General features: G+C 66.8%; 56 protein-coding genes and 5 riboswitches (2 of these 61 cut by a window edge). Of the genes, 24 read left to right on the top strand and 32 right to left on the bottom strand.

Annotated features, from left to right (window positions below):
- On the bottom strand, window positions 1-337 hold the beginning of the coding sequence (locus tag ACZ46K_RS11950; RefSeq protein ID WP_464749294.1) for an ABC transporter substrate-binding protein. 674 nt of this gene lie to the left of the window's left edge; only the first 337 of its 1,011 coding nucleotides appear in the window; it begins with the start codon at window positions 335-337; its stop codon lies off the left edge, out of view.
- Window positions 338-427: 90 nt separating this feature from the next.
- A riboswitch (cobalamin riboswitch) is annotated at window positions 428-624 on the bottom strand.
- A 1-nt stretch (window position 625) separates the two neighbouring features.
- Window positions 626-1,519, bottom strand: a complete 894-nt coding sequence (locus ACZ46K_RS11945) for an SDR family oxidoreductase (protein ID WP_054805730.1) — start codon at window positions 1,517-1,519, stop codon at window positions 626-628.
- Between the two features lie 121 nt (window positions 1,520-1,640).
- Between ACZ46K_RS11945 and ACZ46K_RS11940 the strand changes: the two genes are divergently transcribed.
- Together ACZ46K_RS11940 and ACZ46K_RS11935 are read left to right on the top strand one after the other, a co-directional pair.
- A complete protein-coding gene (locus tag ACZ46K_RS11940; protein ID WP_199233391.1) occupies window positions 1,641-1,811 on the top strand; it encodes a hypothetical protein in 171 nt (56 codons plus the stop codon).
- A 99-nt stretch (window positions 1,812-1,910) separates the two neighbouring features.
- Window positions 1,911-2,429: an Rv2732c family membrane protein gene (locus ACZ46K_RS11935; RefSeq protein WP_054805729.1), complete on the top strand. Its 519-nt coding sequence runs from the start codon at window positions 1,911-1,913 to the stop codon at window positions 2,427-2,429.
- Window positions 2,430-2,454: 25 nt separating this feature from the next.
- Here ACZ46K_RS11935 and cobF read toward each other — a convergent pair whose 3' ends face one another.
- Both cobF and cobN read right to left on the bottom strand, forming a co-directional pair.
- A complete protein-coding gene (gene cobF / locus ACZ46K_RS11930) occupies window positions 2,455-3,204 on the bottom strand; it encodes a precorrin-6A synthase (deacetylating) (protein ID WP_054805722.1) in 750 nt (249 codons plus the stop codon).
- Window positions 3,201-6,797 carry a cobaltochelatase subunit CobN gene (gene cobN, locus ACZ46K_RS11925; protein ID WP_464748405.1) on the bottom strand — a complete coding sequence of 1,199 codons (3,597 nt, stop codon included), beginning with the start codon at window positions 6,795-6,797 and terminating at the stop codon, window positions 3,201-3,203. Before cobN ends, cobF begins: the two co-directional genes overlap by 4 nt.
- Before the next feature lie 53 nt (window positions 6,798-6,850).
- Window positions 6,851-7,067: riboswitch (cobalamin riboswitch) on the bottom strand.
- 13 nt (window positions 7,068-7,080) lie between these two features.
- Here cobN and ACZ46K_RS11920 point away from each other — a divergent pair.
- From ACZ46K_RS11920 to ACZ46K_RS11910, 3 genes are read left to right on the top strand one after another with little or no spacing between them, the layout of a single operon-like run.
- A complete protein-coding gene (locus ACZ46K_RS11920) occupies window positions 7,081-8,259 on the top strand; it encodes a cobalamin biosynthesis protein CobG (RefSeq protein WP_464748403.1) in 1,179 nt (392 codons plus the stop codon).
- Entirely contained in the window at window positions 8,256-8,906 is a 651-nt protein-coding gene (locus ACZ46K_RS11915; protein ID WP_054810418.1) for a precorrin-8X methylmutase, read from the top strand. Before ACZ46K_RS11920 ends, ACZ46K_RS11915 begins: the two co-directional genes overlap by 4 nt.
- Window positions 8,903-10,423 (top strand): precorrin-2 C(20)-methyltransferase, encoded by a 1,521-nt coding sequence (locus tag ACZ46K_RS11910; protein ID WP_464748401.1) that lies wholly within the window; start codon window positions 8,903-8,905, stop codon window positions 10,421-10,423. The genes ACZ46K_RS11915 and ACZ46K_RS11910 overlap by 4 nt, the downstream gene beginning before the upstream one ends.
- 53 nt (window positions 10,424-10,476) lie before the next feature.
- On the opposite strand, the gene ACZ46K_RS11905 is transcribed toward ACZ46K_RS11910, so the two are convergent.
- Both ACZ46K_RS11905 and ACZ46K_RS11900 read right to left on the bottom strand, forming a co-directional pair.
- A complete protein-coding gene (locus ACZ46K_RS11905; RefSeq protein ID WP_054806660.1) occupies window positions 10,477-11,025 on the bottom strand; it encodes a TetR/AcrR family transcriptional regulator in 549 nt (182 codons plus the stop codon).
- Window positions 11,026-11,032: 7 nt separating this feature from the next.
- Complete coding sequence (locus ACZ46K_RS11900; RefSeq protein WP_464748399.1) at window positions 11,033-12,472, bottom strand: MFS transporter; 1,440 nt, start codon at window positions 12,470-12,472, stop codon at window positions 11,033-11,035.
- A 236-nt stretch (window positions 12,473-12,708) separates the two neighbouring features.
- Here ACZ46K_RS11900 and ACZ46K_RS11895 point away from each other — a divergent pair, with 236 nt between their 5' ends.
- From ACZ46K_RS11895 to ACZ46K_RS11880, 4 genes are read left to right on the top strand one after another with little or no spacing between them, the layout of a single operon-like run.
- Window positions 12,709-15,033, top strand: coding sequence for a xanthine dehydrogenase family protein molybdopterin-binding subunit (locus tag ACZ46K_RS11895; protein WP_464748397.1), 2,325 nt, complete (start codon window positions 12,709-12,711; stop codon window positions 15,031-15,033).
- Window positions 15,030-15,917 (top strand): FAD binding domain-containing protein, encoded by an 888-nt coding sequence (locus ACZ46K_RS11890; protein ID WP_464748395.1) that lies wholly within the window; start codon window positions 15,030-15,032, stop codon window positions 15,915-15,917. The genes ACZ46K_RS11895 and ACZ46K_RS11890 overlap by 4 nt, the downstream gene beginning before the upstream one ends.
- Window positions 15,914-16,399, top strand: a complete 486-nt coding sequence (locus tag ACZ46K_RS11885; protein WP_054810959.1) for a (2Fe-2S)-binding protein — start codon at window positions 15,914-15,916, stop codon at window positions 16,397-16,399. Before ACZ46K_RS11890 ends, ACZ46K_RS11885 begins: the two co-directional genes overlap by 4 nt.
- Before the next feature lies 1 nt (window position 16,400).
- Entirely contained in the window at window positions 16,401-17,237 is an 837-nt protein-coding gene (locus ACZ46K_RS11880; protein WP_464748393.1) for a mycofactocin-coupled SDR family oxidoreductase, read from the top strand.
- Here ACZ46K_RS11880 and ACZ46K_RS11875 read toward each other — a convergent pair.
- Entirely contained in the window at window positions 17,230-17,985 is a 756-nt protein-coding gene (locus ACZ46K_RS11875; protein WP_464748391.1) for a cobalt-precorrin-4/precorrin-4 C(11)-methyltransferase, read from the bottom strand. The genes ACZ46K_RS11880 and ACZ46K_RS11875 overlap by 8 nt on opposite strands.
- A complete protein-coding gene (gene cbiE, locus ACZ46K_RS11870) occupies window positions 17,982-19,181 on the bottom strand; it encodes a precorrin-6y C5,15-methyltransferase (decarboxylating) subunit CbiE (RefSeq protein ID WP_464748389.1) in 1,200 nt (399 codons plus the stop codon). Before cbiE ends, ACZ46K_RS11875 begins: the two co-directional genes overlap by 4 nt.
- A 56-nt stretch (window positions 19,182-19,237) precedes the next feature.
- A riboswitch (cobalamin riboswitch) is annotated at window positions 19,238-19,429 on the top strand.
- Between the two features lie 34 nt (window positions 19,430-19,463).
- Between cbiE and ACZ46K_RS11865 the strand changes: the two genes are divergently transcribed.
- Genes ACZ46K_RS11865 through ACZ46K_RS11850 form a run of 4 tightly spaced genes read left to right on the top strand, consistent with a single transcriptional unit; the run spans window position 19,464 to window position 25,285 of the window.
- Window positions 19,464-21,371, top strand: coding sequence for a VWA domain-containing protein (locus tag ACZ46K_RS11865; RefSeq protein ID WP_464748387.1), 1,908 nt, complete (start codon window positions 19,464-19,466; stop codon window positions 21,369-21,371).
- Window positions 21,371-21,985 carry a cob(I)yrinic acid a,c-diamide adenosyltransferase gene (gene cobO / locus ACZ46K_RS11860; protein WP_464748385.1) on the top strand — a complete coding sequence of 205 codons (615 nt, stop codon included), beginning with the start codon at window positions 21,371-21,373 and terminating at the stop codon, window positions 21,983-21,985. Before ACZ46K_RS11865 ends, cobO begins: the two co-directional genes overlap by 1 nt.
- A gap of 10 nt (window positions 21,986-21,995) precedes the next feature.
- Window positions 21,996-24,365, top strand: a complete 2,370-nt coding sequence (locus ACZ46K_RS11855; protein ID WP_464748383.1) for a cobyrinate a,c-diamide synthase — start codon at window positions 21,996-21,998, stop codon at window positions 24,363-24,365.
- Window positions 24,347-25,285, top strand: coding sequence for a cobalamin biosynthesis protein (locus tag ACZ46K_RS11850; RefSeq protein ID WP_464748381.1), 939 nt, complete (start codon window positions 24,347-24,349; stop codon window positions 25,283-25,285). Before ACZ46K_RS11855 ends, ACZ46K_RS11850 begins: the two co-directional genes overlap by 19 nt.
- Window positions 25,286-25,355: 70 nt before the next feature.
- On the opposite strand, the gene ACZ46K_RS11845 is transcribed toward ACZ46K_RS11850, so the two are convergent.
- Genes ACZ46K_RS11845 through ACZ46K_RS11835 form a run of 3 tightly spaced genes read right to left on the bottom strand, consistent with a single transcriptional unit; the run spans window position 25,356 to window position 28,547 of the window.
- Entirely contained in the window at window positions 25,356-26,942 is a 1,587-nt protein-coding gene (locus tag ACZ46K_RS11845) for a CotH kinase family protein (protein WP_464748379.1), read from the bottom strand.
- A complete protein-coding gene (locus tag ACZ46K_RS11840; RefSeq protein WP_054806238.1) occupies window positions 26,942-27,619 on the bottom strand; it encodes a DUF4956 domain-containing protein in 678 nt (225 codons plus the stop codon). The genes ACZ46K_RS11845 and ACZ46K_RS11840 overlap by 1 nt, the downstream gene beginning before the upstream one ends.
- 22 nt (window positions 27,620-27,641) lie before the next feature.
- Window positions 27,642-28,547: a polyphosphate polymerase domain-containing protein gene (locus tag ACZ46K_RS11835; RefSeq protein ID WP_054810526.1), complete on the bottom strand. Its 906-nt coding sequence runs from the start codon at window positions 28,545-28,547 to the stop codon at window positions 27,642-27,644.
- A gap of 133 nt (window positions 28,548-28,680) precedes the next feature.
- On the opposite strand from ACZ46K_RS11835, the gene ACZ46K_RS11830 reads away from it, so the two are divergent.
- Both ACZ46K_RS11830 and ACZ46K_RS11825 read left to right on the top strand, forming a co-directional pair.
- The gene (locus ACZ46K_RS11830; protein ID WP_464748377.1) at window positions 28,681-29,115 is read left to right on the top strand and encodes a DUF1801 domain-containing protein; all 435 of its coding nucleotides are present in this window, start codon (window positions 28,681-28,683) and stop codon (window positions 29,113-29,115) included.
- A 105-nt stretch (window positions 29,116-29,220) separates the two neighbouring features.
- Window positions 29,221-29,775, top strand: coding sequence for a hypothetical protein (locus tag ACZ46K_RS11825; RefSeq protein ID WP_054806240.1), 555 nt, complete (start codon window positions 29,221-29,223; stop codon window positions 29,773-29,775).
- Here the strand turns inward: ACZ46K_RS11825 and ACZ46K_RS11820 are convergent.
- The 4 genes from ACZ46K_RS11820 to ACZ46K_RS11805 are packed head-to-tail and all read right to left on the bottom strand — an operon-like array spanning window position 29,750 to window position 32,979.
- Window positions 29,750-30,490 carry a cobalt-precorrin-6A reductase gene (locus ACZ46K_RS11820; protein WP_464748375.1) on the bottom strand — a complete coding sequence of 247 codons (741 nt, stop codon included), beginning with the start codon at window positions 30,488-30,490 and terminating at the stop codon, window positions 29,750-29,752. The two genes, ACZ46K_RS11825 and ACZ46K_RS11820, sit on opposite strands and share 26 nt — an antisense overlap.
- Entirely contained in the window at window positions 30,487-31,980 is a 1,494-nt protein-coding gene (locus ACZ46K_RS11815) for a cobyric acid synthase (RefSeq protein ID WP_464748373.1), read from the bottom strand. Before ACZ46K_RS11815 ends, ACZ46K_RS11820 begins: the two co-directional genes overlap by 4 nt.
- Window positions 31,981-31,984: 4 nt before the next feature.
- Entirely contained in the window at window positions 31,985-32,746 is a 762-nt protein-coding gene (locus ACZ46K_RS11810) for a CbtA family protein (RefSeq protein WP_054810395.1), read from the bottom strand.
- Window positions 32,747-32,784: 38 nt separating this feature from the next.
- Window positions 32,785-32,979 carry a CbtB domain-containing protein gene (locus ACZ46K_RS11805; protein WP_054806241.1) on the bottom strand — a complete coding sequence of 65 codons (195 nt, stop codon included), beginning with the start codon at window positions 32,977-32,979 and terminating at the stop codon, window positions 32,785-32,787.
- A 30-nt stretch (window positions 32,980-33,009) separates the two neighbouring features.
- Window positions 33,010-33,128, bottom strand: a riboswitch (cobalamin riboswitch).
- A 70-nt stretch (window positions 33,129-33,198) separates the two neighbouring features.
- Between ACZ46K_RS11805 and ACZ46K_RS11800 the strand changes: the two genes are divergently transcribed.
- Entirely contained in the window at window positions 33,199-33,735 is a 537-nt protein-coding gene (locus ACZ46K_RS11800) for a histidine phosphatase family protein (protein WP_054806244.1), read from the top strand.
- Window positions 33,736-33,738: 3 nt separating this feature from the next.
- Here ACZ46K_RS11800 and ACZ46K_RS11795 read toward each other — a convergent pair whose 3' ends face one another.
- Window positions 33,739-34,668, bottom strand: coding sequence for a cation diffusion facilitator family transporter (locus ACZ46K_RS11795; RefSeq protein ID WP_464748370.1), 930 nt, complete (start codon window positions 34,666-34,668; stop codon window positions 33,739-33,741).
- Window positions 34,669-34,756: 88 nt separating this feature from the next.
- Window positions 34,757-34,889, top strand: a riboswitch (cobalamin riboswitch).
- 121 nt (window positions 34,890-35,010) lie between these two features.
- Here ACZ46K_RS11795 and ACZ46K_RS11790 point away from each other — a divergent pair.
- From ACZ46K_RS11790 to ACZ46K_RS11775, 4 genes are read left to right on the top strand one after another with little or no spacing between them, the layout of a single operon-like run.
- The gene (locus ACZ46K_RS11790; protein WP_464748368.1) at window positions 35,011-36,027 is read left to right on the top strand and encodes an ABC transporter substrate-binding protein; all 1,017 of its coding nucleotides are present in this window, start codon (window positions 35,011-35,013) and stop codon (window positions 36,025-36,027) included.
- Window positions 36,024-37,139 carry a FecCD family ABC transporter permease gene (locus ACZ46K_RS11785; protein WP_464748366.1) on the top strand — a complete coding sequence of 372 codons (1,116 nt, stop codon included), beginning with the start codon at window positions 36,024-36,026 and terminating at the stop codon, window positions 37,137-37,139. The genes ACZ46K_RS11790 and ACZ46K_RS11785 overlap by 4 nt, the downstream gene beginning before the upstream one ends.
- Complete coding sequence (locus ACZ46K_RS11780) at window positions 37,136-37,915, top strand: ABC transporter ATP-binding protein (protein ID WP_054810397.1); 780 nt, start codon at window positions 37,136-37,138, stop codon at window positions 37,913-37,915. The genes ACZ46K_RS11785 and ACZ46K_RS11780 overlap by 4 nt, the downstream gene beginning before the upstream one ends.
- A gap of 45 nt (window positions 37,916-37,960) precedes the next feature.
- The gene (locus ACZ46K_RS11775; protein WP_464748363.1) at window positions 37,961-38,086 is read left to right on the top strand and encodes a hypothetical protein; all 126 of its coding nucleotides are present in this window, start codon (window positions 37,961-37,963) and stop codon (window positions 38,084-38,086) included.
- Here the strand turns inward: ACZ46K_RS11775 and ACZ46K_RS11770 are convergent.
- Complete coding sequence (locus ACZ46K_RS11770) at window positions 38,068-39,210, bottom strand: FUSC family protein (protein ID WP_464749293.1); 1,143 nt, start codon at window positions 39,208-39,210, stop codon at window positions 38,068-38,070. The two genes, ACZ46K_RS11775 and ACZ46K_RS11770, sit on opposite strands and share 19 nt — an antisense overlap.
- The gene (locus ACZ46K_RS11765) at window positions 39,197-39,613 is read right to left on the bottom strand and encodes a DUF3151 family protein (RefSeq protein ID WP_054810486.1); all 417 of its coding nucleotides are present in this window, start codon (window positions 39,611-39,613) and stop codon (window positions 39,197-39,199) included. Before ACZ46K_RS11765 ends, ACZ46K_RS11770 begins: the two co-directional genes overlap by 14 nt.
- An 80-nt stretch (window positions 39,614-39,693) precedes the next feature.
- On the opposite strand from ACZ46K_RS11765, the gene ACZ46K_RS11760 reads away from it, so the two are divergent.
- Complete coding sequence (locus ACZ46K_RS11760; RefSeq protein WP_464748361.1) at window positions 39,694-40,761, top strand: Rv0361 family membrane protein; 1,068 nt, start codon at window positions 39,694-39,696, stop codon at window positions 40,759-40,761.
- A gap of 87 nt (window positions 40,762-40,848) precedes the next feature.
- Here the strand turns inward: ACZ46K_RS11760 and fbaA are convergent, their stop codons facing one another.
- Window positions 40,849-41,886 (bottom strand): class II fructose-bisphosphate aldolase, encoded by a 1,038-nt coding sequence (gene fbaA, locus ACZ46K_RS11755; RefSeq protein ID WP_054810485.1) that lies wholly within the window; start codon window positions 41,884-41,886, stop codon window positions 40,849-40,851.
- 165 nt (window positions 41,887-42,051) lie between these two features.
- Between fbaA and ACZ46K_RS11750 the strand changes: the two genes are divergently transcribed.
- Complete coding sequence (locus ACZ46K_RS11750) at window positions 42,052-42,903, top strand: VTT domain-containing protein (protein ID WP_464748359.1); 852 nt, start codon at window positions 42,052-42,054, stop codon at window positions 42,901-42,903.
- Window positions 42,904-42,912: 9 nt separating this feature from the next.
- Here the strand turns inward: ACZ46K_RS11750 and ACZ46K_RS11745 are convergent, their stop codons facing one another.
- From ACZ46K_RS11745 to ACZ46K_RS11735, 3 genes are all read right to left on the bottom strand, one after another.
- Window positions 42,913-44,031, bottom strand: a complete 1,119-nt coding sequence (locus ACZ46K_RS11745) for a glycoside hydrolase family 76 protein (RefSeq protein WP_054810487.1) — start codon at window positions 44,029-44,031, stop codon at window positions 42,913-42,915.
- A gap of 78 nt (window positions 44,032-44,109) precedes the next feature.
- The gene (locus ACZ46K_RS11740) at window positions 44,110-44,724 is read right to left on the bottom strand and encodes a TrmH family RNA methyltransferase (protein WP_464749292.1); all 615 of its coding nucleotides are present in this window, start codon (window positions 44,722-44,724) and stop codon (window positions 44,110-44,112) included.
- Window positions 44,725-44,813: 89 nt separating this feature from the next.
- On the bottom strand, window positions 44,814-45,464 hold the full coding sequence (locus ACZ46K_RS11735; protein ID WP_464749291.1) for a hypothetical protein: 651 nt from the start codon (window positions 45,462-45,464) through the stop codon (window positions 44,814-44,816).
- Between the two features lie 67 nt (window positions 45,465-45,531).
- On the opposite strand from ACZ46K_RS11735, the gene ACZ46K_RS11730 reads away from it, so the two are divergent.
- Window positions 45,532-45,978: a hypothetical protein gene (locus ACZ46K_RS11730; protein WP_054807771.1), complete on the top strand. Its 447-nt coding sequence runs from the start codon at window positions 45,532-45,534 to the stop codon at window positions 45,976-45,978.
- 4 nt (window positions 45,979-45,982) lie between these two features.
- Here ACZ46K_RS11730 and ACZ46K_RS11725 read toward each other — a convergent pair whose 3' ends face one another.
- From ACZ46K_RS11725 to clpB, 8 genes are all read right to left on the bottom strand, one after another.
- The gene (locus ACZ46K_RS11725; RefSeq protein WP_464748357.1) at window positions 45,983-46,702 is read right to left on the bottom strand and encodes a lysoplasmalogenase family protein; all 720 of its coding nucleotides are present in this window, start codon (window positions 46,700-46,702) and stop codon (window positions 45,983-45,985) included.
- A gap of 26 nt (window positions 46,703-46,728) precedes the next feature.
- Entirely contained in the window at window positions 46,729-47,859 is a 1,131-nt protein-coding gene (gene galK, locus ACZ46K_RS11720) for a galactokinase (protein WP_054807489.1), read from the bottom strand.
- Window positions 47,856-48,917, bottom strand: coding sequence for a galactose-1-phosphate uridylyltransferase (gene galT / locus ACZ46K_RS11715; protein WP_054810691.1), 1,062 nt, complete (start codon window positions 48,915-48,917; stop codon window positions 47,856-47,858). The genes galK and galT overlap by 4 nt, the downstream gene beginning before the upstream one ends.
- Before the next feature lie 16 nt (window positions 48,918-48,933).
- Window positions 48,934-49,473 (bottom strand): orotate phosphoribosyltransferase, encoded by a 540-nt coding sequence (pyrE, locus tag ACZ46K_RS11710; protein WP_054807488.1) that lies wholly within the window; start codon window positions 49,471-49,473, stop codon window positions 48,934-48,936.
- A 78-nt stretch (window positions 49,474-49,551) separates the two neighbouring features.
- Window positions 49,552-50,178, bottom strand: a complete 627-nt coding sequence (locus ACZ46K_RS11705; protein WP_464748355.1) for a LemA family protein — start codon at window positions 50,176-50,178, stop codon at window positions 49,552-49,554.
- Between the two features lie 91 nt (window positions 50,179-50,269).
- A complete protein-coding gene (locus ACZ46K_RS11700) occupies window positions 50,270-50,929 on the bottom strand; it encodes a hypothetical protein (protein WP_054807490.1) in 660 nt (219 codons plus the stop codon).
- 28 nt (window positions 50,930-50,957) lie between these two features.
- The gene (locus ACZ46K_RS11695) at window positions 50,958-51,872 is read right to left on the bottom strand and encodes a DUF5666 domain-containing protein (protein ID WP_464748353.1); all 915 of its coding nucleotides are present in this window, start codon (window positions 51,870-51,872) and stop codon (window positions 50,958-50,960) included.
- A 73-nt stretch (window positions 51,873-51,945) separates the two neighbouring features.
- Window positions 51,946-54,501 carry an ATP-dependent chaperone ClpB gene (gene clpB / locus ACZ46K_RS11690; RefSeq protein WP_464748351.1) on the bottom strand — a complete coding sequence of 852 codons (2,556 nt, stop codon included), beginning with the start codon at window positions 54,499-54,501 and terminating at the stop codon, window positions 51,946-51,948.
- 244 nt (window positions 54,502-54,745) lie between these two features.
- Between clpB and ACZ46K_RS11685 the strand changes: the two genes are divergently transcribed.
- Window positions 54,746-55,906, top strand: coding sequence for an FAD-binding oxidoreductase (locus ACZ46K_RS11685; RefSeq protein ID WP_464748349.1), 1,161 nt, complete (start codon window positions 54,746-54,748; stop codon window positions 55,904-55,906).
- Here the strand turns inward: ACZ46K_RS11685 and ACZ46K_RS11680 are convergent, their stop codons facing one another.
- Together ACZ46K_RS11680 and surE are read right to left on the bottom strand one after the other, a co-directional pair.
- Window positions 55,907-56,476, bottom strand: a complete 570-nt coding sequence (locus ACZ46K_RS11680) for a hypothetical protein (protein WP_054809630.1) — start codon at window positions 56,474-56,476, stop codon at window positions 55,907-55,909.
- 144 nt (window positions 56,477-56,620) lie between these two features.
- Window positions 56,621-56,640, bottom strand: the final stretch of a protein-coding gene (surE, locus tag ACZ46K_RS11675) for a 5'/3'-nucleotidase SurE (protein ID WP_054805215.1). It continues 913 nt past the right edge of the window; the window shows 20 of its 933 coding nt (coding positions 914-933); its start codon lies beyond the right edge, outside the window; it ends in the stop codon at window positions 56,621-56,623.

Raw genomic sequence — 56,640 nt, 5'->3', positions numbered from 1 at the left:
ACACGAAGTCGGGTTCGGTATCGAGCACCACCTCGAAGGACGGATTGTTGTCGGCAAGGCGCGGGACCTTCTCGTTCTCGGCCGCGAGGTTCTCGCGCACGGGGTCGGTCCAGGTCGCGGTCCCGACCATACGATCGGCCAGGCCCAGTGACAGCAGGATCTCCGTCGACCCCTGGTTGAGCGAGACAGCCCGCTGCGGCGGCGCGTCGATCGTGACCTCGCGACCACAGTTCTGGATGGTCAGCGGGTAGGACGTCGATCCCGACGCGGCGCTGGTCACCTGCTGATCGGTGCCGTCGGAGTTGGTGTCGCTCGACGAGCAGCCTGCAACGGTCATCGCCACTGCGACTAGTGCGATGCCTGCGCGCAGCACCGTCTGCCGCCCCTGACGGGCGGAAAATATTGAATCGATCATGTCCATCCTCGTGGTACTGCTTCGGCCGACGCAGGTGTCCTGGCTCCCGGATCGATGCTTTCCCCCGGCCTTCCAGCCCTTACGGCCGTGACCATGAAATCGGAGGTCAGCTCCTCGGTGACAGTTGCGGGACAGCCCCGGATTCACACCGGTGTTCCCTACGTCGGGTCACACAGTACAAGACCCGAGCGTGCGCACTCCCCGGCGCAGTCAGGCAAATGGCACGCCACCGGTCACCGCAACTACCTCACCGGTGATGTAGCTCGACTCCTGGGAGGCGAGGAAGACGTACGCCGGGGCGAGCTCGGCGGGTTGCCCCGGACGGCCGAGAGGAACGTCGGCACCGAACTGCTGATAGGCGTCGCGGGTCATCGTGGCCGGGATGAGCGGCGTCCAGATCGGTCCGGGTGCGACCGCATTGACGCGGATCCCCTTCGGAGCGACATCCGCGGCGAGGCCCCTGGTGAAGTTCACGATCCCGGCCTTGCTGGTCGCGTAGTCGAGCAGGCCGGGAGAAGGGCTGGTGGCCTGGATCGATGTGGTGTTCACGATTGCGGAACCCGGAAGCATTTCGGCCACCGAATATTTGCAGAGCCAGAACGGCGCGTACAGGTTCGTCTTCATCACGCGGTCGAACTGGCCGGTGGTCATGTCTGCGATACCGCCAGGTTCCATGTGCTGGTAGGCGGCGTTGTTGACGAGGATGTCGATCCCACCAAGTTCGGACACGGTGGTGCCGACCAGTTCGCGGCAGAACTCCTCGGACCGGATGTCCCCCGGTGCCGTCACTGCTCTGCTCCCCGCTTCCTCGACCAGCTCCGCAGTGCGGCGCGCATCATCATCCTCGTCGAGAAAACTCACGACGACGTCGGCGCCTTCTCGCGCGAACGCAACGGCCACGGCCCGCCCTATGCCCGAATCTGCGCCGGTCACGAGAGCGCGCCTGCCGTCGAGACGGCCACTGCCCCGATACGTGTGCTCCCCGTGGTCCGGCTCCGACACCATCTCGGAGGTGCGCCCCGGATACCGGATCTCTTCCTGTTCGGCGAGCGGTGGCGTCTGGTACTGCTCCCCGGGGTGCTGCATGCGGTACTGATCTGACATCGGATCCTCCCGGACATCGTGTGTGCCTTCTCCGTACCCGGTCGACCACGGCGGCACACACGGTTGGAGACGGCAGCTTCGGGGTATGCGGGCAGGCACACCTCGACGGAAGGACACCGGCATGAGCGCACACAAGGATCCGGAAACGGCCGGCACCGCGCGCGGCAAGGACGGTACACCGCCCGACGTGGTATCCGATCCCGCGCAGTCGACGGAGCAGGACTCCTCCGACTGGACGGATGAGGGCGGCGCGACACCATCAGGACCTGCAACCGATACCGACAAGGACTGACGCCTCTACCCACCCGGGGTTTACCCTGGTGATCGACACCTTCCACCGGGTCGAGCAGGGGCGGCCATAATGGCTTCTCGTGTGGTCGAACGAGGAGGCATGCACGTGAGTGAGAACCTGTCGGCGTACCGGAACGACTTCACGCGAATCGAGAAGCGGATCGCCGGGGAGTTCGACCCCGGGCGACGGCGCTGGGTGCTCGCCGGGTGCATCGGGTTGCTGATCATCGGGCTTGCACTTCCGCAGACGTCGTCGGCCTGGTCGTGGACGGTTCTTGCGGGCTGGTTCGGCGACACTACTGCGGTCTCGATGCTGATGCAGGTCTTCACGACATTGACCGTGGTGTTCGGTGTGCTGGTCTCTTCTACCGCGCTGTGTCTGCGCCGCTGGCGGCTGGCGTCGGCGGCGATGCTCGGCTGCGGGCTCGCGTCGCTGTTCGGGCTGTTGGGCTACTGGTCGCAGGCGGGGATGATCGCCGACGGCCCACATGCGCCGGGCATCGGCATGATCCTGAACTGGCTCGTCATCATCGCCATGACATCGCAATGGCTGCCGATCGTGCTCAGCAAGTCCCCCACCGACACGCGGCCGCGGCCGACGCTGATCCGGTCACACTGAACGGTATGCCCGGCTGCTACGCAGCTCATCCTGCGCGGCGCAGCAGATAGGTGTCCATCACCCAACCGCGCGCAGCCTTGGCCCGTGTCCTCGCAACGTCGATCGCGTCGAGCACGTCGCCCAGCCGACCCGCGACGAGTTCCTCGTCGCTCGTCCCCAGATTCGCGCCCCACCAGATGTCCCAGTCGTCGTCGAGCTCGCGGCAGGCGAGCCGCCCGTCGAGCATGACAACGATGTTGTCGGCGCCCGACGCGGCCTCCGCCCCGAGTCGCCGACCGGTGGTGATCGTGACCGGCCCACCGATCCTGTTGAACACCAGACGATGTCGGGCCGCGAGAAGCGAAATGCTGCTCACACCGGGAATGACGTCGTAGTCGATGTCGAGAACACCGCGGTCGCGAATTCGCTCGACGACGCGAATGGTGCTGTCGTACAGGCTCGGATCTCCCCACACCAGGAATCCGACGGTCTCGTCGTCTTCCACATTCGAGCGAAGCACCTCTTCGTACGCCTCGGCACGCGCAGCATGCCAGTCGCGCACTTCCGTCCCGTACCGCTCGGGCATGCGGTCGCGCGGCGGATCGGGCACCACGATCGTGCGGTACTGACCGGTGGTGTGCCGGCGCAGGATCTGTTCTCGTACCGACACGAGATCGTCGACGCCTCTCGCTTTGTCGGCGACGAGGAACACATCGACGCTCTCGAGCGCCGCGACTGCGGCGACTGTGAGATCGTCCGGGCCACCCGGTCCGATCCCGATCAGCCGCAACCTCATCCGCGATCCTCGAGATCGCCTTCGACGTCGAGGTATGCCTGCTGCAGCGCCTTCAGGGTTTCCGGGTCGGGCTCGGCCCACAGTCCACGATCGGACGCCTCGGTGAGGCGTTCGACGATGCCACGCAGTGCCCACGGATTGGCTTCGCGCAGGAACTGCTGGTTCTCGGGGTCGAGTGCATAGTTCTGGGCCAGGGACTCGTACATCCAGTCCTCGACCACACCGGCGGTCGCGTCGTAGCCGAACAGGTAGTCGACCGTCGCGGCGAGTTCGAACGCACCCTTGTAGCCGTGCCGACGCATCGCGGCGATCCAGCGCGGGTTGACGACGCGCGAGCGGAACACGCGCGCGGTCTCCTCGCTGAGCGACCGGGTGCGCACGGTGTCGGGGATGGTCGAGTCCCCGATGTACGCCTTGGGGTCGTTGCCCGTGAGCGCACGCACCGTGGCGACCATGCCGCCGTGGTACTGGAAGTAGTCGTCGGAGTCGGCGATGTCGTGTTCGCGGGTGTCGGTGTTCTTGGCGGCCACTGCGATCCGGCGGTAGTTGGCCCGCATGTCGTCGGCCGCCGCCACACCGTGCAGATTGCGTCCGTACGCGAAGCCACCCCACGCGGTGTACACCTCGGCGAGGTCGGCGTCGGTGCGCCAGTTCCCGGAGTCGATGAGCTGCAGAATCCCGGCACCGTACGAGCCCGGCTTGGAACCGAAGATGCGGCGTACCGCCCGCTCGGAGTCGCCGTGCTCGGCCTCGTCACGCCTGGCATGGGCGCGGACGTAGTTCATCTCGTCGGGTTCGTCGAGCGCCGCGACCATGCGGATCGCGTCGTCGAGCATGCCGATGACGTGCGGGAACGCATCGCGGAAGAATCCGGAGATGCGCACTGTGACATCGATTCGTGGACGGCCGAGCTCCTCGAGCGGTACGACCGTGAGTTCTCGGACGCGCCGGGACTCCGGGTCCCATTCCGGGCGGACGCCGATGAGCGCAAGCACCTCGGCGATGTCGTCGCCGGCAGTGCGCATCGCGGACGTGCCCCACACCGACAGCCCCACCGACTGCGGGTGTTCCCCGGTGTCGGCCAGATACCGCTCGACGAGTGCGTTCGCGAGCGCGACACCGGTGTCGTATGCAAGGCGGCTCGGCACGGCCTTGGGATCGACGGTGTAGAAGTTGCGCCCTGTGGGCAGCACGTTGACGAGGCCGCGCAACGGCGAGCCCGACGGCCCGGCCGGAACATATCCGCCGTCGAGAGCGTGCAGGACAGCATCGAGTTCGTCCGTGGTCTGCGCAAGACGTGGCACGACCTGTTCGGCGGCGAAGACCAGCACGCGCGCAACCTCGGTATCGGCGTGACCGAGAACGGATTCGACGGATCGCGGGACGGATTCGACGTTCCAGCTGCCATCCTCCATCGCCTGCACGAGCGCACGGGCCTGGGTTTCGATCGCATCGACCTCGGTCAGCGGCGCGTCCGGCTTCAGGCCGAGTGCGGTCCGCAGGCCGGGCACCGCGTGACTCTTTCCGCCCCACACCTGGGCGGCGCGCAGGATCGACAGAACCAGGTTGACGCGGGCCTCGCCGACGGGGGCGGCGCCGAGCACGTGCAGACCGTCGCGGATCTGCGCGTCCTTGACCTCGCACAACCACCCGTCGACGTGCAGGAGAAAATCGTCGAATTCGGCGTCGTGCGGGCGATCGTCCAGTCCCAGATCGCGATCGAGTTTCGCGGCCTGGATCAGCGTCCAGATCTGCGCGCGGATCGCGGGCAGCTTCGCCGGGTCCATCGCCGCGATGTTGGAGTACTCGTCGAGCAGTTGCTCGAGACGCGCGATGTCGCCGTACGACTCGGCGCGCGCCATCGGCGGAATCAGGTGATCGACGATCGTGGCGTGGGCGCGACGCTTGGCCTGCGCACCCTCGCCCGGGTCGTTGACGAGGAACGGGTAGATCAGCGGCAGATTCCCGATCGCGGCGTCGGTCGCGCACGAAGCCGACATGCCCGCGTTCTTGCCGGGGAGCCACTCCATCGAGCCGTGTTTGCCCAGGTGGACGACCGCGTCGGCACCGAAGCCTCGTTCGACCCAGCGGTATGCGGCGAGGTAGTGGTGCGACGGCGCCATGTCGGGATCGTGGTAGATCGCGACGGGGTTCTCACCGAATCCGCGGGGCGGCTGGATCATGAGCACCACGTTGCCCGCCTGCAGTGTGGCCAGCACGATCGCGTCACCGTCGACGAACAACGACCCGGGGGCCTGTCCCCACGCCTCGGTCATCGCATCGGTGAGCTCGGCGGGCAGGTCCATCGTCCACTCCACGTAGTCGGATGTGGTGACCCGCACCGGATTACCGGCGAGCTTCTCGGCAGTGAGCCATTCCTCATCCTGCCCACCTGCGTCGATCAGCGCGTGAATCAGGGTGTTTCCGGCTTCGGTGTCGTCGGCGAGGTCCATGCCGGGGAAACCGGCACCGAGGTCGTATCCGAGGTCACGCAGTGCGCGCAGCATCTTGATCGCCGACACCGGGGTGTCGAGACCGACGGCGTTGCCTACACGTGAATGTTTGGTGGGATATGCCGACAACATGATCGCGATGCGACGCTCAGCGGTCGGGACGTGCCGCAACCGGGCGTGCGCGACCGCGATTCCGGCGACGCGGCGACAGCGTTCGGGGTCGGTGACGTAGCGGGGCAGACCGTCGACGTCGAGTTCCTTGAACGAGAACGGCACCGTGATGATGCGGCCGTCGAATTCTGGGACTGCGATCTGGGTGGCGGAGTCGAGCGGGGATACGCCGTCGTCCGAGTCCGCCCAGCTGTCGCGGCTCCACGTCAAGCAGAGGGCCTGCAGGATCGGAATATCGAGTGCGGCAAGGGCTCCCACGTCCCACGCTTCGTCCTCGCCACCGGCGCTGACAGTAGCGGGCTTGGTGCCCCCGGCGGCGAGCACGGTCACGACCAGGGCGTCGAGGGTGCCGAGTTCGGCGAGCAGATCGTCGGGAGCGCCGCGCAGTGAGGCGCAGTGCACGACCACGGCGTGCGCTTTACCGGTGGCGTCGATCGCGTCGGCCAAATCGTGCGCGAACTGTACGTTTCCGCTGGTGTGGTGGGCTCGGTAGAACAACACACCCACGCGTGGCAGCGACTCCACAGCCGGAGCGGGACGGTCGAGCACACCCCATTCGGGTAGCTCGGCCGGCGGTTCGAACCCCTCACCTCCGAGCAGGACGGTGTCGGACAGGAACGCGTGGAGTTGTGCGAGGTTGGTGGGGCCGCCGTGGGCAAGATAGCGATGCGCCTCTGCGGCGGTGCCGATCGGCACCGTCGAGTAGCTCATGAGCTCCGCGTCGGGGGTCTGTTCACCACCGAGGACGACGACGGGAACACCCCGCGCGAGCACTGCATCGAGGCCGTTCTGCCAAGACTTGGCGGAACCGAGAATCCGCACGATGACCAGGTCGGTGCCGTCGAGCAGCCCGCCCAGGTCGGTATCCACGTCGAGGCGCGACGGGTTTCCGACCGCCCAGTCGGCGCCACTGGCACGGGCCGACAGCAGGTCGGTGTCCGACGTCGACAGCACAGCGAGGCGCGTCACGACGCACCGCAAAACCCAAGGCACACGGCCATGTTCGGTCTCCAAAACCCTCGTGGACTACTCATGCCGTGGCCGGTCTCCTGGCTGACGGATCATCACTGCTGCGCCGACCTTCCCGGACTCGCGTCCAGTGGTCTCCGTCCCGGCTGGCCGGAACGGACGAGGGCGAGCAACTACCCGCTCACAGTGGCGAGGGCCGCGCCGGTTTCTCACCGGCTTCCCGTAACCACGACGTCGCCAGCGTAGCGCACCGTTTCCTGAGGATGTGCAACCATGTGCACCCGTGGAGCACGTCTCACCCGAACTTCCCCCCGATCGCTGCCCCGGCCTGCTGCGCCCGCATCTCGCGGCGGACGGGGCGCTGGTGCGCCTCCGCGCACCCGGGGGGCGTCTACCGTCCGGCGGGCTCCGGCGGCTCTCCGCCGCCTCACAGACGTTCGCCGACGGCGACGTGCACCTCACATCACGCGGAAACATGCAGGTCAGAGGCGTTTCACTCGACGAGTGCGGCAACGTGCCCGCCGGCCTGGTGGACGCGATCGCTGCAGCAGGGTTCCTGCCGTCGCCAACCCACGAGCGGGTGCGCAATGTGGTCGCATCACCCCTGTCGGGGCTCTCCGACGGGTTCGCCGACATCCGGCCACTGATCGGCGCGCTCGATACCGCGCTGTGCGCAGAACCGGTCCTCGCCGACCTGCCCGGCCGGTTCCTGTTCGGTCTCGACGACGGGCGCGGCGACGTCGTCGGACTCCGCTGCGATCTCGCAGCCGTCGCTCACAGGGCGAGCGGAGCGACGGGGGATGATGACAGGGCGAGCGGAGCGACGGGGGATGACGACAGGGCGAGCGGAGCGACGGGGAACGATTCCGACAGGCATACGATGCGGATCGTGATCGGCGAACTGGGCGGTCCGACGGTACCGGTGTCGCAGGTCGTCGACACTCTGATCGGCCTGGCCCTCGAGTTCGCGCAGATACGAGGGCCGCTCTGGCACGTGCGACAGTTGCCGGAAGCCGGCGTCGAACTCGGCGGCAGCGGTCGGGCTCCCGCACTCCCGCCGTATTCGATGCCGTACGGAGTACTCGGCGGTGCGGTATCGGCGCTGGTCCCGCTGGGAATCCTGTCGCCGTCCATGGCCGCGGCACTGCCCGACGACGACGTGATCGTCACACCGTGGCGCGGCCTCGTGCTCCCTTCCGGCGCCGATCCTGGGGCGCTGTCCGACGCGGGCTTCGTGTTGTCGGACGACTCCGCGTGGCCGAGGGTCACCGCATGCACCGGGTCTCCCGGGTGTAGCCTCGCCCGAGGTGATACCCGGGCTCTGGCCCGCCGCACCGCCGCCTCCGACACCACAGCTGACCGTATTCATATCGTCGGTTGCGAACGCGCCTGTGGTGCACCGAATTCCCCGCACACCCTAGTTTTTTCCAGTCGCTCGACGTCACACAGGAGCTCGACGTGACCCTTCAGCCACCACCGCGCCGCTACGAGTACGAGACGGACGGCGCCGAGATCTACGTCCGTTCGTTCGCGACGATCCGCGCCGAATCCGATCTCGCAGCGATCCCGGGTGACGCGGAGAAAGTCGCGGTGCGGATGATCCATGCCAGCGGCCAGACCGATCTGGCGAAGGATCTGGTGATCCATCCCGATCTGGTGTCCGCCGCCCGCACGGCTCTGAATGCAGGCGCGCCGATCATCGCCGATGCGAACATGGTCGCCGCCGGGGTCACCCGTAGGCGGTTGCCCGCAGACAACGACGTCCTGTGCCTGCTCGGTGATCCTCGTGTGCCGGAACTCGCGCAGCAGTGGAACACCACGCGCTCGGCCGCGGCCGTGTCGCTGTGGGCGGACCGGCTCGAGGGCGCGGTCGTCGCTATCGGTAACGCGCCCACCGCACTGTTCCACCTGCTGGAGATGCTCGATGCCGGTGCGCCGCATCCTGCGGCGATCGTCGGCGTACCCGTGGGATTCATCGGCGCCGCCGAGTCCAAGGAAGCTCTGATCGCGCACGCTCTGCAAATCCCACATCTAGTCGTGCGCGGGCGGCGGGGTGGTTCGGCCATGGCGTCGTCGGCGCTCAACGCACTTGCCCAGGAGGCGGAATGACCGGCAGGATCTACGGTGTCGGGCTCGGCCCCGGCGACCCGGAACTCATCACCCGTAAAGCTGCACGACTGGTCGCCGAAGCCGACGTGATCGCCTACCATTCGGGCACGCACGGCCGCTCGATCGCGCGGGGCATCGCTGCCGAACTGATCCCGGACGGGGTGATCGAGGAGAAGCTCGTGTATCCCGTCACCGTCGGCACCACCGATCATCCCGGAGGGTACGACGGGGCGATCGCCGATTTCTACGACGAGTGCGCCGCACGACTTTCCGTTCATCTCGATGCCGACCGCACCGTCGTCGTACTGTGCGAGGGAGACCCACTGTTCTACGGCTCCTACATGTACCTCCACGACCGACTTTCGAAACATTATGCAGCCGAGGTAATTCCCGGCGTCACATCGTTCTCGGCCGCAGCAGCCGCATCTGCAGAGCCGCTCGTGCGGCGCACCGATGTGCTCACCATCCTCCCGGGCACTCTCCCCGAGCCCGAATTGGCAAGGCGGCTGGCCGATACCGACGGTGCGGTGATCATGAAGCTGGGTCGCACATTCGAATCGGTGCGAAACGCACTGGAACAGACGGGTCGGCTCGACGATGCCGTGTATGTCGAGCGCGCAACCATGGCCGGACAACGCATCGTCGCCGCTGCCGACGTGGACCCCGATACGGTGCCGTATTTTTCGGTGATCCTCGCAGCAGGCGACAAGGCTCCCCGCAATCGTGGAACAGTCGACCGGTCACGCCCGGCCACGTCCGAGGTCGCCGCACCTGTCGAGACACACGAACTTCTGGTGATCGGACTCGGCCCCGCCGACGACAGATGGCTCACGCCGGAGGCGTCGGCGGCGCTCGCGTCGGTCGATCACGTCATCGGGTACGGGCCGTACGTCGATCGAGTTCCCGTGCGGCCGGGCCTGCAGCGACATTCGAGTGGGAACACCGTCGAGGTCGATCGCGCCCGGTTCGCACTCGATCTGGCATTGTCCGGAGAGAAGGTCGCCGTGGTGTCCGGCGGTGACGCCGGAGTGTTCGGGATGGCGTCGGCAGTGTTCGAGGCGGCGCAGGACGACAAGTACGCGTCGGTACCGATCCGTGTGCTGCCGGGGGTGTCGGCGGTGCAGGCCGTCGCTGCCCGCGCGGGCGCACCCATCGGTGGCGATTTCGCGGTCATGAGCCTGTCGGATCGGCTCAAGCCGTGGAGGGTGATCGAGAAGCGGCTCACCGCAATTGCCGAAGCCGATCTCGTACTGGGGATCTACAACCCCGCGTCCCGGTCGCGGACGACACAGGTCGCCGATGCCCGATCGCTTCTCCTGCAGCATCGGCCAGGCGACACGGTCGTCGTGATCGGGCGGGACGTGGGCCGGCCGGGTGAGTCGCTCGAGGTCACCACTCTCGAGAAACTGGATCCCGCGAGCATCGACATGAAGTGCCTACTGATCATCGGTGCGGCCGGAACGTCGAGCACGCCGTCGGGCGCAGTGTGGACAAGACGGTTCGTGGAAGTCGACTGACACAGTGCATTCGCAAGTTTCGTCCGTCGGGCGTCGTGGACCGCTCCGGGGACTCAGATGCCAGTGTCGTCGATGACGTGCTGCACGAGCGCACCGTACGCCTCGATCAACTTCGCGCTGTCGATCGCCTGGGGCGTCAGGATCTCGAAGGTGCGCAGGCCGCTGGCCAGGCCCAGCAGCAGCGTCACGACCATTCGGGCACGCGCCTTGTCGGCTGTCTGCTCGCCGATGACCGCAGCGATCCGGGGCACCACTCGTTCCGTCATCTTCACGCGGGCCACCTCGGGATCAGGAGCTTCCTGCACGAGATACGGGGCCATTGCCCAGAATTCGTAGTCTCCCGAGTTCCGGCGTTCGACGATGGTCCGCACCAGCCGGTATCCGGGCGGTTCCTCAGCGGGATCGAGGTCGGCGAGTCCGGGAGATTCGGGCGCAGCAGCCTGGAAGAGCTCGGCCTTACTGCCGGTCAGCTTCATCACCAGGGCGGGTGAGACACCGGCCGCCTCCGCGATGTCCCTGATGGTGGTGCCGTTGAAACCCCGCTCGGCGAACAGCGGCCGGGCGGCGTCGAGAATGGTGTCGCGGGTCGTCCGTTCGCTCATCGCCGACTCACGCCGCCTCGGCTGCGTCGGCGACCGGAGGCGTGCACACCGGCCGATGCTTCGGCAGGAGCACGGCGCACACCATGGCGACGAACGTGGACGAACCCGCGATCACGAAGATCACGATGATGGCGCCGTGCGCGGGGAAAGTCGTGCCCGCCGCGTCGATGGTGATACTCGCGAGCAACGCGGCGACCACCGCGCTCATGCTCGACATCCCGATGGTGCGCAGAAGACTGTTGAGGCCGTTCGCAGCCGCAGTGTCGGTGACCGGCACCGCACCCATGATCAACGCCGGCAGGGTCGCATAGGCCAAGGCGTTGCCGATGCTGACCATCGCCGCGCCGATGATGATCAGGACGACGGTGTCGTCCCAGGCGATGCGGAAGAGGTAGGCCGCCGTCATGACCAGCGTCCCGAGCGTGAGGGTGAAGCGTCCACCGAACCGCATGGTGAATCTCCCGGCTATCGGCGAGGTCAGGAACATCGCCACGCTACCGGGAATCATGCACAGCCCGGCGGTTGCCGCGCTGAGCCCGAACCCGAAACCGGTGATCTCGGGTAGCTGCAACTGTTGCGTGGTCGCCAGCAGGCTGGCGTACGCGGAGAATCCGATGAAGAGCCCGGCAAGGTTGGCGAGCAGCACCGTGCGCCGCGCCGACACGCGCAGGTCGACCATCGGGGCCTTCACTCGCAATTGATACGGCACGAAGACGGCCGTGATCACGATGGCCGCCGCGAAGCACGCGACGGTCTGCGCACTCGACCAGCCCCACGCCGGGCCCTTCGAGATCCCCAGGAGCAGAGCTGTGAGAGCGAGCGACAGCAACAACGCACCGAGGATGTCGAAGCGGCCGCGGGTTCCCGTCGCGGATGCGGGGACGATGAGCAGGATGCCCGCCGTGAGCATCGCTCCGACCGCCGCAGACACCCAGAAGACGGACGTCCAGCCGAAGTTGTCGTACAACGCGCCTGCCGCCGGCATGCCCAGTGCACCACCGATTCCCATCGTGGAACTGGTGAGCGCCACAGCCCCGGCGACCTTTTCGCGAGGAAGCACATCGCGCAGGACTGCCATCGCTACCGGGATGAGCGACGACGAGAATCCCTGCAGGCCGCGTCCGATGAGAACGAACAGATAGTCGCCTCCGATCGCCGCGATCAGCGCACCAGCGACCATCATCGACAACGACAGCACCAGCATCCGGCGCTTGCCGTACATGTCGGCCATCCGGGAGACGATGGGCGTGGCCACCGCTCCGGTCAACAAGGTGATGGTGATGAGCCAGCCGACATCACCCGCGGTGACGTCGAGCAGCTCCGGGAGATCCGGAAGCAGGGGTACCACGAGGGTGGTCTGCAGTGCCACGACGAGACCCGCCGCGCTCAGCAGCGCAGTGATCACACCGCTGGACACCGGGCTCCGCGACGGGGTCGCTGCATCCATCCCGATCCTCCATCGTCGACTCCGGTGAACGACGTTCACCCATGCAGTGAACGACGTTCACCCCGCGAGTGTCAACCACCCGGCACGTCCCGTTCCGCGACGTCACACGGCACACCCGGGCCCCACACCTGCGAGAAGAACATGCTCACTTCGAGAGAATGTGATTGACACCTCACTTCGCGGGGTGCTAGACACTTGCTCAGCATCCACCGAAGGCCGAGGTGAGAATTTCTGTGATGAGGCCCAGCATTTCCGCTTACGTCGGGACTCGCATCAAGCGAGTCGAAGACCCCCGACTCCTGACCGGCGCCGGCATGTTCGTCGACGACGTGACACGTCCCGGCATGCTCCACGCGTGCTTCGTGCGCAGCCCGTTCGCACGCGCCCGGATCGTCGACATCGACGTCTCCGAGGCTCTCGCACTCGACGGGGTCCACGCGGTGTACGTCGCCGCCGACCTCACACCCGGAATCCACGAGCAGACCTACGCGCTCGACGGGCCGTACATGCCGGCCCTGAACTGGCCACCACTCGCCGTCGACGAAGTGCGTTTCGTCGGCGATCCCGTCGCACTGGTCGTGGCCGACGACCGGTACATCGCGGAGGACGCGGTCGAACTCGTCGCCGTCGACTACGAGGCGCTGACACCCGTGGTCGACTACACCGCCGCCGATCGGGCCGACGAACTTGTCCACGCCGCGCATCCCGCGAATATCGCCGCGGCAATGGGCGGTCCGCTCCCCGACGAGCTGGCGAAGACGTTCGACGAGGCAGCCCACGTGGTCTCGCGGACCATCCACCAGCAGGCCTACATCGCCGTCCCCATGGAGACCCGCGGCCTCGTCGCCGAGTGGTCGGCCGGCGAGATGACCGTCTGGGCCTCCACTCAATCCCCGCACGAGGTCCGCGGCTTCACCGCCCGGCTCCTCGGGCTCGACGAGCACAGCGTCCGGGTGATCATGCGCGACACCGGTGGCGGCTTCGGCCAGAAGGTCGTTCCGCAGCGCGAGGACATCGCCGTGTTGCTTGCTGCGAGGAAACTCCCCGCCGCGCTGAAGTGGATCGAGGACCGGCAGGAACACATGATGTCGGCCGGCATGGCCCGCCAGGAATGCGGAGATGCGCGTTTCGCGTTCGACGCCGACGGCAAGTTGCTCGGCGCCTCGATCGACCACGTCCAGAACGTGGGCGCCTACCCGATTCCGTCGCCGGTGACGTCCGGTGCGGTCGTCGGGATGCTGTTCCCCGGGCCCTACCGTGTGCCCGCCGCCGCGTTCTCGATGAAGCTGACCTACACGAACACCGTCGGCCGCGTCGCGTATCGCGGGCCGTGGCAGTTCGAGTCCCTGGCCCGCGAGATGCTGCTCGACGTCGCGGCACGACAGATGGACATCGACCCCATCGAACTCCGGCGACGCAACATGCTCAGCGCCGCGGATCTGCCGCTCGCCAACCCACTGGGCATGCCCTACAACGACTCGACGCCCCTCGAGACATTCGAGCACGCCCTGTCGATCCTCGACTACGACGCGTTCCGGCAGGAGCAGGAACGTGCCAGGGCCGAAGGTCGCTACATCGGCGTCGGTACCTGCACCTACATCGAGCCGACGACGGGTGCGACGCCGTTCCACGCCACGGAGGGTGCGACGATTCGCATCGAACCCTCGGGCAAGGTCAATGTCTACGTTGCCGGCGGGTCGTCGGGCAACAGTCTCGAAACCACTGCTGTGCAGCTCACTGCCGATGCGCTCGGTGTCGACATCGCCGATGTCCACACCATCCAGGGCGACACCGCAATCACCCCGTTCGGCGCCGGAACCGGCGGTAGCCGCTCCGGGTCGATGATCGCGGGAGCAGTCCGGGAAACCGCGTCGGTGCTGCGCGACCGGATCCTCGCCATCGCCGCACACAAGCTCGAAGCCGCGGTCGAGGACATCGAGTTCGTCGACAGTCGCGCGACAGTCCGCGGCGTCCCCAATGTCGGGATCACCTTGAAGGAAATCGCCGAGATCTCCTACTTCCAGGCCGAGACCCTGCCGTCCGGTGTACCTCCTGGACTCGAATCCAGCGGCCGCTACCATTCGCCGTCCATGATGTTGTGGGCCAACGCCAGCCACGTCTGCACGTGCGAGGTCGACATCGAGACCGGGGCCGTGAAGATCCTCCGATTCATCGTCGGGGAGGACTGCGGTCCGATGATCAACCCCGACATCGTCGAGGGCCAGATCTACGGTGGCACCGTCCAGGGCATCGGCGGCGCGCTGTACGAACACCTCGCGTACGACGACGACGGCAACCCCGTGACCACCACGTTCATGGACTATCTGCTTCCCACCACCGACACCGTCCCCGACATCGAGATCGGGCACGTCGAATCCCCCAGCGCCGGGCCCGGCGGCTACAAGGGTGTCGGTGAGGGCGGCGCGATCGGAGCGTCCCCGGCCGTGGTCAACGCGGTCGCCGATGCCTTGGCACCCTTCGGAGTGGAAGTGACCAGCTTGCCCCTGTCCCCCGCCACGATCATCAGGATGCTCGACGAGGTCCAGGCGGTGAAGGCATGAAACCCTCGGCGTTCGACTATCACGCACCCGGCACCGCAGCCGACGCGGTCGCGCTCATCGCCGAACTGGGCGACGAAGCAAAGTTCATCGCGGGCGGACAAAGCCTGATGCCCATGCTCAACCTGCGGCTCGCCGTATTCGATCACCTCGTAGACCTGCGCAAACCCGCAGAACTGCGCGGCATCGAACAGCGCGGCGACTCGATGTGGATCGGCGCGGGCACTACGCACTCGACGGTCGGGCGCTCCGCCGAGATCGCGACCGCGGTCCCGCTGCTGTCCCGCGCGACCCCGTTGATCGGCCACTTCCAGATCCGCAACCGCGGCACCCTCGGAGGATCGATCGCGCACGGCGACGGCGCCGCCGAATACCCCGCGGTCGCATTGGCACTGGACGCCGACATCGAGGCATTGTCGCCTCGCGGCAGCCGCACCATCCCCGCCTCGGAGTTCTTCACCGGCATGTGGACCACCGATCTCGAAGCAGACGAACTGCTCACCGGCGTGAGCTTCCCGACGTGGAGCGGACGGTCCGGTTTCGCGATCGAGGAATTCGCCCGACGTACCGGCGATTTCGCATTGGCTGGCGCAGCAGTCGCGATCCGTCTCGACGCCGCATCAACACTCGACCGATGCGCGATCACGCTGTTCGGTGTGGCTCCGACGCCCGTCCGCGTCACCGCGGTCGAGTCGGAACTCCTCGGCCGGAACATCCGCGAGATCGACGCCGACGAGATCGGACGAAGCGCACTCGGTTCGCTCGACACGGTCTCGGACGACCTGCACGGCCCCGCCGCCTACCGCCGGCGAGTGGGAGCGACGATCACAGCACGTGCGTGGCGACGCGCGGTGGATGAGGCAACTGTCAGGGAGGGGTCCGAATGACCAATGTAGACATCGAAGTTCATGTCAACGGGAGCCCGCGTCGCCACTCGGTGCCGCCACGACTGACCCTCGCCGACTATCTCCGCGTCGACTGCGGCCTCACCGGAACACATCTCGGCTGCGAACACGGCGTGTGCGGTGCATGCACGGTCCTGCTCGACGGCGAGGCCGTACGCGCGTGCCTCGTCTTCGCGGTGCAGGCAGATGGCGCCGAGGTCACCACCATCGAAGCAATGGCGTCCGACGACGGCACATTGTCTCCGGTCCAGGCCGCATTCCGCGATCATCACGGCCTCCAATGCGGTTTCTGCACACCGGGTTTCATCGTATCGGCCACGGCGTTCCTGGAGGAGAACCCGTCGCCGACCGACGGAGAGATCCGGGAAGCACTGTCCGGGAACATCTGCCGATGCACCGGATATCAGGGCATCATCGCGGCAGTGAAGGCTGCCGCGGCCACCACAACGAGCACAGGGGAGTGACATGACGGGACGGGTCGAAGGCAAGGTCGCATTCATCACGGGCGCAGCACGCGGACAGGGACGCAGTCACGCAGTGAGATTGGCGGAAGAAGGTGCCAATATCATCGCGGTCGATGTCTGTAAGCAGCTGGACGGGGTGCCGATCCCGATGTCGACGCCCGAGGATCTCGATGAGACCGTGTCGCTGGTCGAGAAGGCGGGCGGCAAGATCTACGCCGCCCAGGCCGACGTCCGCGACATGGCCGCGATGCAGGCCATCGTCGACGACGGTGTCGCGCAGTTCGGGCGCCTCGACATCATCTGCGCCAACGCCGGACTCGCGAGCTCGGGCGATCGCCTCGACGCTCTCGACGAAAAAGGCTGGCGCGACATGATCGACGTCAACCTGACCGGCGTGTGGGCGACGACCCGCGTCTCGGTGCCGCACATGCGTGAAGCAGGCAACGGTGGTTCGATCATCCTCACCAGTTCGGTCGGTGGCCTGCGGGCACTGCCCAGTGTGGGGCACTACGTCTCCGCCAAGCACGGCATGATCGGCATCATGCGCACTCTGGCGATGGAGCTCGGCGAGGAGAGCATCCGCGTCAACGCCATCTGCCCGACACAGGTGAGCACCCCGATGCTGCTCAACGAGGCTACGTTCAAGATGTTCCGTCCCGATCTCGAGCACCCGACGAAGGACGACTTCGCTCCGCTGTCGCAGATGATGCATGTGCTGCCGACCCCGTGGGTCGACGCAATCGACATCAGCAACGCAGTGCTGTTCCTCGCGTCGGAGGAATCGCGCTTCATCACAGGCGTCTCTCTGCCGGTCGATGCCGGCGCGATGCTCAAGTGAGTCGGTCGCGCGCAGGGTCGTAGAGATGTGAACACGCCACGTCGGGCGTGCCCCGGACTCCGAGGGCACGCCCGACGAGGATCACCGCGGTGTGCTTCAACTCCGCGACCTCGACCTGGTCTGCGATGTCGGCGAGCGTGCCGCGCAGCACGATCTGATTCGGACGTGACGCGAACGCCACCACCGCCGCCGGACAGTCCGAACCGTAGGTCTCGGCGAGTTCGGCGGCGAGCACGCGAATCCGGGTGATCGCCAGATGCAGCACCAGGCTCGCCCGGATACCTGCGACCCGCGCGAGTGCTTCGGTGTCGGGCATCGACGTCGACCGCGCCTGCGTGCGGGTGAGCACGACGGTCTGCACGAGTTCCGGCACGGTCAGTTCCGTGCCGAGCGTCGCCGCCGCGGCCGCGTAGGCCGGGACCCCGGGCGTGACATCCCATGCAACACTTTCGGCGTCGAGGCGCCGGGTCTGCTCGGTCAGCGCCGAATACAGCGACGGATCGCCGGAGCACAACCGCACCGCGTCGAGTCCGCGACGGTCGGCGTCGACGAGGTGCGCGGTGATCTGATCGAGGTCGAGATGCTGGGTGTCGATCAGTTCGGCGTCGCCCTTGCAGTGCGCAAGAATCTCGGCGTCGAGATAGGTGCCCGCGTACAGCACGACCGGAGCGCCGCGGAGCAGGTTGACGGCGCGCAGCGTCAACAGGTCTGCGGCGCCTGGGCCTGATCCCACGAAATGTACTGTCATTTTTCGCCTTTCACGACATTCCATTGCACCACCGGTCGCAGCGACTGCCAGCCGGTGAATGTTCCTATCGATGAGGCCTGTTCGACGGACAACCGTGACAGCTCACCTCCGCACTTCTTCCACCACTGCACCAACACGGCCTCGGTCTCGAGCGTCACCGAATGCACGACGAGACGACCGCCCGGCCGCAACGCCTGCCAGCAGGTCTCGAGTACTCCGTCCCTGCTTCCACCGCCTCCCACGAAGATCGCGTCGGGGACGTCGAGCCCGGCCAGCGCAGCGGGCGCACCACCGTTCACGATCCGCAGTGACGGCACACCCAGGTGGGCGGCGTTGCGCGCGATCGCGTCGGCGCGTGCCGGGTCCTTCTCGATCGCGATGGTGCGGCAACGCGGATCGGTGCGGGCCCACTCGATACCGACTGATCCGGCACCGGCTCCCACGTCCCACAGCAGTTGCCCGGGTTGCGGCGCAAGTGCACACACCGCGGCAGCCCGGATCTGTCGCTTGCTGAGCTGACCGTCGTTCTCGAAGCATTCGTCCGGGAGTCCCGGCGTCGTGGACAAGCCTTCCGCGCCGACGCAGTGGATGCACAGGAGACTGAGCTGCGGAGCCGTGATCTCCACGAGGTCTGCTGCAGCGCCGTCGATTCGATCCTCTTCACCGCCCAGGTTACCGAGCACCGTCACCGCCGCATCGGCGAACCCCTCCCCCACGAGCAGCCGCGCGATCTCCGGAAGGCTCGACGAGTTCGAGGTCAGGACGATCAGCCGGCGGCCTCGTGTCAGGTAGCGGCGCAGCGCGTCGACGTCGCGGCCGACGAGGGTGACGGTGTCGCATTCCTCGGCTGCCCACCCCATGCGGGCCCGGGCGAGTGCCACGGACGACACCGCGGGGATCACCTCGACTGCGTCGCTGCCCAGACGACGGATCAGGGTCGAGCCGATGCCCGATACCAAGGGGTCGCCGGATGCAAGCGCCACGATCCTGCCGCGGTGCCGTGCCAGCAGGTCGTCGAGACCGCTGAGCAGCGGGGACGGCCACGGCTCGCGGACCGCGTCGGTCGGCGGGATCATCGCGAGGTGCCGTTCGCCGCCGAGCAGTACGTCGGCGGCAAGCACGTGCTCGCGGCCGGTCGCCGGCATGCTGTTCCAGCCGTCGGCGCCGACTCCGACGACGGTGATCCGTGAACCCATGGCCGTGAACACTAACCCGTGGCCCGGGAGACGGGCGGGTGTGGATAGACTCGGCCACGGCAAGACACATCGAAGGTGCCCTTCACAGGGATAATCGGGAAGCCGGTGAGAATCCGGCACAGGCCCGCTGCGGTAACCCGGGAGTCGTCGATCATGCGCGTGAGCGCAGCCACCGGAGAATTCCGGGAAGGCGATCGCACGACGCTCGACCGGGAAGTCCGAAGACCGGCCTTCGATCGGTTGCCGAAGTGGACATCCCAGCGGGAGCCTGTGGAGGTTGGAGTGCTCGTGTATCCGTTCAGCGCTGTCGTCGGTTCCGACGACCTGGCGCTGGCCCTGACTCTGTGCGCAGTGTCGCCGTCGATCGGCGGAGTGCTGGTGCGGGGCGAGAAGGGCACCGCCAAATCGACCATGGTACGCGCGCAAGCAGCGCTGTTGCCGCAGGTCGCGGAGGTCGAGGGCTGCCGGTTCGCGTGCGATCCGTCCTCCCCCGACCCGCACTGCCCCGACGGCCCACATCCGCCCGACACCCCGTCGCACATCCGACCGGCACGGCTCGTTGAGTTTCCCGTCGGCGCGAGCGAAGACCGCGTCACCGGATCCCTGCACCTGGGCAAGGCCCTGTCTGCTCGCACCGCCGAGTACGAACCCGGGCTGCTCGCGCTCGCCCATCGCGGCGTGTTGTACGTCGACGAAGTGAACCTGCTGCACGACCACCTCGTCGATCTGCTGCTCGACGCCGCCGCCATGGGTCGATCGACTGTCGAGCGCGACGGGGTGTCCGTCAGCCACTCCGCCTCGTTCGTCCTGGTGGGCACCATGAATCCGGAGGAAGGAGAGCTCCGTCCGCAGCTCCTCGACCGGTTCGGGCTCGCCGTCGACATCGCAGCCCCCCGCGACCCGCAGTTGCGCGTCGAAATCGTGCGTCGCCGAATGGCATTCGACGCGAATCCTGAATCGTTCGTCGCGCAGTGGGCCGAGACCGAGCAGGATTTGTCGCGGCGGATCGCCGCGGCGCGAGAACGCGTGTCGACGGTGCGCCTGGGCGACGCTGCCCTGGTGTCGATCGCCGAGATCTGCGCGGCGTTCGACGTCGACGGGATGCGCGCCGATCTGGTCACCGCCAAGACCGCGGTCGCGCACGCGGCGTGGGCCGGTCGCGACGAGGTGACCCGCGAGGACGTGGCCGTGGCCGCGAAACTCGCGTTGCCGCATCGGCGACGCCGCAACCCGTTCGACAATCCCGACACCGACGATGATCTGCTCGACGAATTGCTGAACCGGCCCGATACACAGTCGGACCCCGACCCCGATACACAGTCGGACCCCGACGACGACCCCGACGACGATCCGGACGGTGGCGGCGCACCCGACCCCGCGGACTCGCTGTCCGGGTCGAGTGACAGCGCCCCGACCTCGGTGGATGCTCCCGCTGATCCGTACCGGGCACGACTGTTCTCCATCGACCGCACCGGCCGCGGTGTCGCGGGTCGCCGATCGAAGGCGGCGACCACGATCGGGCGCACCGTCGGCGATCGTGCGGGCGATACAGGCCCGATCCACCTACCTGCCACCATCCGCGCCAGCGCCCTCGGTTCGGACGGGTGGCAGGTGCGACGCAAGGTCGTCGAGGGCAGGGAGGCGAATCTCGTGCTGCTGTGCGTCGACGCATCCGGCTCCATGGCCGCGAAGAAGCGGATGACGCAGGTCAAGACCGCGATCCTGTCGCTGCTGCTCGATGCGTACCGCCGCCGCGACACGGTCGGGCTCGTGACGTTCCGCGGCGACAGCGCGACCGTCGCGCTGCCACCGACCAACTCGGTCGATGTCGCGGCCGCACGCCTGCGTGAGCTCCCGGCCGGCGGCCGAACCCCCCTTGCGGAGGGCCTGGCCGAGGCCGCCGAGACCCTCCGCCGGCATCGGTTGCGCGACCCGGACCGGCGGGCGCTGCTCATCGTCGTCACCGACGGGCGCGCGACCTCGGGTACCGACGCGGTCGCCCGCTCGTTCGAGGCCGCCGATGTCCTCGCCGGCCGGGGAGTCGCAGCGGTGGTGGTCGATTCCGAGACCGGTCGCTTCCGGATGGGACTCGCGGCGCAGCTCGCCGACCGACTCGGCGCCGAATATGTGCAGGTGGGCGAGGTTCATGCCGATGCCCTCACTTCGATCGTGCGTGGAAGGGCAGCCTGATGCCGAAGGGACAACCCGAGGTCGTACCGAACGACGGGCTCACCACCCGCCAGCGCCGCAACCGGCCGCTGCTGATGGTCAATACGGGCGACGGCAAGGGCAAATCCACCGCCGCGTTCGGGTTGGCGTTGCGCGGCTGGAATCAGGGCTGGTCGGTCGCGGTGTTCCAGTTCGTCAAGTCCGCGAAATGGCGCCTCGGTGAGCAGACGGCGTTCGAAACCCTCGGTGAACTGCACGACGAGCGCGGCACGGGCGGCGCCATCGAGTGGCACAAGATGGGCTCGGGCTGGTCGTGGTCGCGCAAGGAAGGCAGCGACGAGGACCACGCCGCCGACGCGCTCGCGGGTTGGCGTGAGATCCAGCGACGCCTCGCCGCCGAACAACATGGCCTGTACGTCCTCGACGAGTTCACGTATCCGATCAATTGGGGTTGGATCGATATCGACGAGGTCGTCGAGACACTGACGTCGCGGACCGGTCATCAGCACGTGATGATCACCGGTCGCCGCGCCGACCCCGAACTGATCGCGGTGGCCGACCTGGTCACCGAGATGACGAAGATCAAGCACCCGATGGATGCGGGGCAGAAGGGCCAGAAGGGCATCGAATGGTAGGGGGCGCAGCGTGGTAGCCATTCCCCGTCTCGTCATTGCCGCACCGGCATCGGGTCATGGGAAGACCACTGTTGCAACAGGTCTCATGGCCGCGTTGCGCCGCAGCGGCCACACGGTGTCCGGGCACAAGATCGGCCCCGACTACATCGACCCCGGTTACCACGCGCTCGCGACCGACCGACCCGGGCGCAACCTCGATCCACATCTCGTCGGCGACGACCTGGTTGCGCCCCTGTTCCTGCACGGCGCAGCCGGTGCCGACATCGCGGTCGTCGAGGGCGTCATGGGTCTGTACGACGGGATGCTCGGCACCGACGGATACGCATCCACCGCCCACGTCGCGGGACTGCTGGGTGCACCGGTGATTCTCGTCGTCGACATCTCACATGCATCGCGATCGATTGCCGCGGTCGTCCACGGCATGGCATCGTACGACCGCACCGTCCGCATCGCCGGTGTCATCCTGAACAAGGCCGGGTCGCCGCGACATTCCGACGAGGTCATCGCCGCGCTCGAATCCACCGGCATCCCCGTGCTCGGTGTACTGCAGCGCGACGACGGGATCTCCGCACCGTCGCGGCATCTCGGGCTCGTGCCGGCTCAGGAACGCGTCGAGGCCGCCGGGCAACTCGACCGCCTCGCGTCGCAGATCGCCGAACACATCGATCTCGCCGAGATCGTCCGGATCGCGCAGTCCGCACACCCTCTCCCCGATATGCCGTGGACACCTCCCGGTTCCGGCGTCGAAGGCCCGGTGATCGCCGTGGCGGGCGGACGCGCATTCACGTTCCGTTACACCGAGACCGAGGAGATCCTGCGCGCAGCGGGATGCCGGACCGTCACCTTCGACCCGCTGCGCGACGAGACCCTGCCCGCCGACACCGCCGGGATCTACCTCGGCGGAGGCTTCCCGGAGGTACATGCAGCGGACATCTCCGCCAATGTTCCTTTGCGCGAACATCTTCGCGCTGCCATTGCCGGCGGGGTGCCCACCGTCGCCGAATGCGCCGGCCTGCTGTATCTGTGTCGGGACGTCGACGGCGCCGACATGGTCGGTGCACTCGACGTGTCCGCGCGCATGACGTCGCGGCTCACGCTCGGCTACCGCACGGCGATCGCACCCGCCGACGGCTTGCTCGGACCTGCCGGAACCCGGGTGACGGGTCACGAATTCCACCGCACCACCGTCGAAGCCGGCCCCGCCCCCGCATGGCTGCTGAACGGGCGGCCCGACGGATTCGCCACCGCGACACTGCACGCGTCGTACCTGCACACACATTGGGCCGGCCATCCGCAACTCGCGGAGCGCTTCGTCGCCGCTGCTCGCGCGGCCACGCCGGTCGCCGCGCCACCTCGCGTGCCGCGTGTCGCGGCACCGGACCTGCACCATCACGGTGACCGCGACGCCACCGACGGTCTCGTCGACCTCGCGGTGAACGTGTCGCGACGACCGCGCCCGCGGTGGCTCGACGAGGCGCTGCGATCCTCGCTCGAGGTGCTCGACAGCTATCCCGATCCGAGCGCGGCACGAGCCGCGCTGGCCGGACGACATCGGCGCAGAGTCGACGAGGTGCTACCCACCGCGGGCGGCGCCGAAGCGTTCACGTTGATCGCGCGTGCGCGACCCTGGAGGTTGCCGGTGGTGGTGCACCCGCAATTCACCGAACCCGAAGCTGCGCTCCTTGCTGCCGGCCACGAGGTGCGGCGCGTGCTGTTGCGCGTCGACGACGGGTTCCGATTGGACGCCGACGCGGTGCCGGGCGACGCGGACCTCGTGATCGTCGGTAATCCCACCAATCCCACGTCGGTGCTGCACCCGGCTTCGACGTTGCGCTCGTTGGTGCGTCCCGGCCGTGTCGTGGTGGTCGACGAGGCGTTCATGGATGCGGTGCCGGGCGAAACGGAATCGCTGTCGAACGAGAGCATCCCCGGTCTGATCACGGTGCGGTCCTTGACGAAGACGTGGGCGATCCCGGGTGTGCGCGCGGGATACGTCGTCGGCGATCCAGAGGTACTTTCCGATCTCGCGGCGCAGCAACCACCCTGGTCTGTGTCGACACCCGCTGCCGCGGCGATGATCGCGTGCGCAGCACCGAGAGCTACGGACGGGGCAACCTCGATCGCCGACGAGATCGCCACCGACCGGGCCGCCCTCGTGGAAGCGCTGGCAGGTCTCGGGCTCGAGGTCGCGGGAGACCCGGCGGCGCCGTTCGTTCTCGTCCGGGTTGCGCCGAGAACACGGGAGTCGTTGCGTTCGAAGGGATTCGCGCTGCGTCGCGGCGACACGTTCCCCGGACTCGGCGACGAGTGGGTGCGGATCGCCGTCCGCGACCGAGCAGTGACCGCCGCCTTGACGGATGCATGGCGGTCGATCCTGTGAGGGTCCCTGCGAAAGCCGCCGGCCTGATTCTCGGATATGCGGCCGATCAGGTGTTCGGCGATCCACGTCGCTGGCATCCGGTGAGCGGGTTCGGCCGGCTCGCGCGCGCCACCGAGAAGGTGCTCTACGCCGACAACCGCGCCGCCGGTGTGGTGTTCACGTCGGTGCTCGTCGGATCAGCGGTTGCGCTCGGAGCTGCCGCCGACCGCGCCACCCGTTCTCGGCCCTGGCTGTGCGCCACCGTCACCGCCGGCGCAACGTGGGTGGTCCTCGGTGGCCGCTCTCTGGGTCTTGAGGCCCGCACCCTCGACGGCCAACTTCGTGACGGTGATCTTGCGGCCGCGCGAGTGCAGGTCACGCACCTGGTGGGACGCGATCCGTCGCAGCTCGACGAGAACGGCATCGCCCGCGCCACCATCGAATCGGTCGCCGAGAACACCTCCGATGCCGTTGTGGCACCGCTCTTCTGGGGTGCACTGCTGGGCCCGGCCGGGCTCCTCGGCTATCGCGCGGCAAACACCCTCGACGCCCGTGTCGGTCATCGCACCCCGCGCCTCGAGAAGTTCGGGTGGGCGTCGGCGCGGTTCGACGATCTGCTCAATCTGGCACCCGCGCGGTTGTCCGCGCTGCTCGCGACCGGGCTGGGCCCTCGGCCCTGCGCTGCACTGCGCGCATGGAGACACGACGCACACAAGCATCCGAGCCCGAATGCAGGCCCGGTGGAGGCGTCGTTCGCGGGAGCACTCGGTGTGCAACTCGGTGGTGTCAACGTCTACAACGGCGGCGTCGAGGATCGCGGCACGCTGGGCGACGGGCCGGCACCGACACCTGACGACATCGGTCCCACCGCACGGCTCGCGTCCCGGGTGGGGTTGGGTGCTCTCGCAGTGGCCGCGCTCATCGCCTGTGCCACTGACTGATTCGAGTTTGCGACAGTAACAGACAGCCACAACCGTTCCGGACGGTTGTGGCTGCCTCTGCACGTTGTTTCTATATCGTCGCGAGCGCGTCGGTGCGCTGTTGGATCCAGGTCCGCATCGAGTCGACGCTCGACTGCAGGCTCTCCGCGGTCAATCCGTCACTGGTCGGAACACTGGATGCAAGACCGTCGAGGATCGATAGGGCCTGTCCGCTTCCGTACATCTGCTCGTACATGTCCCAGTACGCCGCCTCGTAGACATCGGTGAACGCGTCGGAGTCGAGGAACCTGGTCTTCAGAGTGTTCCCACCCATCGCACGCCCGCCCCCACCTTCACTGTTCGGTGGGGTCAGCATTCCCTCAGGGGGCGCCATGCCGGGCGCTGCAGCGTCGGGAGGTCCGCCCTGCCCGCGCATGCCGCCCGGCCCGCCCATACCTCCGCCCATGCTCACGGTGTCGTTCGGTCCTGCTGTCGTTCCGCCCTGCATGGCCATGTTGAGATCCCACGACACGACTGAGATCTTGTTCGTATCGAGGTCGTACCAGAGGTAGTAGTTCTGACCGGGGCCGGACATGTCGTCGCCGTTGACGAGAAGATTCTGTGTCGCGACGTATCGGGCGAAGGAATCCACGTCGACCCGGTCGGCGAGATGTTCGTCGAACTCTTCGTCGCTCGCCGAGTCCATCCACTTCAGGAAGCTGATGATCGGCTGGACGTCGCCCGTGCCCTCGGCATTGAGCTGCGTGAACTGGTCGGTGTAGTCGGCCTGGTCATCACCGACGTACGTGAAACTCGACGACGCATCGGCCTTGTACAGATACCCGTCCGAGTCGAACAGTGAGTTCGCGTACGACTCGTCGGGATGTTCGAGCAGCAACCGCGTGGCGGTCGCGCTGTCGTTGACGGAGTACACCGTGTAGGCGTAACGCTGGGTCGGCTGGTCGGTCGCGTCCGTGAGCGACAACGCCATCGCCTCGTTGAGTACCGGGCTTCCGGGCCGCACCGACAACTGGGTCATACCTTGATACGCCCGGCCGTCGACATTCTCGGAGAAGTCGAGGAGCAGTGGCAGCGACGTCGGATCGTCCACCGAGATACTGGTACCGCCCATCCCGGGCATGCCCCCACCCTCTGCGAACATCTCCGCTGGGTCGAAGCCCTCGGGAAGTACGACACCTTCGGGTAGTTCGAAATCCTCTGGTAGTTCGAAGCCCCCGCGCGGTCCGCCACCCCCGGGGCCGCCGCCCATACCGCCGCGCAATGCAGAAAGCGTCGAGTTGCCTTTCAATCGCACACCGACGTCCGTGATCAACGTGCCGTCGATGGTGACGTCGGCGGAGACCCACTCCTTCTCACCGTCGTCGACGTACGCGTCGATCATGTCGTTGTACTCGACGTCGCTGATGTCGATCGACACCTCGTGGTCGAGGGACGCATCGAAGAGGTCGACGGTGCCCGCGATGTTCTCGGTGATCTCGGACGCGATGACGGTGGGGTCACCGGTGATGTAGGGGCGGATGCGGCTGGTGCCGAACACCGACCCGACGAGCGCGACGAAGGCGACCAGCGCTACGGCGATCTTCCAGTGTTGTCGAAGCGACGTCGGAATCCGGTGCCGCAACCGTTTTCGCGGTCCTGCACTCGTGTGCTCGTCCATCAGATGTCCGTCTGATCGTATCCGGTGAGGACGGTGACTCGTTGACCGGCGTTGACCTCGTTCAATGCGGTGATCAGCTCACTGGATTGCTTGCCCTTCTTCAGAGTTGCCGTGTAGTACAGCTCCGTCAGGGCACCGCCGCGGACGGACTCGGTGGATACCAGTTCGAACTCGGAGCAGTACTTGATCAGTACATCGGAGACCATGTCGGTGTATCCGGACTCCGGCGGCACCTGGACCTTCACCACCTGCCGCTGTACGTCGAGCTTGAACCAGTTGAACTTGTTCATCAGCACGAGGACCAGGCAGATCGCGATGGTCGCGGCGATCGCCAACACGTAGAAGCGGGTACCGGTCGTCATACCGATCGCCATCACCAAGAAGATGAACCCGACATCGCGAGTCTCCTTGATGGCGTTGCGGAACCGAACCACCGACAGTGCGCCGACGAGCGCGAACGCCCGAGCGATGTTCGAGCCCACGACGAGCATGATCAGCGCCACGACCATGCCCACCATGACGAGGGTCTGCACGTAGGACTGACTGTAGGAGACGTTCTTGTGCGTATAGCGGTAGACCCAGCCGATGATGGCCGAGAGAACGAACGACAGCGACAACGACATGATGATGTCGAGTGTCGTGAACGTTCCACTGAGATCCTGAAGATCGAAATTCATCGAGTTGTCCTGTGTCTGTGAATCAGTGAGCCTGGACGGCGAAAGAGATGTCGGTGGGTACGGATGCGTTGACGTCGTCGGACATCACCAGTTCGGGTGCACCCATTCGGGATCGAGGTGCGAGCCCGAATGCTTCGACGGATTGGCAGTACTTGGAAATCCGGTTCACCGACATGTCCAGCCGTGCCGTCATGTCCGTGACCCAGTAGAGGACACGTTCATTCGCCTTGATCTCGACGATCGCGAGCTTCGGCGGGATTGTGAAGCGGTTCTGCGCCGGCGAAGCGAAGTGGAAGTCGCGGTCGCGGCCGTGGATCCTGTGGTCGATCGTCACGCGCAACCCCAGATCGGCATCGGCGCCGACGAACGCTTCCCTCAGATACCCGGTGGTCACGATCGGCCGTAGGTCGAGATTGCCGATCAGTGTGGTCACTTCGTTGACGAAGGGACGCTGCGACGGATCGCATGCGACGTCCTGACGGTCGTCGAGCCAGCTCCGCGCAGCGCCGTAGGGCAGGGCGATCCGGCGCTTCTGGGTCACCCGGTTGACGCGCTGCTTGATCTCGATCTGCACCGACGAGTCGTCGGTGCACTCGTGCGGCGAACCGTAGAGCCGCATCCGCAGCTTGCGGCGGAACTTGAGACCCTCGATCTTCTCCCAGTAGAACCGCAGGCTCGGGGTGTCGTAGTAGACCGACGTCACCGGATAGCCGCCGCACGGGGAGAACGGGTCGTTCTCCATACGCGCGGCCAGTTCGGCGCGCAGCTGTGGAACACGCAGTTCGTCGACGAGATATTTGATCTCGTAGCGGTTGAACGAATGCAGCTTGCTCGCGGTCTGTTGGTAACCGGTCGGGCGGGTGGGAACGTCCTCAGCAGCCCCGTCGTCTCGGGGCGAGCCCCTGCGGAACCGGTCCAGCACACTCATGGAACACCCTTCGCCGACGCATCTCGATGAACGAATCGAGTAGAACAAGCGGCGCTCGAGGAAACGTTCGATGAAGCTGGCAGTTTCCTGTGAGCGACCTCCGTATGTCGGGCGTTACTGCCACACTGCCCGCATGGCCGAGAACAAGACCGAGAACAAGACACAGCCCACCGACGCCTCCGTCGCTGAGTTCCTCGATGGGGTCGCACACCCGGTCCGTCGGGTTGATGCGTGGACCTTGCACGACATGATGACCGAGGTCACCGGGCAGCGTGCTGTGATGTGGGGGCCGTCGATGATCGGTTTCGGCGAATACCACTACCGCTATGAGAGCGGACGTGAAGGTGATGCGCTCGCTGTCGGCTTCTCCCCACGCAAGTCGAGTCTCGCGCTGTACGGGCTCACGATCGCTCCCGACGCGAAACAGGTGTTGACCGGGCTCGGTAAGTACAAGACCGGCGCAGCCTGCTTGTACGTCAACAGACTCACCGACGTCGACCTCGACGTGCTGACCGATCTCACCCGCCGGGGCTACATACACATGACGACTGTGCAGCATCACCCGTAGCTCTCCGCACTGGATTCGCGCGATCGTATGTGGCGCCGATCACGTATGAGTGCAACACTGTAATCAGTGTAAAACTGCACGTCGATCCGTCCGAGGAGGACGATCATGCGAAATCCACGTATGCACTCACACGGCTTCGGCCGCCCCGGGGGCTGGCACCAGGCGGATGTGCCCGATGCGGGCGACGCCGAGGAATGGTTTTCCGGCCGCCTACCCGACGACTGGTTCACCGGGCCTGCCACGGTGGAGGTCGACCGCGAAGAAATCATCGTGACCGGCGAACTTCCCGCACCCGACGACACCTCTGACGCCGCGGTCGAAGGGCGCATCTCCCGGTTCCGGGAAAGCACCCGACCCGAACGGATGCGTATCGCCGACGAGGCCGAGGCCCGCTACGGTCGCAAGGTCGCGTGGGGTGTCACGCTCGGCGGCCACGACGTCCTGTTCACCCATCTCGCGGTGCCTGTCATGACGCGATTGCGTCAACCCGAACGCAAGGTCCTCGACACTCTCGTCGATGCCGGAGTAGCCCGATCGCGCTCCGACGCGCTCAAGTGGACGGTGCGACTCGCCGGTCAGCACACCGACGAGTGGCTCACAGAACTGCGAGAGGCGATGAAGAAGGTCGACGACCTCAGGTCGGAGGGGCCACAGATCTGAGCACCCAGGAGACGGCATCGTCGACCGATGCCACCGCCGCGACGCCGGCCGGTGCTGCAGGGCGGCGCACCACGATGACCCGCACTCCGAGTTCACCGGCGGCAGCGAGCTTCGCCCGGGTGAGTTCCCCGCCCGAATCCTTCGTGACGAGGGTGTCGATGCCGTTGTCCCGCATCAGCTTGCGCTCCCCTTCGACGGTGTAGGGACCCCGGGCCTGTACCACCGTCCAGGACGCCGGTACCTCGTGGTCGAGCGGGTCGACGACCCGCACCGTCACCCGATGATCACCGAGAGGACCGACAAACCGGCCCAGTGTCTGACGTCCGGTACTGAGGAAGATGCCCTCGCCGGTCGCAGCTGCCGAAGCAGCAGCGTCGTGGCCGTCGACCCAGACCCACGATCCGTCGTCCGTCCACCCGGGCCGCTGCAGCCGCAGGAGCGGGACGTTCGCACGCGCACAGGCTGCTGCCGCGTTGGCGCTGATCCCCGCGGCGAAAGGGTGCGTCGCGTCGACGACCGCGCCGATGCTGTTGTCGCGCAGATAGTTCGCGAGTCCGTCGACGCCTCCGAAACCGCCGATGCGGACCGGCCCCACCGGTAATCGCGGATTCCGGACACGGCCGGCGAGCGACGACACGAGATCCACTCCCCTGTCGTGAAGAGCACCCGCGAGCGCCCGCGCTTCCCCGGTGCCCCCGAGGATGAGCACGGTCATCGCAGCGTTCCCGACAGGGTGGGCAGCACCGGCGCGTCCGTGAGCATCGAAAGCAGTGCATCGACGTCGAGATGCTCGTCGATCATGTCGGCGAGAAGCTCGATCCGTTCGTCACGCGCCGACGCGAAACTGACCGTTCCCGTGCGGATCTCACGACCTGTCGACGCAGCGACCTCGCGCAGCCACGCACCACGGAGTTCGTCGCCTTCGAGGCTGCCGTGCCACATCGTCCCGAACACGTTGCCGCTGCGCGCACCACCGAGAAACTCGTCGGCGTCGCCGACTTCCACGCGTCCGTGATGGATCTCGTAGCCGGATGCAGGCGCACCCAGCGCGGCTCCGGAAGGCAGCCGTAGGACTTTGTCGGGTCCGAATTCTGTTCGGACGTCGAGCAGCCCGAGCCCTTGCGCTGACGCCCCGGGGTGTCCCTCGACTCCGTGCGCGTCGTTGATCTCGCGTCCGAGCATCTGGAATCCGCCACAGATCCCCAACACGGCGCCGCCCGCACCGGCGTGATCGATGATGGCGGTGACGAGGCCGCGCGACCGCAGCCACTCGAGGTCGGCAAGTGTGGCGCGGGTGCCCGGCAGGATCACGACGTCGGCATCCGCAAGTGCGCGCGGATCGTCGACGAAACGGACCCGCACATCGGGTTCCAGGCAGAGCGCGTCGACGTCGGTGAAATTACTGACGCGCGGCACCATCACCACCGCGATCGTGAGGGCACCGTCGCCGTCGTGTGCGGGTCGTGAGGTGAGGGCGAGCGAGTCCTCCGAGTCGAGCCACAGGTCGCGTTGCCACGGCAGGACGCCGAGTACGGGACGTCCGGTGAGCTCGTACAGCGAATCGAGGCCCGGTGTCAGCAAACCCACATCGCCGCGGAACTTGTTGATCACGAACCCTCGGATCAACTGCTGATCAGCGGCATCGAGCAAGGCCAACGTTCCGTACATCGACGCGAACACGCCGCCGCGGTCGATGTCACCGACGACGATCGTCGGCAACCCCCCGTGCTGAGCGAGCCCCATGTTGACGTAATCGTGTGCGCGCAGGTTGATCTCGGCGGCACTTCCTGCACCTTCGCACACCACGACGTCGAAACGGCTGCTCAGATCATCGAATGCGGCGAACGCTGCCTCCGCGAGATGCTTCCTCCCGCCCGCGAATTCTCCCGCCTCGAGAGTTCCGGCAGGACGACCACGCACCACGACGTGGCTGCGCCGATCGCTGCCCGGCTTGAGCAGCACCGGGTTCATCGCGGATTCCGGTACGGCACGTGCGGCGACGGACTGGATCCACTGGGCGCGCCCGATCTCCACCCCGTCGCTGGTCGCGGCATCGACCGCGACCATCGAGTTGTTCGACATGTTCTGCGCCTTGAACGGCGCGACAGTCAGGCCTCGCCGCGACAGTGCCCGGCAGATACCGGTAACGACGACGGACTTACCTGCGTCCGAGGTCGTTCCGGCAACCAGAATCCCAGTACCCATGCCGTCAGGCTACGGCCCGAACGCGCGACGCACGTTCGGTGAGAAACGCGAAGATGAATCCGAGTGCCGCCCACAAGGTGACCTGCACGGTGAACGAGGCAACCCGGAACTGCCACAACAGGCTTGCCGGGAAATCGTCACTCACTTCGTCGATGGTCGGCATGACGAGGTAGCCCAGGCCCACCACCAAGAGGAACGCGATCAGCGGTCCGACAATGCGGACGGTGTGCAGATCCTGGTTCGCGAGGACCTTCGCGACCGCGACCGCCACCGCGATGGCGACAAGGCCGAGCACGACTGCCGCAAGCCACCACAGCGTGCGCTCGTTGATGGTGTCGGGATCGCCCACCGCCGGTGGGTTCGCCGGGTACTTGAAGAACGGAACCGCTTCGATCGCCAGCCACGCGGCACCCGCACCGGTCAGCGCCAGCTTCCAGCCGGGCATGTCGGTGTAGCGGCGGGCGAAATGCAGCACCGACGCGTACAGCGCACCGAGCGCGAGGCCTGCAAGGCCGGTCGCGAGGAACAGTCCGGCCTTCTGGCCGGTGCGGCTCACCTCGGCGTCGTCGCCGTGGCTGTGCGCTTCCTCCTCGACGACTGCGGCGCCACCGTGGTCATGGGGCGCTTCACCTGCGGCTTCTTCGATCGCGATGGCTGCATCGATGTGAGGTTCGCCGACGACGAATGCCACCGCACCGGCCAGCAGACCCGCGAGCAGACCGGCGAGGAGGCCACGCAGCAACAACTGGACAAAACTTCCGGACAGGATCGCCTGTCCGCCCGGCGAGGTCGGCCGAGTATCGCTCAGTGACACGGGAGGCCCAGGAGGTGACGGCCGTCGTGCATCAGTTCGTGCATGAACATGCCCGTGCGAGAAATCGCACCCTGGTCGAATCCGACGAGATAGAGCACGACAAAGGCGAGGATCACCGTCGCGGCCAGCGCTACAGCGAGCGCGGCCGAGCCGAGTGAGTCGTCGGGTGTATGGACTACCGCCATGACAACCTCCTGGGATTACGCGTCCCATCCGAAAGGCCACGTGCCGTGGGAGTTTTCTGACTTCCGGAAATCTGCGATCTCCGGTCTACAGTGGCGCGACCGTTCCGGATTCTCACCGGATTCCCTGCACCTCGGCACATGCTTACCGACGAACTTTGGCACCACGGGTAAGTCGGTGTCAAGCGGAGAAGGCGGCACCATGAGGGGGACACTGTGCCCGTGACCCGCCTGTTCCTGACCTCCCATGCCTCCACCGGTGCGCAGCAGCATGTGCGATTCCCGGCCGACGATCCGATCTCCGAGCGCGGACGACGTGAACTCGAACGTGTCGCGCTACCGGTGGTCGATCGTGCGTTCACGGCACCGGAGATCCGCGCCGTCGACACCGCAGCTGCTCTCGGCTGGCCGGCGACCGTCGAACCGGCTCTGCGCGACCTCGACTATGCGAGCTGGGCGGGTGTGCCGATGGACAGCATCCCGGAACTCGAACTTGCGGCGTGGCTGACCGATCCCGACGCAGCACCGCACGGCGGCGAATCGATCGCCGGCCTGATCACGCGTATCGGAGCGTGGCTGGACACTGTCGACGAGTCGCCCGAGCGCATCGGAGTGGTCGCGCATCCGGCGGTGGTCAAGGCCGCGACGGTCTGCGCACTCGGGGCACCCGCCACAGCATTCTGGCGTGTCGATGTACGTCCCCTGAGCGTGACGCGATTCAGCGGTCGCGGCGGTCGCTGGACCTTGACGCTGAGCTGAGGTTCACCACGTCACGTCTTCCTCGCACTTGCGCCCGTCGACCGTTCGTTCCACCTGCACAGTCGCATGGTCGAGTCCGTGCGACGACAACGTCGTGCGCGCCGAGTCGAGCACCCAGTTCGCGTCGTGGTCGCTGACGAGGTGCACGGTCGCCACGTCCATTCCTGTGGTCAGGGTCCACACGTGCAGGTCGTGAACGCCGGACACACCGGGCAACGCAGCGAGATCGGCTCGGACGGCGTCGACGTCGAGGTGGCTCGGCGACGCCTGTGTGAGGATGCGGAGCGATTCGGCGGCGAGCCGCACCGCGCGCGGCACGACCCACAGGGAGATCAGCACACCGACGACGACGTCGGCGAAACTCCACCCGAACGCGAGAACCAACACACCGGCGACGAGAACCCCGACGGAGCCGAGCGCGTCGGCGAGCACTTCCATGTAGGCCCCGCGCACAGCGAGGCTTCCTTTGGCATCGGCCCGCAGGAGCAACATCACGACGATGTTCGCGGCGAGCCCTGCCGACGCGGTGAGAATCAGCGGCGCCCCGGGGATCTCGGGGGTGTCGCCGATGCGGTTGATCGCCTCGTACATCACCCATGCCGCGACGCCGAGCAGGAGAACCGCATTGGCCATCGCGGTGAGGACCTCGGCGCGGTGCCAGCCGAACGTGCGGGCCGCCGCGGCGCTTCCGCGACGGGCGAGTACGAGCGCCACCATGCCCATCGATACTCCGACGACGTCGGTGAGCATGTGCCCGGCATCTGCGAGCAGCGCAAGCGATCCGATCCACAGGCCGACGCCGGCTTCGAGGAGGAGGAACGCACCGAGAACCGCGAGGGAGATACCCATCCTCCGGATGGTGCGATCCGACGGTCCTGCGTCCTGCCCATGGCCGTGGCCTATGCCGTGTGAATGTCCGTGACCCGAACTCATGAGCCTCCTTCCAGGTCCGGGTCATCGTATGCACAAATGCGCATGTATTCAACGGCTACGTCCCCGCCCCTGTGTCACCCCAGTCCCGTGTGCATAATGACGCCAGCGTTTGCTGATGCCCTCAGCAGGGGAAGTCCGGTCGAATTCCGGCGCTGACCCGCAACGGTGGACCGTCGTACTCGACGGTGAGCCCGAATACCTGCGTGGGCATCTGCGACTCCCGACAATCGCCGTGGTCTGCGAGAAGGAGTCCAGCAGGGCAGTTCGTGCACCCGGAGATCCGGGGAGACCGCTGTCGTGGTGGAAGTCGGCTACAGCCCACCCAGCAGAGCACGAGGCCCCATGCTCCCCCAGTTCCGCCGACCTGCACGCCGTCACATCGTCGTGTTCACCTCCCTCGCGGCTACAGCAGTGCTGCTGGCCGGGTGTTCCCGCGGTACCGCCACCAGCGATTCCGCGGACGCCGAATCATTCGCGGAACCGGTGACCATCACGAACTGCGATCGCACCGCCACCTTCGACGCTCCCCCGCAGCGCATCATCTCCATGAACGACCACGTCACCGAAACACTCATCCAGATGGGTGTGGGCGACCGGATCGTCGGCATGGGTTACGGCGAGCAATCCGATCCTCTGCCGGAGACCGCCGGCCAGTTCGCCGCGATCCCCTCGCTCGCCAAGGAATACCCGACATCCGAGCAGGTGCTCGACCTCGAGCCGGATCTGATCGTCGGCGGCATGCGCAGCGCCTTCGACGAGAAGAACGGGTTCGCTCGCGACAGTCTCGAAGCCTCGGGGATCGGCACGTTCCTGTTCTCCGAATACTGCGGCGACGGCTTCCCCGACATCGCACTGCTCGAAAACGATTTCGCGCAGCTCGGCTCGATCCTCGGCGCCGAGGTCGAAGCATCCGCACTGACCGAGCGCATCACTTCAGAACTCGACACCGTTCGCGATCGACTGGATGTCGCCGACGTGCAGCCCGTTCGCACGTTCTTCTACGACTCCGGTGACGCTGCGCCGCTGTCGGTCGGCGGCGTCGGTATCGGCAACCTCATCGGCGAGTACGCAGGAGCCGAGAACGTCACGTCCGAAGGCCCCAAGCCTTACTTCGAGACCAGCTGGGAAGTGGTCGGCGAGCGGCAGCCCGAGGCAATCGTGATCCTCGACTACGGCTCCACCAGCGCCGAGGACAAAATCGAGTTCCTGAAGAGCCAGTCGATCATGATGACCACCCCCGCGGTGCAGAACGATCGATTCATAGTCGTCCCGCTCGACGACTTCTTCGAAAGCTCCCGCATGGTCACCTCCACCACGACCATTGCGCGCGGGCTGCACCCCGAGGCCTTCGACGTATGAGTGCCGTGACCGAGGCACCGGCGCATACCGCACCGACGCCGACTCCGGTCGAGAAGCCCGCGCCCGGCCGTCGCTCACTGTGGTCGGTCCTCACGGCACTCGCGATGGGACTGGCCTTCGCCATCGTGGTTGCCGTGTCGCTCGGCACGGTAACCATTCCGCTCGGCGACGTGTGGGCGATCGTCGGCCACCGGTTCGCCCCCACACCGTTCGAGGCAATGCTGGGGGATCCGTGGTGGAGCGCAACCCGCGACGCGATCGTCTTCGAATCGCGCCTACCCCGCGCGTTGACCGCCGCCGTGGTGGGGGCTGCGCTCGCGATCGCAGGTGCCGTGGCACAGGCAGCGACCCGAAACCCGCTCGCCGACCCCTATCTGCTGGGTGTCTCGTCGGGAGCCGGCTTCGGTGTCGCCACAGTGACGGTCCTCGGGCTCGGCGCCGGTGCCTTCGGGATCTTCATGTTGCCCATCGCAGCATTCATCGGAGCGCTCATCCCTCTCGCCGCCACCATCGTGGTGAGTGTGCGTGCACATTCGGTCACCGCCATCGTCCTGGTCGGCGTCGCCCTGTCGATGGTGTTCTCGTCGTTGATCACTTTCGTCCTACTCGTGGTCGGCGACGTACACCAACTCGGCACCGTGATGCAGTGGATTGCCGGAGGTTTCGGAGACGCCACCTGGACGACGCTGATCTCGCCGACTGTCGTCCTCGTCGTGGTGGGTGCGGCGGTGATCCTGTGCAGTCGTCAGCTCAATCTGCTTCTCACCGGCGACGACGGCGCCACCGCGCTGGGAATCAACGTTCCCCGGTTCCGTGTGCTGATCCTGCTCGCCGTGTCGCTGCTCGCGGCCGCGGCCGTCGCGGTCTCCGGCACGATCGGGTTCGTCGGACTGCTCGTCCCGCACGTCGCCGGTTATCTCGTGGGCCGCAACGCGGCACGCCTCATCCCGACTGCAGCGCTGCTCGGTGCACTGGCGCTCGTACTCGCCGACATCATCGCACGGTCAGTGAGCAACACCACCGAACTCCCCATCGGAGTGGTCACCGGACTCGTGGGCGGGCCCATCTTCATCGCCATGCTGTGGCGCCGATACGGACGGGCGGTCTCGTGACCCGACTCCAAGCGTCCGCCGTCGAGGCCAGGCTCGGCGATCGACAGGTCCTGTGGGGCGTCGACCTCGACGTCGCACCCGGAGAAGTGCTCGCGCTCGTCGGCCCCAACGGCAGCGGCAAGACGACACTCCTGCGCACCTGCTATCGGGCGTTGTCGGTGAGCCACGGGGCGATCCTGCTGGACAACGAGGACATCCACTCGATGCGTCGACGGGACGTGGCACGCACCATCGGCGTCAGCTCACAGGAACCTGTGGCATTCGGTGGGGTGACAGTGCGCGAATCCGTCCGGCTCGGCCGGTCCGTGCAGCGCGGATGGTTCGAGCCGTTCCGGTCCGAGGACGACGCCGTGGTCGAGTCGGTTCTGGCCCGGGTATCGCTCGCCGCGCACGCCGACCGGGATGTCGCGACGTTGTCCGGCGGTGAACGTCAACGCGTGTCGATTGCGCGTGCGCTTGCGCAGAAGCCCGAGGTGCTCCTTCTCGACGAACCGACCAATCATCTCGACCTCCGTCACCAGCTCGGCGTGCTCGAGATGCTGCGCGAGCTGACGGCCGATGGGCTCGCAGTGTTGGTGACCCTGCACGACATGCGTCTTGCGGCAGAGTACTGCGACCGCATGGCGGTACTGGACTCCGGACACATGATCGATGTCGGCACACCTGAGAACGTTCTCACCCCCGAGTTGCTCGGCGATGTGTTCGGTGTGCGGGGTATCCTGCGCTCCGTCGAAGGCCGGCGTGTCCTCGACCTGCTGGGACTCGTCCATGAGTGACGGGAGCCGGGCGACCTCGATGGCCCGTACAGCCGGATTCGGTCGGTGCTCGGGTATTTCGCGCGCACCGTAGATCTCGCAGGATTCGACGAGTTCCCCGGCGCACTCCTCAGCGACCGTGAGTGGCTCACCGACCGTGTCGCCGACACCGTTCACTTCTCCGTCGGGTAAGCGGGATTCTCGACCGTAGGCGGCAATGTCGCAATTGCCGAGATCCGTTTGAGCCCTGTGGTTTGCAACAGGTCGACGAGCAGGGACCGCATCTGCGCGAACACCACCGTCGCCGACACCCCGGCACCCTCGATCAGTTCCGGTCTCATCTTCCTGGCCACGCTACGCAACACCCGTGCGGCCTCCGCCTCATCGGGTTGCTCACCCGGTTCGGCGAGCACCATCGCGCGTAATACCTCGAGCGCATCGGCGAGTTCGTCGACGATGACAACGAGCCGAGAGTCGAGGATCTCGTCGTCACGGACCAGGGTCAGCGACCGCCGCGCGAGCACACGAATATTGCGCACCGCGTTGTCGATGGGGTCGGCCGCGGCAGTCAGCCGCGCGAGTCGCGGACGACTGTTCCAGTAGAGCGGGGAGATCCGGCTGACCTCGTGGCCACCCTGAAGGTTGCTCCGCATGGAGTCGATCGCGGACTGTGTGTCGCGGGCCTGCCGCAGGGCAGCCTCGATGGGTTTCGGATTGTTCTCGACGAGGCCGGTCTCCACCTTCCGCAGGACCTCGGCAGCGGTCTCGAGGATGTCCGCGGCGTTCTTCCTCGCACGACGCACCGGGTGGGTGGGAATCAGCGCGACCACGGCGATCCCCACCAGGCCGCCCACGAGCGCGTCGACCATCCGGTCGATGCCACCCGTGCCGCCGGGAGGGATCAGGGTTGCCACCAGGACCGCCGAGTTGCCGGCCTGCATCGCGAAGATCGGCCCGCTGTTGAGCGCCACGGCCGACGCCATGGCGATCGCCACGACCAACGCGATCTGCCATGGGCCGCTGCCTATCTGCGACACGATCAGATCGCCGATCCCGATGCCGACGGTCACGCCGCACACGAGCTCGACCGACCGTCGCAGTCGTGCACCGAGGGACAACCCGAGCGACACGACCGCCGCGATCGGCGCGAAGAACGGCTGCGGGTGGCCGATCAGTGTCGTCGCAACCCACCAGGCGATACCGGCAGCGAGCGCGCACTGCACGATCGGCAGTGCGGACGAGCGGAGACGCTGGGACGACTTCCGCAGTTTCCGACGGAAGTCGTCCCGGGTGGGCAGCGACCTACTCGACGCCAAGTTCCTCTGCCGCACGGGGATCGCAATCCTCGAGCAGATCGAGGCACCGCGCATGCTCGTCCGCCTCGCCGATCGTCTTCGCTGCCCTCGCGAGCACGGCGACGCAGCGCAGGAACCCGCGGTTGGGCTCGTGGCTGTAGGGCACGGGACCGAAGCCCTTCCACCCGTTACGGCGTAGCTGGTCGAGGCCGCGGTGGTAGCCGGTGCGCGCGTAGGCGTACGCGGCGATCGTCTCGCCGGACTCGAGCGCTCCTTCCGCAAGGTATGCCCATGCGATCGATGCGGTCGGGTGCTCGGCCGCGACCTTCGCCGGGTCCTCGTGGTCGAGCAGAGCCGCCTCCGCTTCTTCGTCGCCGGGGAGGAGTGTGGGCTGGGGTCCGAGCAGATCACCGAATGAGGTCATGGCGCCCATTCTGCCCTTCGAGCGCCGACCCTGGATAAGCTCCCCAGGTAATCACCCATCATCCGAACGAGGTGCAGCGAGTGCCGGACCCGAAGAACGAAGACCCGACCGAAGACTCGACGGAATCGTCAGCAGGCGAGGTTGCGGAGACCGGACCGGCCGACACACCCGACGACGTCGACACTTCGAAGGAAGCCGCGGAGGAGGCGGACGAGAAGCCCGCGGAGGACGAGAAGCCCGCGGCGGGCGAGACTCCCTCGGACGACACGCAGGAAGACCTCGAATCCTCGAAAGAAGACGACCCGGACGTTGCCGATCCGGACGAGACCGAGACCGAGACCCAGCCTGAGTCGGAGTCGGAGTCGGAGTCGGAGGACAGTGAGCCGGCCACCTCGGAAAGGGCCGGCGACACCACCGAACCGGATCCTGCCGACGCGAAGACGGTCGCCATGCCCGTCGCCGAGAAGACCCCCGATCCCGCCGAGGCAAAGACGGTCGCCATGCCGATCGTCGAGAAGACCGAGAAACCGGACGACACCCGGCCGCCCGAGCCACCCGCACCTGATCCGTCCGAGGCACCCACGACGCAGATTCCTGTCAGGAGCCACGCCCCGAAGGCAGAGCCGCAGCGCATCGCGCCGCGCGTGCCCGAACCACCGCGTTCGGAGCCTGCACCGTTCCAGCCCACACCGGCACCGACACGGATCCCTCCGTCCCCTCGTAAGGGCCGCACGGGGTGGATGGTCTTCGCCGGTGTCGCCGCTGCCGTAGTGATCGTCGTGATCGCTGTCGTCGCGTTCATGCAATACCGGGAGAGCAACTCCCCCGAGTCCGACATCCGCGCGAGCATCGACGAGTTCGTGGAGGCGCTGAGCTCAGGCGACCTCGCGACACTGCAGAATTCGACGTGTGGCGGGCTCGCGGAGTTCTACGCGACGGTCGCGCCCGAGGAGTTCGACGACATCCACGCATTGGCTGTGGAGCAGGGTTCGGTGCCGGTGGTATCGAGTATCGACAAGGTACAGATCACCGGCGACACCGCGATCGCCGAGGTCACGGCCCACACGACGGGTGATCCGTCGGATGTCACGGCTCGCACTTTCGACCTCGCGCTCCAGGGCGAGGAGTGGAAAGTGTGCAGCGAATAGCTGCGTACGCCCTCGGACGACGAGAAGGGCGCCGGCTCGAGCCGGCGCCCTTCTTCGTTACTACCCGTCGATACTACCGACCAGGTGCTACTTGGCAGACACCGAGCGACCCGCGGACTTGAGGTCGTTGCACGCCTCGATCACGCGAGCGGTCATCGCCGCCTCTGCCTTCTTCAGGTAGCTGCGCGGGTCGTAGACCTTCTTGCTTCCGACCTCGCCGTCGACCTTGAGCACACCGTCGTAGTTGCTGAACATGTGTCCCGCGATCGGGCGGGTGAACGCGTACTGGGTGTCGGTGTCGACGTTCATCTTCACGACGCCGTAACCCAGTGCTTCATCGATCTCGGACTTCAGCGAGCCCGAGCCACCGTGGAAGACGAGGTCGAACGGCTTGGAACCGTCCTTGAGACCCAGCTTCCTCGACGCGGCCTTCTGGCCCTCGTCGAGGATGCTCGGCTCGAGCTTGACGTTGCCCGGCTTGTACACGCCGTGCACGTTGCCGAAGGTCGCGGCGAGAAGGTACTGCCCCTTGTCGCCTGCGCCGAGCGCGTCCACGGTCTTCTCGAAGTCCTCGACGGTGGTGTAGAGCTTGTCGTTGATGGCGTTCTCGACGCCGTCCTCTTCGCCGCCGACCACACCGATCTCGATCTCGAGGATGATCTTCGCGGCGGCAGCATCGGCGAGGAGCTGCTGAGCGATTTCGAGGTTCTCGTCGAGCGGGATGGCGGAGCCGTCCCACATGTGCGACTGGAACAGCGGGTTCTTGCCGGCGTCGACGCGCTCCTTGGAGATCGCGATGAGCGGACGAACGAAACCGTCGAGCTTGTCCTTGGGGCAGTGGTCGGTGTGCAGCGCGATCGTGACGTCGTACTTCTCAGCGATGACGTGCGCGAACTCGGCGAGCGCGACCGCGCCGGTCACCATGTCCTTGACACCGAGGCCCGAGCCGAACTCCGCGCCACCGGTCGAGAACTGGATGATGCCATCGCTACCGGCGTCCGCGAAGCCCTTGATAGCGGCATTGATGGTTTCGGACGAGGTGCAGTTGATGGCCGGGAACGCGAAGGAATGCTCCTTGGCGCGGGCAATCATCTCGGCGTAGACCTCGGGAGTCGCGATAGGCACAGCGGCTGTCCTCCAGGTGAGAGTGGATCGGCTACCCGCTCGGGTGTGGCAGGTGCCCTTTCGTCCCTGCAGTATGTCAATAGCCACGGCGTTTAGATACTCGGGCCGGTCTCGCCGGACCTCTGCGATTCGAACGACCCTGGACGCGTCGGTACTCTGGGGATCGTGAATTTGCTTGAAGCCTCGGAGTCCGCGACCAATTTGGCCCTGCTGCCGGGCTTCCTCGACCCGGTGAACCTGCTGAACTCGTTCGGCACCTGGATGCTCCTCGGGCTCCTGTTGGTGGTGTTCATCGAGTCGGGTCTGCTGTTTCCGCTGCTTCCCGGCGATTCACTGCTGTTCACCGCGGGCCTGATCGCCGCATCGAAGTCGGCGGAGGTCGAGCCCTTCGCACCGTTGTGGGTGCTGATGGTGACGATCCCGATCGCCGCGATCCTCGGCGACCAGGTCGGGTATTTCATCGGCACCAAGGGCGGCGCGAAGCTCTTCAAGGACGACAACTCGAAGATCTTCAAGAAGAAGTACCTCGACGAGTCGCACCGATTCTTCCTGCGGCACGGCCCCGCAATGATCTTCCTGGCGCGGTTCGTGCCGATCGTCCGCACCTTCGCTCCGCTGGTGGCGGGCGCAGCGAAGATGCCCTATCGCGTGTTCATCGTCTACAACGTGATCGGCGGCATCGTGTGGGGCGCGGGCGTCACGCTGCTCGGTTACCTGCTGGGGCAGATCCAGTTCATCGCCGACAACGTCGACATCATCTTCCTGCTGATCGTGTTCGTGTCGGTGCTCCCGATCATCAGCGAGGTCGGCAAGCGGTTCCTTGCTTCGCGCAAGAATGCCGGGGCCGAGAACAGCGCGTCCGAGGAGAGCGCGTCGGAGCAGGACGACTCTTCCGTGGCACCGTCGGGCACCGACCACACGCCGACCGCCCCGATCCAGAGCCGTTCGTCGGCGCAGGCCTCGGCACCGACCACGCCGATCCCGATGATCAACACGGATCCGAACAACCGACGGTAACGACGCCGGTCAGGGAGACGCCACCACCGCGTGCGCGGCTTCCATGAGCATCCAGCCACCGAGCTGCACCGACAGGTCGCGTTCCGCGATCGACGACGGACGCACGGTGCCTGCAGCGAACTGCGCGACCGTGCCCGACGAGCCGGGTAGCCTCGCGGGCCGGGTCCAGTCGCTCCCGAACAGCGGAAGCCCTTCGATCTGCAGGCGGTTCTCCCACGCCCCGTCGGCCGACGCCAACACGATGCGGCGCGCCGCGGCGCGTGCTCGCACGTCGTCGGCGTCCTGCAACGGCAAGGTGGTCGCGACCATCGCGAGGTAGCGCGCGAGGATGCCGTTGAACAGGCCACCGTCGCCTCCCCCACCACCTGTGACGATGCTGCGTTCGGTGAGTTCGTGGTCGACAGCGTCGACAAGTGCATGCACCCGCGTGCGATGACGCGGGTCGCCGCTTCGGGTCGCGAGTTCGGTCTCGACTCCGAGCACCACACCCTGGCAGTACGAGTAGACGGCGGGCTCGAGTACACCGTGGCGGATACCGTCGAAGACGAGTCCGGTGTCGGGATCGACGAGACGGTCGTGGATCCAGTCGGCCATCTCCTGTGCGCGCTCGAGCTTGCCCGATCGCGCGAGCAGCAGCGCGGCCGGACCGTTGGCGGGAGTGTTGAAGAAGGAGTCTCCGCGGCGCCACGGGATTCCCCCGCCGTGCTCGGGTTGCCACGCATCGTGCAGTTCCCCGACGAGGGTCGCGATCGCAGCCCCATGGTCGACGCGCAGGTGCCGTTGGGCGCGATCGAGGGCCAGACCGAGCCAGGCCATGTCGTCGAAGTAGTTGTTGGTCCAGCCTGTGATGTTGCGGATGCGGTGACTTCGGGTCAGCTGCACGACGCGGCGTCGGCTGCGCCCAGTGCCGTCACCGGACTTCGCCTGCCGCTCCGCCGCGTCGACAGCGAGGTCGATCAGGTGAGCCTGCCACCAGTAGTGCCACGAGCCGAAGATGCGTTCACGTCGTGTGGCGGGCCAGCCGACGACACCGAGTTCGGTACCGGGCAATCCCCAGAGTCGACGCACGTGCCTGGCCGCGACGGCAGCTTCGGCTGCATCCGCCCGATCCGCCCACATTTCCGCCATGCCGTAATCATCCTTGTCCCGCGACAGCGGCGTGGCCACACGGCCCGCGCTACTACATCCGCACGGATCCGGCGAGCGTTACGACCAGGCGTCGTCGAGGTCGGCGTGTTGGCGGATCCACGCGTGCATGGCGATCCCCGCCGCGACACCCGCGTTGATGGAACGGGTCGAGCCGAACTGCGCGATCGACACCGTCATCGTCGCCACCTCGCGTGCCCGCTCGGTCACGCCCGGCCCCTCCTGCCCGAACAGCAGCAGGCAGTTGCGGGGTAGGTCTGCCGTCTCGAGTGGCACGGAGCCCGGGGTGTTGTCGACAGCGACGATGGTCAGATCGTGCTCGGCGGCCCAGCCGATGAGCGCATCGACGTCGGTGTGGTGCTGCAGATGCTGGTAGCGGTCGGTGACCATGGCCCCGCGGCGGTTCCAGCGGCGCCGACCCACGATGTGGACGGCGGCGGCCGCGAACGCATTGGCCGTGCGAACGACGGTGCCTATGTTGGCGTCGTGCGCGAAGTTCTCGATCGCCACGTGCAGCGGGTGCCGTCGGGTGTCGATGTCGGCGACGATCGCGTCGCGCGTCCAATATCTGTAGGCGTCGACGACGTTGCGCCGGTCACCGTGTTCGAGCAGTTCGGGGTCGTACTTCGGATCGGTGGGCGGGGGTGTCCCGAACTCGTCGGTCCACGGCCCCATACCGTGCGGATGTTCGCCCCATTCTGTCGGTCCGGGGACCGCGAGCGGGTCCTGCTCGTGGTCCGGCCCGGTTTCTCGGTCAGGCACGATCAGAACGTCTCGTTCGAGTCGGAGGCGACGGAGAATCCGTGTCCGGTGCTGTCGTTGGTGCAGGTCACGTCGGTTTCGGTCGTCGCGCACGTGTAGCCGAGCTGCGAGAGCGTCGCCCCCGCGGGCAACACCTCCGCAGATCCTTCGACGGGCAGGTAGACGGGGCCGCCCGAACACAGGAACTCACCTGGACCGCTGTCGACGACGCGCATCCCGTGACCCCAGTTGACGACACAGCTCTCCGGCCGTGGCGGCACCGGATCGGTGACGCCCTCGCAACCCGCTTCGGTGCGGCCCGGGAGCTGCACGATGCCGCACTCGAATGCGCCGTCGGGAGTAGTGAAGTAATACGACTCGCCCTGCTCGAACGCGACAGCCTCCAGCGTCGGCGGCACCTCGGGAGCCGGCTCGGTCGTCGTCTCTACAGGTGCGAGCTCGGAAGTCGGCGCTTCCGTGGTGGTGGCTTCGGTCGTGGTCGGTGCAGCAGTCACTGTGGTTGTCGCGGTGCTGGATGTCGCAGTGTCGGTCTGTCTGCCCACGGCATCCGGTTCGTCTCCGGACCCCCCACACCCACTCAGAATCAGCACAGCACCCAACACAACCGCAGCCGACGACACACGCACCTTCACACCGCTCCCTCCGACGAGCACAGAAAGTGCCACTCTATCGACCGGCGGACGAAGCGCAGACACGCGCTAGTCTGGAGACGGAGGAGCCATGAAGCACAAGCGCATTCTGCGCACGGTCGCGTTCATCACGACCGGATACCTGATTCTGCTGTCGCTCTGGTTGAACCTCTTCTATCCGAACTCCGCCGAAGGCACCGAAGGATTCCAGGTGATGTTCCTGGTCTGCCTGTACGGCGCGGTACTCGGTCTGGGCATGTTGATCGCCGATCGCGCCACCCGCGAAGATCGCAAGATCGAACGCGACGGCCTCGAAGGGTGGGCGACGATCCGTGCCGCCACCCCGCTCGGGTCCGTGATCGGCGACGTGCAGCGAACCGAGCTGGATCTGGATCTGACAGTGCCCGGATCCGAACCGTACAGCGGCAAGGTGGTGTTCGAGGCCGAACGCAGCGACGTGTCGCGGCTGGTGGCCGGCCAGGTGGTGTCGGTGCTCGTCGACCCCGACGACCGCACTCGGATCCTGATCTATCCGTGACGGGTCATTTACCTCGGACGAGTGCGAGCATCCCTTCGACGAGAAGCAGTTGCGCGGCCGCGTAGGTGGCGAGCACGAATCCTTCCGCCGCTGCCCGCGCGGACTTGCTCTTCAGCAGGGTCCGCCGCTCGACGATGGTGCCGTCGGACAAGGTGAACACGAGCCCGCCGAGACCGAGCCAGCTGCGCCGGTCGGCATTCGGGAACACGAGACCACCGGAGGTCTTCGCTCCGGGTGCCAGGGACGGGTCGGCGGCGAGGGTCGCGGTGGTCGCCAGCAGGGTGCCGTACGCGGTGAGCGGCGCAGCCACCGAGCGACTCCGCCACCCGAGCAGTCCGGCGGCCCCCACGACCGCGGGCACACGCTGCAACACCGCGGTGCGGGTCGGGCGCGCACCGTGCCGGGCCAGCAACGTCGAGTACGAGGTCTGCATCACCGCGAAAGCGCTTGCACCACGCAGGATCCGACTGTCGTCGTCGGGGGCGATCATGAACGCGTCGCCTACGGTCGCGGCGGCCAGGCCCGCGAGGAGCAGCGCGGTATCGGCGCGGTCGAGGTCGCGGGATCGGCGCAGCACCCGAACGGCGAGCGAGGGCGCGATCAGCGGCTTCGCGACCCTCTGCACCGATTCGTTATCCAGCACTCCGCCGACCACCGTCGCCAAGCTCGCAGCCGCGAACACGGCGTGCTCGACGCCCCACTTGTTCCGAGTGAACCAACCCATGGGCGCACAGTACCGTGCGCTGTGCGTCAACAGCGATGCGCGCTCCGGGACGGGGTGGCGCGCAGGAACACCGGTGACGGGAAACCGCCTGCCTCGGCTGCCGCAGTCACGGACGCTTCGATCCTCGGGACATCGTCGTTCTCGCACAACGCAATTGCCGATCCCCCGAAACCTCCCCCGACCATGCGCGCTCCGAGCGCACCCGCCGCGGTCGCAGCGTCGACAGCGCTGTCGAGTTCAGCGCAACTGACCTCGAAATCGTCGCGCAGAGACCGATGCGACGCGTCGAGCAGCGGACCGAGGTCGTGCACGCGGCCGGATCGCAGTGCGTCGGCAGCTGTGTGGACACGTTCGATCTCGGTGACCACGTGTCGCGCGCGACGCCGCAGTATCGGGTCGTCCAGTGCGGAAACGGAGTCCACCTCACGTAGAGGACTGCCCAGCAACCGGGCCGCATCCTCGACGGCGGCCCGCCTCGAACCGTACCGCCCGTCGACGAGACGGTGCCCCGTCCCGGTATCGACGACCAACACCGTGAGGCCCGCTGCCGCCGTGTCGACAGGGATGTGTTCGACGTGCCCGTCGGCGCAGTCGAGCAGCAACGCGTGACCGGCTCTGCCGCGCAGGGCGATCTGCTGATCCATGCCGCCCGTGGGTGCACCCACGTAGTCGTTCTCCGCGCGCATGCACGCCCTGGCGAGAACATTTCGTCCGTCGTCGTCGACGGGCAGCCCGCACAGGCCGGCGAGCGCCAGCGCCACGGATGCCTCGAGCGCAGCGGACGACGAGAGCCCCGCCCCGACCGGAACCTCCGACGCGATCACGATGTCGGCTCCGTGGAAATCGGGTGGGTCGAGCGCCCAGACCACACCGGCGACGTACGCAGCCCATCCGTCGACACGGTCGCCCAGCGCGACGTCGACGACGTCGAATCCCATGCTGTACATACGAAGCCGCCCATCGATGCGACGGCGCACCGCAGCCGCAGTGACCTGAGGAATCGCCATCGGCAAGCACACTCCGCCCGCGTAGTCGACATGCTCACCGATCAGGTTGACACGACCGGGCGCACACCAGGTGCCGTCGGGGTTGCCCCCGAACACCGTCGTGAACGCGCGCGGCGCGTCGTCGCACGCCGCGCCGTCGGGAACAGTCACGGCGCGAGCTCGCGTAGTCGTTCTGCGATGCGCTCGGGTGTCGTGTCGCTGATCCACGCACCCATTGCCGATTCGGATCCCGCCAGGTATTTGAGCTTGTCGGGTGCACGTCGCAGCGAGAATATCTGGCAGAACAACCGGCTGTGCTCGCGTCCGTCCCCGACAGGGGCCTGATGCCACGCTGCGATGTACGGGACCCGGTCCAGTCCCTCGAAGAACCGGTCGATGCGTCCGAGCAGACCCCGGTAGGCGAGCGCGAGTTCGTCGCGTTCGGCGTCGACGAGCGCGGTCAGATCGGGGACGTCGCGATGCGGCACGAGGTGCACCTCGATCGGCCACCGCGCCGCGGCGGGAACGTACGCGGTCCACCATTCACCCGACCACACGACGCGGGTTCCGCTGCGACGTTCGGCATCGAGAATGTCGCGTTGGAGAGACCGGCCCGTACTCTCGAGATGGTCGCGGGCGCGGGCGAGCAGCATCTGCGACCGCGGCGGGAGGAACGGGTACGCGTAGATCTGGCCGTGCGGATGTTCCAGTGTCACACCGATTTCGACGCCGCGGTTCTCGAAGCAGAACACCTGCTGCACACCCGGCAGCGACGACAGCGCCGCCGTGCGGGACGCGAGGACGTCGATGACGGTGCGGGCACGTGCCGCAGGAAGGTCGGCGAAGCGGGCGTCATGGTCTGCGGTGAAGGCAATCACTTCGCAGCGGCCACCGGCCGAGCCGTCGACCGAGGAGAGCGCCGGGAAACGATTCTCGAACACCACGACGTCGTAGTCGTCTGTGGGGATTTCGGTGGAGGCGCCGGGTCGGGTCGGGCAGAGTGGGCAGTCCGCGACCGAGGGCAGGAACGTGCGGTCCATGCGGTGCGCGGCGAACGTCACCGGTTCCCCGGTGAGCGGGTCGATACGGACCTCCGACGTCGCCACGACCGCCGGAAGTTCACGACGGTCGTGTGCGACACGGGTGGCTGCTCCCCCGACGTACGGTTCGGTGTCGTCGAAGAAGATCAGTTCGCGACCGTCCGCAAGTTGTGTGACGGTCTGCCGCACCCGTGGGGTCACGATGTCAGGAGTTGTCGAGGCCCAGGTCGGCGAGGCCGAGCAGCGACCGGTATTCGACGCCTTCCGCGGCAATGACCTCGTCGGCTCCGGTAGCGCGGTCGACGACCGTTGCCACGCCCACGACGATCGCTCCCGCGTCGCGCAGGGCCTTGACGGCGGTGAGCGGAGAGTTGCCGGTGGTCGTGGTGTCCTCGACGACGAGCACGCGCTTGCCGACGACATCGGGGCCTTCGATCTGCCGCTGCATGCCGTGGGCCTTGGCGGCCTTGCGGACGACGAATGCGTCGATCGGGCGTCCGGGTGCGTGCATGACGGCCATGGCGACCGGGTCGGCGCCCATGGTGAGCCCACCGACCGCGTCGAAGTCCCAGTCGGAGACGAGTTCGCGCAGAAGCGAGCCGATGAGCGGTGCTGCGCGATGATGCAGGGTCGCGCGACGCAGGTCGACGTAGTAGTCGGCTTCCTTGCCCGACGACAAGGTCACCTTGCCGTGCACTACTGCCAGCTCACGTACCAGTGCAGCCAGTTCGTCGCGGTCGCTCATCGCACATCCTCACCGTCGTCTCGGTCACCGCCGGTGGCGGAACCGGCGCGAACGAGCCTAGTCGCTGCCGGTGGGTTCTCAGGCGGCGGCGGTCCCCGAGTCGTTCTCGTCGCTCTTGTCGACGGTGGACGCCTGCAGTTCGGTCTGATCCTCGGCCGCCGGAGTGTCGGTCGCAGCCAGTCCTGCCGGAACCTCGAACACTGCGACGGCTCGCACTCCGGCCAACGTCGCGAACAGCGACGTCGGGAACCTCGACACCTGGGAGTTGAGTGTGCCTGCGAGGTCGTTGTGGACACGGACCGCGCCGGCGATGCGCTGCTCGCGGGTCTGCAGTTCGCGGGCGACGCGGATGAACGGCCAGTGGTTGACTCCGTCGAGGACCCCGATGAGTTCGTGCAACGCGGCCGACAACGCGTTTTCGGTGGCCGCGCGTTCGGGGAGGTCGAGACGTTGGTCGCGCATCGCGATGGCGAGGGAACGTGCTCCCACGACCGGGCTGATGCGGCTGCGTTCGACGCCGGCACCCGCCGACGCCGCGATGAGCGCAGGGATCAGATCGTAGCGATCATCGAGTTCGTTCAGCAGCAGATGCAGGCCGTCTCTGCGTCGGGTGCGAAGCGTCCGCAAGCGGCGCATCCCCAGCCGTATCCAGAGCAGCGCAACGGCCACCACTGCCACAACTATCACCAGAGCCACAGGTGTCACGGCGAGAAATGTACAGACCGCGATCGGTTCGCACGACGAAGGATCCGGCGTGTCATCTCGGGCGTGTCCGTACCGTGACCTGACGCGCGGTTCAGCGATGCGCGGAGGGGCGTCCCGGGTCGTGGAAGCTGCGATCGACGTTGTCAGGATCGACCACGGGCGGGAGGACGTGCAGGATGCCCGACAGGCGCGCCACCGTCTCGATCGCCGCATCCCATTCGCGTCCGTTGCTTCCCACCGGGATCGAACCGAGCGTCCACGGGCCCTCGCTCCACAGCATCTGGATGTGCTCGGGGATCGACTGGGTGAACGTGACCATCCGCTGGTCGCACACACGACGTGCGATCTCGAGGTCGGTGGAGAACACGATGCGCGGGCCGATCGACCCGAGCAGATTCATGTCGGAATCCTTCGGCGGAGGCGTCGACTTGAGCCGCAGATCGACGTCGACGTCGGACCCGACCTTGCGGCGTACCGCGATGATCGTGGCTGTTTCCTCGATGTCGAACAGGATGAATTCCTCACCCCGACGGACCCCACGCACAACGTCGATCGCGCCCAGGTACTCCTGCTTGGCCAACGCTGCGCGATGCCAGTTGGAGGGCAGTCGCTCGTCGGAGTCGGTGTACTTGTATCCCTGGGCGCGCGCCCAGATCTCCCGCACGCGCCCGGACTGTTCCCTCCGCGTGCGATCGACGTACAGCAGAGCGAGCGCGCCGAGAAGCGCGATCGCCGCCAGACCGAACCACATGAATGTCATCGCGATCAGCCTAGCGTCTTCAGTTGCCCGGGCTGCCGAACGACGGGAGCGACGCGCTGATGACGGTTTCGGCCGTCATCTGTCCGTCCTGGACGGGACTGCCGGTCGCGACGACGGTCGCGCCGACCTCGAGAGCCTCCGGGGACGACCCCTTCAAGGTGATGATCTGGGTGTCCGGGGTGAACAGCACCGTGGTGAGCGACCCACCGATACCACTGAGAGTGATGCTCGTGCCGTCGTTCGCCGTGATCGACCCCACGATGGCGCCGGTCTGGCCGATGACCTCACCGAGCCCGCCGGGAAGCTGGTCGAGCGGCAACGCAGGTGTTCCGTCCGGCTCGCCGGACGGCGGCGGTGTCGTCGTCGGTGCGGGTGGCATCGTGCGGGTCGTCGTCGGACCGGTCGCGGTGGTGTCGGGCTCGTCGCCGCTTCCGCTCAGGAGGTAGCCGACGATCCCGCCGAGAGCAATGAGCACCACCACCGCGAGGGCGAGGACACCCCAGCGTGGACCGCGTGGCTTCTTTTCGGGCTCGGCGGGCGGCCCGTATCCGGGTGGGGGTGGGCCGGGTGGCTGATACCCACCGCCCGGGTGACCGGCCGGTGGGTATTGCCCCTGCTGGTACTGGGCCTGCGAGTACTGGGCGGTCGGATACTGGGCCGTCGGATACTGGGCCGTCGGATACTGCGCGGTCGGCTGCTGACCCTGCGGATACTGCCCCAGCGGTTCACCGAGCTGCTGGGTGGGGTTCGGGGGTGGTGCCGCCGAATCGAAGCGCGGATCGTACTGCGGGTACGCCAAGGTCGGGTTCGTCACCGGCTGCCCGTACGCCTCCGTCGGGTCGTCGGTGTGCAGTACGCGCGTCTCGTCGTCACCCGGCTCGTCGTGCGGATAGGCACGTTCCTGCGGTGTGCGCGGATCGTTCGGATTCGTCATGGCTCTTCCCAAGGTACCGACACAGGAATGGTCCCGGTGGCTGTTGCCACCGGGACCATTCCCGCTACTGGTGTCAGACGCCGATGACCAGGCTTTCGGCGTTGTCGGTGACACCGACCTTCACGGTGTCGCCGTCGCGGATCTCCCCTGCCAGCAGCTTCTTGGCGAGCTGGTCGCCGATCGACTGCTGGATGAGCCGGCGCAGCGGACGCGCACCGTATTGCGGGTCGTAGCCGCGCACCGCGAGCCACATCCGTGCCGCTCCGTCGACGTCGAGCGTGAGCCGTCGTGCCTCGAGACGTTTCGCCAGCTGGTCGACCTGGATGTCGACGATCTTCTCGAGCTGCTCTTCGGACAGCGGGTCGAAGATCACGACGTCGTCGAGCCGGTTGATGAACTCCGGCTTGAACGCCATGCGCACCGCCGCCATCACCTGGTCCTTGTCGCCACCCGCACCGAGGTTCGAGGTGAGGATCAGGATCGTGTTGCGGAAATCGACCGTGCGGCCCTGGCCGTCGGTGAGACGCCCGTCGTCGAGCACCTGCAGCAGCGTGTCGAACACGTCGGGGTGTGCCTTTTCGACCTCGTCGAACAGCACCACCGTGTACGGGCGACGACGCACCGCTTCGGTGAGCTGACCGCCGGCGTCGTAACCGACGTAGCCGGGAGGCGCACCGACGAGCCGCGCGACGCTGTGTTTCTCGCTGTACTCCGACATGTCGATCCGCACCATGGCGCGTTCGTCGTCGAACAGGAAGTCCGCGAGTGCCTTGGCGAGTTCGGTCTTGCCGACCCCGGTGGGACCGAGGAACAGGAACGATCCGGTGGGGCGGTTCGGGTCGGCGACACCGGCACGGGCACGGCGGACCGCATCCGAGACGGCCTGCACGGCCTCGGCCTGACCGACCACACGGTTGCCGATCTCGTCTTCCATCCGCAGGAGCTTCTCGGTTTCACCTTCGAGCATGCGGCCGGCGGGGATGCCCGTCCATGCTGCGACGACCTCTGCGACGTCGTCCGGGCCGACTTCCTCCTTGAGCATCACATCGCCATCGGATGCGGCGCCCGACGCCTTCGCTGCGGCCTCGAGCTCCTTCTCCAGTTCGGGGATGCGGCCGTAGCGCAGCTCCGCGGCCTTACCGAGGTCGCCGTCGCGTTCGGCGCGTTCCTCTTCACCGCGCAGCGCTTCGAGTTGTTCCTTGACCTCTCGGACGGAGTCGATCGCGGTCTTCTCGTTCTGCCAACGCGCGGTGAGCTGGTTGAGCTTCTCGCGTTCGTCGGCAAGTTCGCTGCGCAGTTTCTCGAGCCGTTCCTTCGACGCAGCGTCGGTTTCCTTCTGCAATGCCATCTCCTCGATTTCGAGGCGACGGACGATGCGTTCGACGGTGTCGATCTCCTCGGGTCGCGAGTCGATCTCCATCCGCAACCGCGACGCGGCCTCGTCGACGAGGTCGATGGCCTTGTCGGGGAGGAACCGTGACGTGATGTAGCGGTCGGACAGGGTCGCGGCGGACACCAGCGCGGAGTCGGTGATGCGCACGCCGTGGTGCACCTCGTAGCGCTCCTTGAGCCCACGCAGGATGCCGACGGTGTCCTCGACGCTCGGCTCACCGACGAGCACCTGCTGGAACCGGCGTTCGAGGGCGGCATCCTTCTCGATGTACTTGCGGTATTCGTCGAGGGTCGTGGCGCCGACGAGTCGGAGTTCACCGCGCGCGAGCATCGGCTTGATCATGTTGCCCGCGTCCATCGCGGACTCGCCGGTCGCGCCGGCACCGACGATGGTGTGCAGTTCGTCGATGAAGGTGATGATCTGCCCGGCCGACGCCTTGATCTCGTCGAGCACGGCCTTGAGGCGTTCCTCGAATTCACCGCGGTATTTCGCGCCCGCGACCATGGAGCCGAGGTCGAGCGAGATGACGGTCTTGCCGCGCAACGATTCGGGGACATCGCCCGCGATGACGCGCTGCGCGAGCCCCTCGACGATGGCGGTCTTGCCGACGCCGGGTTCACCGATGAGTACGGGGTTGTTCTTGGTGCGACGCGACAGAACCTGCACGACACGCCGGATCTCGTTGTCGCGGCCGATGACCGGGTCGAGTTTGCCTTCGCGGGCAAGTCCGGTCAGGTCGGTCGAGTACTTCTCGAGTGCCTGGAAGGTGCCTTCCGGGTCGGCGCTGGTGACGCGGCCGGTGCCACGCACTGTCGTGAACGCCTCGCGCAGAGCCTCGGGGGTGGCACCCTTTCCTGCGAGGAGCTTCGCTACGTCGGAGTCCCCGCTCGCAAGTCCGACGAGGACGTGTTCTGTCGAAACGAATTCGTCGGTGAGTTCGGTGGCGAGCTTCTGCGCCGCGGACAGCGCGGCAATGGCCTCGCGGCCGAGCTGCGGTGTGGTGGTCGCTCCGGTCGCGGTGGGCAACTTGTCGACGAGGCCGTGGGCCTCACCCCTGATCTGGGCAGGGTCGACGCCGGCTGCTTTGAGCAGCGGGCCGGCGATGCCGTCGGTCTGGTCGAGCAGTGCGACGAGCAGGTGTGCGGGACGGATGTCCGGGTTGCCCGCAGCGGATGCCGACTGCAGTGCGGCTGTCAATGCCGCCTGGGTTTTCGTCGTGGGGTTGAACGAGTCCACTACGGGCTCCTTCCGTTCTCGAGTGAGTCTGTATCAATTCTGTACCCGCAAACTCTGGTCCGCGGGCACTCGATCGATTCAACCAGTTCAAGGTTGAGCTTGTTCCACTCAACTTTCCAACAATACGTGATTTGCATCACATCCCATCGTCGAGGGTGCGTGCCCACATCGCGCATGTAGCCGACCCACGAGGAAACGACTACAGTGGCGGCGTCCGAATTGACGCAGTACGTGGGAGGATGGCGTGGAGGCGTTCGCCATCGCCCGAGTGCAACTCAGCTTCGCATCGATCACCGCGACCCCGACCGGGCCCGAGCGGTTCGCAACGGCGTTCTACACCGCACTCTGGAGCGAGACGTCAGGAACCCGCGAGCTGTTCCCCGCCGGCATGGAGAACATGCGGCATCGGTTCACGACCGCTGTCGGATGGGCGGTCGACAAGCTCACCGACGTCGACGGCCTGGACGCCTTCCTCGGCCAATTGGCACGCGATCACCGCAAGTACGGAGTCCGCCCCGAGCACTTCCGCGCCGCCGGATACGCGCTGCTCGTCGCGGTGCGCGACTGCACGCCGCTGATCCTGTGGACCGCAGCGCTCGAACGCACGTGGGCCGAAGTGATCTCGCACTTCACCGAGACGATGGCCGTCGCCGCCGCGGAGGACGACCTGCCCGCAGCATGGGGCGCCACCGTCGTCGGCCACGAACGTGTGCTCGCCGATCTCGCGATCATCCGACTCGAAACCGATACGCCCATCCCGTATCACGCGGGCCAGTACATGAGCGTCCAGATCCCGCAGCGTCCCCAGATGTGGCGGTATCTGTCTGCGGCGATCCCCCCGAACCCCCGGGGGCAGATCGAATTCCACGTCCGACGCGTCTCGACGGGATGGGTCAGCGGAGGTCTCGTCAGCGAGGTCGCGGTCGGTGATCGGTGGGCGATCGGTCCGCCGCTCGGGGGGCTGCAGGTCCACCGCGACAGCGGCCAGGACGTGCTCATGATCGCGTCGGGTACCGGTCTGGCGCCCCTGCGCGCCCAGATCATGGAGATGGCGATGCGCGGCACGAATCCGCGCACCCATCTGTTCTACGGTGGAAACTACCCGTGCGATCTCTACGATCTGGAAACGTTGTGGCACATCGCCATGACGAATCCGTGGCTCACGATCACCCCCGTCACCGAAGAGCTGGAGAACCCGTACTGGCATCCGGTCCCCGTACGCGACACACCCCCGGGTCTACCGGAACCGATCCAGGGGAAGCTGGGTAAGGTCGTCGCAAGTTTCGGGTCGTGGTCCGATCACCAGATCCAGATCTCCGGTTCGCCCTCGATGATCCGCACTACCCTGTACGCCTTGTCTGCCGGGGGCACGCCCCGGCAGAACATCAGCTTCGACCCGCTCTGATCACGCCCGCGAGGTGACGGCCCGCGCGAAGTGAGGGTGCGCGTCGTGCACCACGAGTGCCGAACCATCCTCCGCGAGAGTCACCCCCACACCTGCCCGTCGATGCTCGATCATCCGCAGCGCGACATAGAGGGGGATGAAGGACACCGCGAACACCGCGAGCAGCGCGATCCCGTAGGGACGGGGCGCACCCTGCAGCAGCGCGAACACCAACCCGAGGAACAGAACCGCGAGCGCGGTGAACAACGCTGCCGCAGCGATCTGCCAGCGCAGACGCGCCGTGACACACCGCGCGCAGACGGGCCACTCCACCGCCGCCACCTGCACGGTGTAGGCCGCGGCGAGCGCCGAGCCGAGCTTGCTCTCACCCGGCTCCGGCCGAGACCGATCCGACTTGATCGTCACCCGCACCCGGTCGGTTTCAGGGTCTCCGTGTCGCGAGCAGATCGGCGGCACGGGCTCCGCCGGCCGCAGTGCGCCTTCTCCACCGTGGGCCGATCCGTAGAGCGCCTCGTCCACTCGCTCGACCGCCAACCTCGCCTCGACCCGCTGGGGTTCCCCGTTCGCCATGCGAGGGAGTATGTCAGGAGAGGATCCCCGGCGGAAGATCGGGCATATCGGGCGCGTTGCCATCCCCGTCGCAGCTTTCCACCAGTCACGCGGGTTTCCGTGGGTCGTGAACCAACGGAAACTCGCACGACCGGCGGAAACCTATCAGCCCAGCGACGCGATGA

This window comes from Rhodococcus sp. JCM 9793 (assembly GCF_055380405.1).
Note: the sequence above shows the minus strand (reverse complement) of the source record. Positions and strands in the feature narration are given on the sequence as shown.

Coding starts and splice junctions, on each gene's coding strand:
- ACZ46K_RS11945 (WP_054805730.1), bottom strand. CDS start 1,519: ATGTCAGATCAGTACCGCATGCAGCACCCCGGGGAGCAGTACCAGACG.
- ACZ46K_RS11940 (WP_199233391.1), top strand. CDS start 1,641: ATGAGCGCACACAAGGATCCGGAAACGGCCGGCACCGCGCGCGGCAAG.
- ACZ46K_RS11935 (WP_054805729.1), top strand. CDS start 1,911: ATGCACGTGAGTGAGAACCTGTCGGCGTACCGGAACGACTTCACGCGA.
- cobF (WP_054805722.1), bottom strand. CDS start 3,204: ATGAGGTTGCGGCTGATCGGGATCGGACCGGGTGGCCCGGACGATCTC.
- ACZ46K_RS11910 (WP_464748401.1), top strand. CDS start 8,903: ATGACCGGCAGGATCTACGGTGTCGGGCTCGGCCCCGGCGACCCGGAA.
- ACZ46K_RS11905 (WP_054806660.1), bottom strand. CDS start 11,025: ATGAGCGAACGGACGACCCGCGACACCATTCTCGACGCCGCCCGGCCG.
- ACZ46K_RS11900 (WP_464748399.1), bottom strand. CDS start 12,472: ATGGATGCAGCGACCCCGTCGCGGAGCCCGGTGTCCAGCGGTGTGATC.
- ACZ46K_RS11895 (WP_464748397.1), top strand. CDS start 12,709: ATGAGGCCCAGCATTTCCGCTTACGTCGGGACTCGCATCAAGCGAGTC.
- ACZ46K_RS11890 (WP_464748395.1), top strand. CDS start 15,030: ATGAAACCCTCGGCGTTCGACTATCACGCACCCGGCACCGCAGCCGAC.
- ACZ46K_RS11885 (WP_054810959.1), top strand. CDS start 15,914: ATGACCAATGTAGACATCGAAGTTCATGTCAACGGGAGCCCGCGTCGC.
- ACZ46K_RS11880 (WP_464748393.1), top strand. CDS start 16,401: ATGACGGGACGGGTCGAAGGCAAGGTCGCATTCATCACGGGCGCAGCA.
- ACZ46K_RS11875 (WP_464748391.1), bottom strand. CDS start 17,985: ATGACAGTACATTTCGTGGGATCAGGCCCAGGCGCCGCAGACCTGTTG.
- cbiE (WP_464748389.1), bottom strand. CDS start 19,181: ATGGGTTCACGGATCACCGTCGTCGGAGTCGGCGCCGACGGCTGGAAC.
- cobO (WP_464748385.1), top strand. CDS start 21,371: ATGCCGAAGGGACAACCCGAGGTCGTACCGAACGACGGGCTCACCACC.
- ACZ46K_RS11850 (WP_464748381.1), top strand. CDS start 24,347: ATGGCGGTCGATCCTGTGAGGGTCCCTGCGAAAGCCGCCGGCCTGATT.
- ACZ46K_RS11845 (WP_464748379.1), bottom strand. CDS start 26,942: ATGGACGAGCACACGAGTGCAGGACCGCGAAAACGGTTGCGGCACCGG.
- ACZ46K_RS11840 (WP_054806238.1), bottom strand. CDS start 27,619: ATGAATTTCGATCTTCAGGATCTCAGTGGAACGTTCACGACACTCGAC.
- ACZ46K_RS11835 (WP_054810526.1), bottom strand. CDS start 28,547: ATGAGTGTGCTGGACCGGTTCCGCAGGGGCTCGCCCCGAGACGACGGG.
- ACZ46K_RS11830 (WP_464748377.1), top strand. CDS start 28,681: ATGGCCGAGAACAAGACCGAGAACAAGACACAGCCCACCGACGCCTCC.
- ACZ46K_RS11825 (WP_054806240.1), top strand. CDS start 29,221: ATGCGAAATCCACGTATGCACTCACACGGCTTCGGCCGCCCCGGGGGC.
- ACZ46K_RS11820 (WP_464748375.1), bottom strand. CDS start 30,490: ATGACCGTGCTCATCCTCGGGGGCACCGGGGAAGCGCGGGCGCTCGCG.
- ACZ46K_RS11815 (WP_464748373.1), bottom strand. CDS start 31,980: ATGGGTACTGGGATTCTGGTTGCCGGAACGACCTCGGACGCAGGTAAG.
- ACZ46K_RS11805 (WP_054806241.1), bottom strand. CDS start 32,979: ATGGCGGTAGTCCATACACCCGACGACTCACTCGGCTCGGCCGCGCTC.
- ACZ46K_RS11795 (WP_464748370.1), bottom strand. CDS start 34,668: ATGAGTTCGGGTCACGGACATTCACACGGCATAGGCCACGGCCATGGG.
- ACZ46K_RS11790 (WP_464748368.1), top strand. CDS start 35,011: ATGCTCCCCCAGTTCCGCCGACCTGCACGCCGTCACATCGTCGTGTTC.
- ACZ46K_RS11785 (WP_464748366.1), top strand. CDS start 36,024: ATGAGTGCCGTGACCGAGGCACCGGCGCATACCGCACCGACGCCGACT.
- ACZ46K_RS11765 (WP_054810486.1), bottom strand. CDS start 39,613: ATGACCTCATTCGGTGATCTGCTCGGACCCCAGCCCACACTCCTCCCC.
- ACZ46K_RS11745 (WP_054810487.1), bottom strand. CDS start 44,031: ATGGCGGAAATGTGGGCGGATCGGGCGGATGCAGCCGAAGCTGCCGTC.
- ACZ46K_RS11740 (WP_464749292.1), bottom strand. CDS start 44,724: ATGGGGCCGTGGACCGACGAGTTCGGGACACCCCCGCCCACCGATCCG.
- ACZ46K_RS11730 (WP_054807771.1), top strand. CDS start 45,532: ATGAAGCACAAGCGCATTCTGCGCACGGTCGCGTTCATCACGACCGGA.
- ACZ46K_RS11725 (WP_464748357.1), bottom strand. CDS start 46,702: ATGGGTTGGTTCACTCGGAACAAGTGGGGCGTCGAGCACGCCGTGTTC.
- pyrE (WP_054807488.1), bottom strand. CDS start 49,473: ATGAGCGACCGCGACGAACTGGCTGCACTGGTACGTGAGCTGGCAGTA.
- ACZ46K_RS11700 (WP_054807490.1), bottom strand. CDS start 50,929: ATGTGGTTCGGTCTGGCGGCGATCGCGCTTCTCGGCGCGCTCGCTCTG.
- ACZ46K_RS11695 (WP_464748353.1), bottom strand. CDS start 51,872: ATGACGAATCCGAACGATCCGCGCACACCGCAGGAACGTGCCTATCCG.
- ACZ46K_RS11680 (WP_054809630.1), bottom strand. CDS start 56,476: ATGGCGAACGGGGAACCCCAGCGGGTCGAGGCGAGGTTGGCGGTCGAG.